Below are 52,634 nucleotides of genomic sequence, written 5' to 3' on the forward strand. Positions count from 1 at the left end.
GGGCTGCCGGGCGCGGGGGTCTCGGGCCGGGGCTCGCGGGGTGCGGGCACCCTGGACTCGGCGGCGCGGAGGCTTTCGTGGGCGGTGAAGTAGGGGCGTACGAGGGCTACTTCCCCAGCGTCGATCTGTTCGCTGGGCGGCGTGAGTCGCGGCGCGGGAACCCTGGTGCGCGCGGTCGCCTCGCGAGGCCGGGGAGACGCGGGATGTGCGGGAGCCGCGCGACGTGCGGGGACCCGGTTCCGACCGGCCCGCACGGGAGCGGCGGGCAGTGGAGGAACGTAGCGGCGGACGCGGGTGGAGCGTCGTCGGCGGCCGACAACGGTGGAGTGGCGTCCGCACGGGGAGGAGAAGAACGCGATCAGCGGGCCGAGGGCACGGCTGAGAAGCGCAGCGCTAAACTGGCGCATGCTGGCAAATTCCTTGGGTTAAAGGGACGAAGTTGCTGGCCACGACCCCGGGCGGTGGGAAACCGTCGCGGGGTCTTTCCGCGTATGGAGTTGTGTGTTCGGGTAGAAGATTAGGGCACACGAAGCGTGATGGCGAAATTTTCTTCGAACCCGGCCCGAAAAAACCACCCGGTCGGACATAACCCCAGATCAGAGCACACACCGGAAAAGGACAGGTGGATTTTCACCCTCCGCCAAATTTATCCTGTTAGCCCGAATTGGAATTATTTGAGAGTGCGATGGCGGGCATGAAGAAGGGCAGCGCCTCCCGTGGAGGTACTGCCCTTGGTCGGGTGGTCGCTAGCCGTGGTGCTTGAGGGAGTCCACGAGCGCGGTCCACTCGCTGGCGGCGAACTCCAGTCGCCCCGGCTCACGGTTCTGGGTGCCGCGCACGTCCACGCCCGCCGCGTGCTCCCGCGCCTCGGCACAGTTCGATCCGTTGGGACTGTAGCTACTCTTGTGCCAGCCGTTCATGCGAGGTCCTTCAACGCTTCGAGTGAGTGTCTGGCAGGAAGCGCCACCGCCAGGGCCCCCGTGATGAGTGCGTGCAACCGCTCATGCGTGTGGGCCGGGTGGATGACGTTACCGTCTGGGCTGTCGCTCGTGATGACCAGTTCGCCGGAGTGCGGCCGAGCGTAGGAGCCGTCCAGCCGGAACGGGCCCGCGCCGTGTCCGGCTCCTACGCGACGGGCCGCATATCCACCACCACCCAGTCACCGGAGTTGTTGACGGCGAAGCACGTGTACTCGGCTCGCTCCACCCCGCCTGAGTCGTTCTCCGTGTCGGCGCTGGCGACGACCTCGTACTCCCACGGGTTTTCGGAGCTGGTCACGGTGATGTCGGAGGAGGTGTCGAACTCCGCGCCGACCAGGGACTCCCACGAACGCTCGACGTGCTCCTGGCACGTGGCCGCGGCCGTCGGCTTCTCGCTCTCGGCAGTGGGCTCGGGGCCGCACGCGGTGGCGGCCAGGGCGACGAGGAGAGCCGCGGGGGCGAGACGGGTGGGGTGCATGGTGCTCCGATCCAGGATGTGCGATCCGAGCGTAGAGGACCGGTTCGGAAGGGGCTGATCGGCCCTGCTGTCCCGGACGGCCGGGGCGCGGCGGACGCCGGAGCGGGCCCCTGACAGCTCCGACGGAGCCGCCCGCCCGGCGCCGGTCGGTGCCTACCGGTACCCGGCTCAGAACCCCCGGGACGCCCAGGCGTCGAGGTGCTCGGCTGCCTCGGCCACGGTGGTGGACTCCCCGTGGCCGGGGTGGACGACCGTGTCCGGCGGCAGGACCGCGAGGTGCTCGCGGATCGAGGCGATGATCGTGGGGAAGTCCGAGAACGGCTGCCCGGTGGCGCCGGGGCCGCCCGGGAAGAGGGTGTCGCCGGTGAAGACCGCCCCGAGCGCGGGCGCGTACAGGCACACCCCGCCCGGCGTGTGGCCCGGGGTGTGCAGCACCTCCAGCTCCACTCCCCCGACCACCAGCGCCTCGCCGTGCAGGAGCAGGGCGTCCGGCTCCCGGTGCGGGTGCACGCGGTACCACAGTTCGGCGTCGCCGGGGTGCAGCAGGATCGGGCAGTAGGCCAGGTCGGCCAGCGCGGCGGCCGCGTTGACGTGGTCGTTGTGCCCGTGGGTGGCCACGATGGCCATGAGTTCGCGGTCGCCCAGACCCCGGGCGATCGCCTCGTGGTCGTGGGCGGCGTCGATGACGATGGCGCTTTCGTCGTCTCCGACGATCCAGACGTTGTTCTCGACGTCGAAACCGCTGCCCTCGAGGCTGAAGACACCCGAGGTGCGCAGACGCTGGACGGGGGAAGGGGCGGTCACCGGCTCACCACCTGACCTCTCACGGACTGGTGCGACGCCTTCGAGCCTATCCCGTCGGGTCGCGGCGCACACGGTGATCGTGCGTAGGGGAACGCGGGGTTCTCAGCCCGCGGGCTCGAAGTTGCGGCGCAGGGCGTAGGGCTGGATGAGGCCGAGCCCGTGCGCGTGCCGGGCGCGCACCCGCACCACCTGGAGTCCCTCCTCGTCGGCGAGGCTCTCGGCGAGGCTCTCGTCGATGAGGACGGTGCCGGGTCTGGCGAAGGAGGTCAGGCGGCTGGAGCGGTTGACGGTCGTGCCGAACACGTCGCCGTGCAGGGTCAGCACCGGCCCGGCGGCCAGGCCGACCCGGACGTCGGGCACCTCCACGTGGGTCTTGACGCCCGAGGCCAGGCGCAGCGCGATGTCGGCGGCCTCGGCCGGGGAGTCCGCGACGTAGAGGATCTCGTCGCCCAGGGTCTTGACCACGCGGCCGCCGCCGGAGGCGACGATGTCGGCGGCGGTGGCCTCGAAGCCCTCGACCACCCCGGCCAGCTCGACCTCGTCGAGTTCGCGGCTCAGCGTGGTGAAGGAGACCAGGTCCGCGAACCCGACGACCAGCGGGTAGTAGTTGGGCACGGCGTCGTTGTCCGACATCACCGCGAGGGTGCGGGCCGAGGAGGCGGCGAGCTGTCTGCGCCAGATGTGCAACAGGAGCCGCTCCACGTCCGGCAGCAGCTCCTTGACCCGGTTCATCAGCGGGCTGACGGAGTCCTCGCCCTCCTGGTAGATGAGGGTGCTCAGTATGCTGGTCTGCCAGTCGGCCAGGCGGGCCATGGTCTGGCCCATCGCGCGGGCGAAGCGGACCACGCCCTCCTCGTCCAGGACGCCCTCCTGGACCAGGGAGTTGGCGATGCGCAGCGACTCGACGTCGCTCTCGGCGAAGGTGACGGTGTCGTCGCCCTGGTTGGGAAAGCCCAGGGCGCGCCAGATGCGCCCGGCCAGCTCGTTGTCGGCGCCGGCGAGCTCGATCGCCTGCTCCCTGGTGTAGACCGCTTCACCGCCGAGCAGGGCGGACTCGATCGCTTTCGGGTCGGGACGCGACGGCATACGTTCTCTTTCACGGGCCATCCCCGCCGGGGCGGGGAACAGTCACTTCGGCACCGGCCGGCAGGCGGCACGGGGTTCCACTCCAGCTTACGCCCGCGGTTCGTCCCCTGACAGGGTGCCTGCCGACGGGCCCGCTCGGCCCGCGGTCGGCGCGACGGCCGCGCACGGTGATGATCGCACACGCGGGGGTGGCAGCGGGAGTGCCCGGAGTCCCCTGCGGGCGGCGGCGCGGCGGCGGCGGAGGAGAACCGGTCGGCGGTCGGGACCCGGTCGGCGGCGGAGGGCCGCACGGCCGGGATCACGAGCCGGGGCGCACGTGGACGACGTCGCCCGCGCTCAGGGCCCGTTCCCCGCCGGGTCCGCGAACCAGCAGCCGGGCGTCGGCGTCCACGCCGGTGGCGGCGCCCTCCAGCACCCGGTCCCCGGGCAGGTGGACCCGCACGCGGCGCCCGACGGTGACGCACGCGTCCCGGTAGGCGGCGGCCAGCCCGCTGGCCTCGGCGTCGCCTCCGGCGGCGGTCCACGCCGTGTACAGCTCCTCGAACTCACCCAGGACGGCGGCGAGCAGGACGCCCCGGTCCAGGGCGTCCGACCCCTCCCCGCGCAGGGAGACGGCGGTGTCCACGGGGAGTTCGGCGCGTTCCTGGGAGACGTTGAGGCCCATCCCCACGACCACGCCGGCCCGGCCGGAGGAGAAGTCGGCCTCGGAGAGGATGCCCGCGAGCTTGCCGTCGGCCGTCGCGGGCTCCGAGCGCAGGTGCGCGGGGACGATGACGTCGTTGGGCCACTTGAGCGCGGCCTTGACCCCCGTCACCCGGTGCACGGCGCCGACCGCGGCCGCGCCCATGAGCGCGGGGAGCCAGCCCAGGCCGGTGACGGGCACCTCGGGCCGGACCAGGAGGGAGAAGGTGAGTGCGGCGCGGGGCGGGGTGGAGAAGCCGCGGCCCAGGCGCCCGCGCCCGGCGGTCTGGTGCTCGGTGACCAGCACGCTGCCGTGCGGGGCGCCCGCCACGGCGCGCGCGGTCAGCTCGGTGTTGGTGGACGCGGCCTCGGGGAGCACCTCGATCCGGTGCCACACACCGCCCGGACGGACGAGGGCGGCGTCGAGGGCCGCCGCGTCGAGCGGGGGTCGCGGGAAGGGATCGTGTGCGCTGGCCATGCCCCCATTACAGCAGCGCCGCACCCCTGTCCGGAAACCCCTGTGCGGCGAAGGGCAGCCCGTTGAGCTGAAACCAGCGCTTGGACGGTCGTGCGTTGCTGCGTTCAGCTACTGGGGGTGACGCGACAGATGAGTACCGCGGAAACTGAGACGGCTCCCGGAACACCGTCTCACTGGGAGCTCATGTTGCGCACCTGGAAGGAGTTGGACCTGCCCGACGGGTGGCGGGCCGAGGGCGGGCTCTTTCTCGTGGCACCCCCAACACGCGAACACGCCCCCGTCGTCTCCCTGATCCGAAGGGAGATGTAGCGCGGGTTCCTGCGGGATGGAAGCGACCTCGCGGACGCGAGCCTCCAGCAGACCCTTGATGTGCGCGTCCCCATGAGGACCGGCGTCTACATCCCCGGCCTCGTGGTCCTGCCCTGCTCGTCCATGGAGTACGACCCCGACAGCATGATGTCCGACGCCCTGCTGGTGGTCGAGGTGACGTCGAAGAGCACTGCGGGCAAGGACCGCAAGCCCAAGCTCTGGGGCTACGCCCACGCCGGAATCCCCCTGTACCTGCTGGTGGACCGCGGGGACCCGCAGACCGGCGGGGGCGAGGTCACCCTCTGCTCCGATCCGGGGAACGGCAGGTACACCAACTCCACGAAGGTCCCCTTCGGCAAGGAGATCCCCCCGAGCCGTTCGACCCCACCATCGACACCAGCGCCTTCCCCGAGTAACGGGCTCGGGCGCGCGAGGGCGCCCCGCGACCCCCTCCCGGGTGCGGGGCGCCCTCGCGCGTGCGGGCCGACCGGTGGTCAGCCGGTGTTCTGGAGCCCGGCGGCCACGCCGTTGACCGAGAGCAGCAGCAGCCGCTCCAGGTGCTGCTGGTCCTCCTCCGACAGGGAGTCGGCCTCCTCGCCCCGCAGCGCCTCCAACGCGCGAAGCTGGAGGTGGGAGAGCGCGTCCACGTACGGGTTGCGCAGGTCCACCGCGCGGGAGAGCACCGCCCGGTTCTCCAGCAGGCGGCTGTGCCCGGTCACCTTGAGCACCAAGTCGCGGGTGCGGTCGTACTCGGCCAGCACCAGCTCGGTCAGCTCCGGCCGCCCGCCCAGCGCCAGGTAGCGCTCGGCGATGGTGCGGTCGGTCTTGGCCAGGCTCATCTCCGCGTTGTCCAGCAGGGACGAGAACATGGGCCACTCGCGGTAGGCGGCCTGGAGCACGCTCAGGTCCTCCACGGCGGCCAGGCCCGTACCCAGGCCGAACCAGCCCGGGAGGTTGACCCGGGTCTGGGTCCAGGAGAACACCCACGGGATGGCGCGCAGGTCGCCGAGCCCTCGCGCCGCGCCGCGCCGCGAGGGGCGCGAGCCCAGCCGCAGCTCGCCAAGCTGCTCCAGGGGGGTGACCTGGGAGAACCACACCGCGAAGTCCTCGGTGTTGATCAGCTCCAGGTAGGCCTCCTGGGCGGCGCGGGCGATGGTGTCTGCGTGGGCGCGGTACTCGCGCTCGGCGGAGCGCTCGCGCTCCTGGACGGCGTCGGTGGAGGCCATCAGCACCGCGTGGCCGACCTGCTCGATGTGGCGGCGGGCGATCGCGGACTGCCCGTAGCGGGCGAAGATGACCTCGCCCTGCTCGGTGACCTTGAACCGTCCGCCGACCGAGCCGGGCGCCTGGGCGAGCAGGGCGCGGCTGGCCGGACCCCCGCCGCGGCCGAGCGAGCCGCCGCGGCCGTGGAACAGGGTCAGGCGCACGTCGTGCTCGGCCGCCCACGCGGCCAGACGGGCCTGGGCGTCGTAGAGGCGCAGGGTGGCGCTGACCGGCCCGACGTCCTTGGCGGAGTCGCTGTAGCCGAGCATGACCTCAATCCTGCGGCCGGTCTCGTCCAGGCGCCTGTTGACCTGGGGCAGTTCGAGCATGCCGGCTAGCACGTGCGGCGAGGCGTCCAGGTCGGCGCCGGTCTCGAACAGCGGGACGACGTCCAGGACCGGCACGCGTCCTGCGGGCAGCGCGTGGGCGGCCAGCTCGTACACGGCCGCGATGTCCTCGGCGGAGCGGGTGAAGCTGACGACGTAGCGGCGGCAGGCCTCCACCCCGAAGCGCTCCTGGATCCAGGCGATCACCCGGATCGTGGCGAGGACCTCCTCGGTGCGCTCGGACAGCTCCTTGCCCTCGCGCAGTTCGGCGAGCGCCGCGGCGTGCACCTCGCTGTGCTGGCGGATCTCCAGTTCGGCGAGGTGGAAGCCGAAGGTCTGGGCCTGCCAGACCAGGTGCTGGAGCTCGCCGTAGGCCTGGCGGACCGCGCCCGCCTCGGCCAGGGACTCCTGCACGGTGCGCAGGTCGGCCAGGAAGGCGTCGGCGTCGGGGTAGGCCAGGTCGGCGTCGCGCTCGCGAGTGGCGCGCAGCCGGGCGGCGGCCAGCAGCAGGAGCTGGCGGTGGGGTTCGTTGGGCGAGCGCGCCCCGATCTCCGCCGTCAGCTCGGGCTGTCCCGCCTTGGCCGAGGCGAGCGCGTCCAGCAGCGCCGGGCTGGCGGGGGTGAGGTTGGAGTAGGCGGTGAGGGTGCGGGCCACCTTGGTGCAGGAGGCCTCCAGGCCGCGCAGAACGTGCTCGGACTGGATGAGCACGGCCTCGCGGGTGATGTCGGAGGTGACGTAGGGGTTGCCGTCGCGGTCACCGCCGATCCAGCTTCCGTAGCGCACGAAGGGCGTGGCGCGGGGCGGGCGCACGCCGGTGCCCTCGGGGTCGATGGCGGCGTCCAGGCTCCGGTAGACCTGCGGGATGACGGAGAAGATGGTCTCGTCGAACGCGGCGAGGGCGGTGCGCACCTCGTCGAGCGGGTTGAGCCTGGTATAGCGCAGCTGGGAGGTGCGCCAGAGCAGGTCGATCTCCTCCAGCAGGCGCCGGTGCGCCTCGGCGGCGGCGCTGCTGCCCTCGTGGGAGGCGTGCCAGGCCTCCAGTTGGGCGCTGACGCGCAGGATGGAGGTGGACACGGCGCGGCGGCGCGCCTCGGTCGGGTGGGCGGTGACCACGGGGTGGAACTCCATGCCCGCGATCAGCTCGTTGAGGCGTTCCTCACCGCCGTCGCCCTCGCGAATGGCGCGGACGGCCGCCGCGAGGGACTCGCGGGGCGGGTTGGCTGCGTCGTCGCGCTCGCGCAGGGCCCGCATCCGCTGGTGTTCCTCGGCCAGGTTGGCCAGGTGGAAGTAGACGGTGAAGGCGCGCGCCACCTGCTTGGCGCGCTCCAGCGGCCAGGCGGCGACGATCGCGGTGATCTCCTCCCCTGTGACCGACCCGTCGCGGGCGCCGATCACCGCTCTCCTGAGCTTCTCGACATCGGCGAGCAGATCCTCGCCGCCGCTTTCGGCGAGGACCGTTCCGAGCATCTCGCCGAGCAGTTTGACGTCATTCCTGAGCTGCTCGGGAACTTCCTGTCGTGCACTGTCGCGTTCCGCGCTTACCGCTGTCATGGTCAACGACCCTACAGAGATCGCACCCGCCACCAGGTGCGCGGGGGCGCATTTTCGATGTTTTACCCGGACGTTAAGCATTGTTGCTGACAAGAAAGGAGAGCACATTTCCTCACGCGTTTTCGGCGATACCGCGCTCCGCGCCGCGGACCCGGCGTGCACGTTCCGTCCGCCTCGCGTGCGCTCCGTGCACGCTCCGGACGCGGACCCCGACGACTGGGCTGGTCGAGGACGGTGCCCCCGCTTAGCTACTCACCGGTAACCAGGGCTGGGTTCCCGTGTGACGACCCCTCGCGGTTAACCTGCGTAGTTATGGCCACCGAAGCCCCTGAACCGCTGTCCGCGAACGAGATCGACATCCACACGACCGCGGGAAAGCTCGCCGACCTGCAACGACGCCGGTACGAGGCCGTACACGCAGGGTCTGCCCGAGCCGTTGAGAAACAGCACGCCAAAGGCAAGATGACCGCCCGCGAGCGGATCGACGCACTGCTCGATCCCGGCTCGTTCGTGGAGTTCGACGCCTTGGCCCGACACCGCTCCACCAGCTTCGGCCTGGAGAGCAACCGCCCCTACGGTGACGGCGTCGTCACCGGCCACGGAACGGTCGACGGACGTCCCGTGGCGGTGTTCAGCCAGGACGTCACCGTCTTCGGCGGATCGCTGGGCGAGGTCTACGGCGAGAAGATCGTCAAGGTCCTCGACCACGCCCTCACCAACGGGTGCCCCGTCGTGGGCATCAACGAGGGCGGCGGCGCGCGCATCCAGGAGGGCGTGGTCGCGCTCGGCCTGTACGCCGAGATCTTCCGGCGCAACACCCACGCCTCGGGCGTCATCCCGCAGATCTCCCTGATCATGGGCGCCGCCGCGGGCGGCCACGTCTACTCCCCCGCCCTCACCGACTTCGTCGTGATGGTCGACGAGACGTCGCAGATGTTCATCACGGGCCCCGACGTCATCAAGACGGTGACCGGCGAGGACGTCTCCATGGAGGAGCTGGGCGGCGCCCGCACCCACAACACCAGGTCGGGTGTGGCGCACTACATGGGCGCCGACGAGCAGGACGCGATCGAGTACGTCAGGACGCTGCTCTCGCACCTGCCCGACAACAACCTGGAGGAGGCGCCGCCGCTGCCTCCCGAGGAGGCCCCGGGCGACGAGACCACCGAGACCGACCTGGCCCTGGACTCGTTCATCCCGGACTCGGCCAACCAGCCCTACGACATGCGCACGGTGGTCGAGGCCGTCCTGGACGACGGCGACTTCCTGGAGGTCCACGCCCAGTTCGCCACGAACATGGCGGTGGGCTTCGGCCGCGTGGACGGCCAGTCCGTCGGCATCGTCGCCAACCAGCCCATGAGCCTGGCGGGCTGCCTGGACATCGACGCCTCCGAGAAGGCCGCGCGCTTCGTGCGCACCTGCGACGCCTTCAACGTGCCGGTGCTGACCTTCGTGGACGTGCCCGGGTTCCTGCCCGGCACCGACCAGGAGTGGGACGGCATCATCCGCCGCGGCGCCAAGCTGCTGTACGCCTACGCCGAGGCCACGGTGCCCCTGATCACCGTCATCACGCGCAAGGCCTTCGGCGGCGCCTACGACGTCATGGGCTCCAAGCACCTGGGCGCCGACGTCAACCTGGCCTGGCCCACGGCGCAGATCGCGGTCATGGGCGCCCAGGGCGCGGTGAACATCCTGCACCGGCGCGCCCTGGCCGCCGCCGACGACGTCGAGGCCGAGCGCACCCGGCTGGTCGGCGAGTACGAGGACACCCTCCTCAACCCCTACTCCGCCGCGGAGCGGGGGTACGTGGACGGGGTCATCATGCCCTCAGAGACCCGCGTCCGGATCGCCAAGTCCCTCAAGGCCCTGCGCAACAAGCGCAAGCAGCTGCCGCCCAAGAAGCACGGGAACATCCCGCTGTGAGCGCGCCGAAGAACCCGCCGCACCTGGCCGTGGTCCGGGGCGAGCCCACCGCCGAGGAACTCGCGGCCCTGACCGCCGTGCTCAGCGCCCGAGCCCGGGCCGCCCGGGCCGCCGAGGAGCCCGCCGCCGAACGCCCGTCCGGCTGGCGGGACCGCTCGCGCCTCATACGCGGCGCACCGCCCCGCCAGGGCCCCGGCGCCTGGCGGCTGAGCACGCGATGACCCCGCCACCCCCACCCGCAGACTCACCATGGAGCGGTCGGCGCGCTGTCCGCCCCGCGTCGAGCAGAAGGACTTCCCACCGTGCGTAAAGTACTGATCGCCAACCGCGGCGAGATCGCCGTGCGCATCGCCCGCGCCTGCCGCGACGCCGGACTGGCCAGCGTCGCCGTCTACGCCGAGCCCGACCTGGACGCCCTGCACGTCAAGGTCGCCGACGAGGCCCACTCCCTGGGCGGGGCCACCCCGGCCGACTCCTACCTGGACATCGCCAAGCTCCTGGCGGTGGCCCAGGCATCCGGGGCGGACGCCGTCCACCCCGGCTACGGGTTCCTGGCCGAGAACGCCGACTTCGCCCGGGCCGTCATCGACGCGGACCTGACCTGGATCGGCCCGCCACCCGAGGCGATCACCGCCCTGGGCGACAAGGTCCAGGCCCGCCACATCGCCCAGAAGGTCGGCGCCCCGCTGGTGGCGGGCACCGCCGACCCCGTGGAGTCGGCCGAGGAGGTCGTCGCCTTCGCCGAGGAGCACGGCCTGCCCATCGCGATCAAAGCCGCCTTCGGCGGCGGCGGGCGCGGCCTCAAGGTCGCCCACACCCTGGACGAGGTCGCCGACGCCTACGAGTCCGCGGTGCGCGAGGCGGTCACCGCCTTCGGCCGGGGCGAGTGCTTCGTGGAGCGCTACCTGGACCGGCCACGGCACGTGGAGACCCAGTGCCTGGCCGACACCCACGGCAACGTCGTGGTCGTCTCCACCCGCGACTGCTCGCTCCAGCGCCGCCACCAGAAGCTGGTGGAGGAGGCGCCCGCGCCGTTCCTGTCCGCGGAGCAGATGGAGCGGCTGCACGCCTCCTCCAAGGCCATCCTCGCCGAGGCCGGGTACACCGGCGCGGGCACCTGCGAGTTCCTGGTGGGCGTGGACGGCACCATCTCCTTCCTGGAGGTCAACACCCGCCTGCAGGTCGAGCACCCCGTGACCGAGGAGGTCACCGGCATCGACCTGGTCCGGGAGATGTTCCGCATCGCCGACGGCGAGGAGCTGGGCTACGGCGATCCCGAGGTGCGCGGGCACTCCTTCGAGTTCCGCATCAACGCCGAGGACCCCGGGCGGGGCTTCATGCCCGCGCCGGGCACCATCACCGAGCTGAACCTGCCCGGCGGCCCGGGCGTGCGCGTGGACACCGGCTGCGAGACCGGGTTCACGGTGCCCCAGGCCTTCGACTCGATGGTCGCCAAGCTCGTGGTGACCGGCCGCACCCGCGCCGAGGCCCTCCAGCGCTCGCGGCGGGCCCTGGCCGAGTTCACGGTCGGCGGGATGCCCACGGTGATCACCTTCCACCAGGCCGTGGTGGACGACCCGGCCTTCGCCCCGGCCGACCCCGAGCAGCCGTTCGGGGTCCACACCCGGTGGATCGAGACCGAGTTCGACAATCGTCTGGAGCCGTGGTCGGGCACCCCGGGCGAGCCGGTCGGGGCCGAGCGCGAGAGGGTCACCGTCGAGGTGGGCGGCAAGCGCGTGGAGGTCGTCCTGCCCGCGGGCCTGGGCGCCTCGCCCGCCGCCGCCCCGGCGGCGGGCGGTCAGCACCGTAGGAAGCGGACCGCGCGCGGGGGCGGCGGGAACACCGCGGCGGCGGGCGGCGACTCGCTGGTCTCGCCGATGCAGGGCACCGTGGTCAAGCTGGTGGCCGAGGAGGGCCAGCGGGTCGCCGAGGGCGACACCGTGGTCGTCATCGAGGCCATGAAGATGGAGCAGCCGCTCAACGCGCACAAGGCCGGGACGGTGACGGGCCTGAGGATCGCCGCGGGCGAGGCCGTGGGCAACGGCGCGGTGGTCTGCGAGATCAAGGACGCCTAGCGTCCGCCCCACGCGCGGGTGAGCCGCGCGCAGGCGCGGGGGGAGGCACCGGCGGCCGGTGCCTCCCCCCGCACGCGGTCAGCGGTTCAGGATGTCGGTCAGGTCGAGCTCGATGTCGAACGGTTGGGAGAGCGCGAGCTCGCCACGGTGCACGGTCGGCTGGCGGTAGCCACCACTCGGACTGCCCAGATCCCTCTCGTACGAGTAGAGCACCGCGTCGTCTCCCTCCCGCTCGATCCGCCAGTGGTTCGGGATACCCGCCCTGGCGTGGAGCTGGGGTCTGCGTTCGCGGTCCAGGATCTCCGACCCGGGAGGGACCACCTCGACCGCGAGCTCCACTGCGATCGTTCTCGTCGCCCACGGTAGCCGTCACTGTCACCCCGTAACGGTGTTTCCACAGATGGTCCCACCCGGCCCCGCCCCGGAGTGATCCTCGACGCATCCGAGCCGGGCGGAACGCGCCGCAGTGCCCGTGGAGTGGACGATGTGGCGCCAGGGACAGGAAGTTGTCGACGCCCCCGTATGGAATAGATAAGGAACGAACGTTATTGTCCTTGTCTGTGACGAACATCTGGGGACTGACGCGACGGTGGCACATCGACCTGTGCCGCCGCGGTTGTCAGGCGTGTCGCTAGGTCCACGCGCGCCCTTCCGGGCAGCGCGCCGCGCACCCTTCTTCCCCGTGTCACCATCCCCTCGGTGATGCCCGCCGTTCCCCGTGCCGGAAACCCCGGCGGCGCCGACCGCTCCGCCGTGCGTACCCCTCCGGCTGCCTTCACCACCACTGGAGTCCCATCCCGTGTCCGCACAGAGCACAGACGCGCCCAAGAAGCGCAGAACCCTCCGTTTCCCGTTCGCGGCACAGGTCCTGGCGGGCCTGGTCCTCGGCGTCGTCCTGGGGGCCGTCGCCTTCCAGCTCAGTCCGCCCGACGCCGAGACCGGTGACGCCACCAACTGGCTCGCCGTCACCCTCGACACCGTCGGCTCGACCTTCGTCACCCTGCTGCGGACCATCGTCCCGCCGCTGATCGTCCTCGCCGTCATCTCCTCCATCGCCAACCTGCGCAACGTCACCAACGCGGCGCGGCTGGCCTGGAAGACCCTGCTGTGGTTCGGCGCGACCGCCCTGGTCGCGGTGGGCATCGGCATCGCCCTGGGCCTGATCGTGCGGCCCGGCGTCAACAGCGGCGTGGACGCGACCACCGCCGCCGAGCCCTCGGGCACCGGCTCCTGGATGGCGTTCATCGAGAGCATCGTCCCCGCCAACTTCCTCGGCCTGGGCGCGAGCGTCTCCGGCTCCGAGGACGGCGGTTTCAGCGCCTCGCTGGACTTCAACGTCCTCCAGCTGATCGTCATCGCCATCGTCCTGGGCATCGCCGCGATCAAGGTCGGCAAGGCCGCCGAGCCCTTCATCGCCTTCACCGACTCCGCGCTCCAGATCGTGCTCAAGGCCCTGTGGTGGATCATCCGCCTGGCCCCGATCGGCACGGTGGGCCTGCTCGGCAACGCCGTGTACAGCTACGGCTGGACCACCATCGGCGCCCTTGGCAAGTTCGCGCTGACCATCTACATCGGCCTGGCGCTGGTGCTGTTCGTCGTCTACCCGGTGCTCGCCCGCGTCAACGGCCTCTCCCCGGTGAAGTACTTCAGCGGCGTGTGGCCCGCGGTCCAACTGGCCTTCGTGTCCCGCTCCTCGATGGGCACCATGCCCGTCACCCAGCGCGTGACCGAGCAGAACCTGGGCGTGCCGCGCTACTACTCCGCGTTCGCCGTGCCCTTCGGCGCCACCACCAAGATGGACGGCTGCGCCGCGATCTACCCGGCGATCTCGGCGATCTTCATCGCCCAGTTCTTCCCCGGCGTCAGCCTCGGCCTGACCGACTACCTGCTGATCGTGTTCGTGTCGGTGATCGGCTCGGCCGCGACCGCCGGAACCACCGGCGCGACCGTCATGCTGACCCTGACCCTGTCCACCCTGGGCCTGCCCCTGGAGGGCGTGGGCCTGCTGCTGGCCGTCGACCCGATCCTGGACATGGGCCGCACCGCGGTCAACGTGGCCGGTCAGGCGCTGGTCCCGGCCATCGTCGCCAAGCGCGAGGGCATCCTGGACGTGGCCCGCTACCACGCGCCGCGCGACGCCTCCGGCTTCGTGCCGCTGGACGAGGCGCACGACGACGTCGAGGGCGAGGTCGGCGAGCCCGGCGTGGAGAAGGTCCCCGCCGGAGCCTCCGGCCAGGGCTGACCCACGGCCTCACCCCGTCCGCAGCGGCCCGCCGGAGCACCTCCGGCGGGCCGCGCCGCGTGTACGGCGGGGAGAGCGCACACGGACGGGCGTGCGCCGCCGCGCGTGTGCGACAGTGCGTGTGCGACCGGTGAGGCCGCGCGCGACGGGTGAACCCGTGTACCGCCGGTGAGTTCCGGCACAGGGGGAACCCCGCGGGGGCACCCGTTCGTCTAGGTTGGAGAGGGAGGCGAGAGGAACGATCATGTTGCGCCGCTTGGTAACACCCACAGTGCTGACCGCCGGACTCGCGGCGGCGATGGTGAGCGCCGCGGTGGTGCCCGCCTCGGCTGACGCCCAGCCCCAACCGCCCGAGTCCCAGGCGATCGCCGAGGAGCTCGGGAAAGACAACGTCTTCATCGACCCGAGCATCGACGCGATCCCCGAGACCGAGCAGGGAATCCTGGAGTCGACCGCCGCCGAGGCGGACGTCCCCGTCTACTACGTGATCCTGCCCACCGACAGCGTCTCCTCCCAGTCCGGGCTGGACGCCCTGATGGACCCCGTCATGGACGAGGTCGGGGACGGGGTCTACGGCGTGTTCGCGGGCAGCCAGACCTTCCAGGTGCTGTCCCCCAACGTCGAGGACACCGAGGCGATCCGGGAGGTCGCCGTGCGGGAGGGCGGAGGCAACCAGGTCGACACCCTCGTCGCCGTCCCCGACGCCGCCACCCAGGTCGAGGAGGCCGAGCAGGCCGGGGCCGCCTCCGGGTTCGTGCTCCTCGGAGTCCTGCTGGCGGTCGTCGCCGCGGGCGCGTGGTTCGTCCACCGCAGCCGCAAGAGGCGCGAGGCCGAGAAGGCCAAGCAGTTGGAGGAGATCCGGCAGATGGCCACCGAGGACGTCGTACGCCTCGGTGAGGACGTCGCCCGGCTGGAGATCGACGTCTCCAAGGTCGACGACGCCACCCGCAACGACTACTCCCAGGCCATGGACGCCTACGACCAGGCCAAGGCGCAGCTGGACAACATTCGCGAGCCCGAGCAGGTCCGGCTGGTCACCAGCTCGCTGGAGGACGGCCGCTACTACATGACCGCCACCCGGGCCCGCCTCAACGGCGACCCGGTGCCCGAGCGGCGCGGACCCTGCTTCTTCAACCCGCAGCACGGCCCGTCCGTGGAGGACGTGACCTGGGCCCCGCCCGGCGGCGCGCCCCGCGAGGTCACCGCCTGCGCCGACTGCGCGCGTGCGGTGCGCACCGGCGGCCAGCCCGACGTCCGCCTGGTAGAGGTGGACGGCGAGCGCCGCCCGTACTACGACGCCGGTCCGGCCTACTCGCCCTACGCGAGCGGCTACTTCGGGATGAACATGATGATGGGCATGTTCACCGGCATGATGATGGGCTCCATGATGGGGTCGATGATGGGTATGGGCATGGGCGCCGGTGATGTCGGCGCGGGAGAGGACTTCGGGGGAGGCGACTTCGGAGGCGGGGACTTCGGAGGCGGCGACTTCGGAGGCGGGGACTTCGGAGGCTTCGACTTCTGACCCGCGCACAGCCGACAGGACGATGACGGGCCGAGGGCCCCGGGCGGACCGCTCGGGGTCCTCTTCGTGTCTCCACGTTTTCCACAGGCGGGAGTCGGGGCTGGTCGTGGGTGGTGCGGTGATGGTTTCCTGGAAATAGGGGGGACCCCACCCACGCAGGCTTCGGCATTCCCTCGAACATTCGGCGCTCGATCAGGAGAACGGTTCGAGGTGTGGGGAGGGCCCGCCCGCAGGGCCCCTCCCGCACTGTTCCCGGCGGGGGTTGCCGACGGGGGCGGGGGCGGTCACCGGAAGGCGACCGACGCCCTCACTCGCCCACAGCCGCTACCGGTCCGGTCTCCCCCGACGGGACCGCGAGCCCACGGCGTCAGGTCAGGAGGCCGTGGCCCGCACGTGCCGTTCCGCGATCCACCGGCAGACTGCGTCGGCGGTCTCCCGGGGCTCGGCGCCGGTGGTGTCCAGCAGGTCGACCGGGGGCTCCAGGCGCGCGGCCTCGGACTCCACCCAGGCCGCGTACTCCAGGGCCTCGGCGATCCGCTCCTCGTCCCACTCGCGCCAGGCGGGGCGGGCCCGCAGGCGCCCGGCCAGGACATCGGGCTCGCAGGTCAGCGCGAGGTAGTGGACGCCGGTGAACAGGGCGCGCTCGGGCAGGTGCTCCAGCTCCGGCGGCACCACCGTGCCGCACAGCACGACGGGCCGTCCGCTCTGCTGGACCATGGCGGCGGTGCGCAGCCAGGTGGAGCGGAACAGGCGGTGGTGGTCGGCGGGGTCGCGGAGTCCGCCGACCCACAGGAGGTCCTGTTCCAGGACGACGAAGCGGTCGCGGAGCCGCTCCAGCAGCGCCCCGGCGATGGTGGACTTGCCGGTGCCGCTCGGCCCCGACACGCAGTACAGGGGCAGGCGCAGGAACGGGCGTGTGCGCTGGCAGAAGGCGCAGCGCAGCACGGAGACCCCCGCGGCGGTGTCGGGGGTCTCGTCCCATTCCCCGCAGTGGGTACAGATCAGCGGGTGCACGGGTTACTCGTTCAGGTTGTCGGGACTGCTCGGCTCAGTCGAAGAGGCCTTCGAGGAAGCTCTTCTTACGGCGTCCGCCGTAGCCGCGCGGGGAGTCGGGGTAGCCGCCGTGACCGCCCCGGTAGCCCTTCGGCGAGTCCGGGTAGCCGCCGCGGTAGCCCTTCGGGGAGTCGGGGTAACCGCCCCGGTAGCCCTTCGGCGAGTCCGGGTAGCCGCCCCGGTGCTGCTGCGGGTAGCCGTGGGGCGGAGCCTGGTGGGGGTCGGGCGGCGGCGCGACACCGTAGTGGCGCTGCTCGGCGTTGACGACCCGCTCCAGCTCACCCCGGTCGAGGAAGATGCCCTGGCATCCGTCACACCGGTCGATGTGGACGCCCTGGCGGTCGAACGTGCGCATGGTGCTTTGACACTTGGGACAGATCACGAAGCGATATTACTCGATTCTTGTCAGGAGCGGGTAAAAAGGGGCGGCCTACTCCGGGGACGCCAGCATGAGCGAGCGGGCGGCCTCGGTCACGCTGCCCGACAGCGACGGGTACACCGAGAAGGTGTGCGCGATGTCGTCCACGGTCAGGCGCTGCTGCACTGCGATGGACACGCCCAGGATCAGCTCGCTGGCGCGCGGGCCGACGATGACCCCGCCCAGCACGATGCCGGTGTGCTGGCGGCAGATCAGCTTGACGAAGCCGTCCTTGACCTCGTTCATCTTGGCGCGCGGGTTGGTGTTGAGCGGCAGGGTGACCGACCGGCCGTCGATCCGGCCGCTGCGCACGTCGTCCTCGCTGGCGCCCACGGCGGCCAGTTCGGGGTGGGTGAACACGGTGGAGGCCACGGTGGAGAGCTTGAGAGGGGACACGGCCTCGCCGAGCGCGTGCCACATGGCGATGCGTCCCTGCATGGCGGCCACGGAGGCCAGCATGTTCACGCCCGTGCAGTCGCCCGCGGCGTACACGCCGGGGACGGTGGTGCGCGAGACCCGGTCGACCTCGACGAAGCCGCCGTCGCCCAGGCGGACACCGGCCTCCTCCAGGCCCAGGTCCTGGGTGTTGGGGATCATGCCGACCGTCATCAGGCAGTGGCTGCCCTCCACCGTGCGGCCGTCGGAGAGGGTGACGAGCACGCCGTCCTCGGTGCGTACCACCGACTCCGCGCGGGTCTTGTTGAGCACGGTCATGCCTCGGCGCATGAAGACCTGCTCCAGCACCTCGGCGGCGTCGGCGTCCTGGGTGGGCATGACGCGGTCGCGCGAGGAGACCAGGGTGACCTCGGAGCCGAGCGACTGGTAGGCGCTGGCGAACTCGGCGCCGGTGACGCCGGAGCCGACCACGATCAGCCGCTCCGGCAGCTCCTCCATGTCGTAGAGGTGGCGCCAGGTGAGGATGCGCTCGCCGTCGGGCTTGGCGGAGGGCAGTTCGCGGGGGTGGGCGCCCGTGGCGATGAGGACGACGTCGGCGCGCAGGCGCTCGTCGCCCACGGCCACGATGTGCGGGTCGACCAGGCGGGCCTCGCCGCTGACCACCTCCACGCCCTCCTTGACCAGGCGGGCGCGGGTGTCGTCGGACTGCGCCCGGGCCAGGAGTTTGATGCGGGAGTTGATCCGGTCGGTGTCCACCCGGACCGCGTCCTCGTCCTGGGCGTCGCGGATGCGGATGCCGAGGCTGTCGGACTCGCGTACGTACGTGGTGCGGGTGGAGGTGGCGATCAGGCTCTTGGACGGCACGCAGTCGGTGAGGACGCAGGCGCCGCCGATGCCGTCGCGTTCCACCACCGTCACGTCCGCGCCGAGCTGCGCGGCGACCAGTGCCGCCTCGTAGCCCCCGGGTCCGCCACCGATGATCACGACCTTCGTCACGCTAGCCTCACTCCCTCTGCGGCCTGGCCGCCACGCGCGTCCCCGGTCCGGGCGATATGCGGGCATGGCGCGGCACCACCTGTTTTCGTCGCTTGCTCCCATTGTCGGCCATGCCGACCGGGGGAAATAGCAGGCACCCCGGGCCGAGCGGTCTACGATGGCCCCGTGTCCATCTACGCGGCGTACGGAACCGGTCTCCACCCCGGTCAGATGGCCCGGCGGGCCCCGCACTCGCCCCTGATCACCACGGGCTGGTTGGAGGGCTGGCGGCTGACCTTCGGCGAGTGCCTGCCCGAACCCGGGGGCGCGCTGGCGACCCTGGTCGAGGACGCCGGTCGTCGGGTCTTCGTGGCGCTGTACGACCTCATGGAATGGGACGAACCCCACTTGGACTTCTGGCAGGGCGCCCTGGATGTGCCGCGCGGGGGCCACAGCCGTCTGCGGGGCGTGTCCGAGGACGAGTACGAGAGACTGCGGCGCAGTCGGGCGCTGTGGTCGGTCGCGGGCGACGGGCGGGCCTACCGCAAGGTCACGGTGCGCGCCCGGACGGCCGACCACGGTGTGGTGACGGCCTGGGCCTACGTGCTCGACGGCTACGAGGGCGGAATGCCCTCGGCTATCCAACTGGGCGAGCTGGCGGTGGCCGCCGAGAAGGCCGGGGCGCCCGACTGGTACGTCTCCGAGCTGCTCGCACGGGAGTGCCTGCCCACCGAGCTGTGACCGCCGCGTCCCCCTTCGGGCCGGGCGCGGGAACACACGTGCGCACGCTCCCGGACGGCGCGGTCACCCGGGGGTAGCATCCGTCGTGTGACGGAACCAGAGCAGCAGCCGAGGACGACCGGCGAGGCCGGGGAGCTGGCGGCCGACGCGGCGCGCGAACTCCTGTCCCGTACCGGTGCCGACAGCTTCGACGCGCTGTTGGTACTCGGCTCGGGCTGGGCGGGCGCGGTGGACACGCTGGGCTCGTACGACATCGAACTGGACGCCGCCGACCTTCCCGGCTTCCACGAACCCGCCGCCGAGGGGCACTCCGGCAAGATCCGCAGCATGTGGGTGGGCGACAAGCGCGTCATCGTGTTCATGGGACGCGTGCACCTCTACGAGGGCCGCAGCCCGTTGGAGGTGGCCCACGCGGTCCGCACTGGCGTGGCGGCGGGTGCGGCGACCGCCGTGCTGACGGGCGCCGCCGGGTCGCTGCGCGCCGACTTCGCCACGGGGCAGCCCGTGGTGGTGCGCGACCACATCAACCTGACCGCCCGGTCGCCGCTGGTGGGGCCCTCGTTCGTGGACCTGTCGTCGGCCTACAGCCCCCGGCTGCGACGGGCCGTCCAGGAGGCGGACGCCTCGGTCCCCGAGGGCGTGTACGCGTGCACGACGGGGCCGCAGACGCAGACCCCGGCGGAGCTGAAGGTGCTGCGCCAGGCGGGCGCGGACCTGGTGGGCCACTCGATCGCCCTGGAGGCGGTCGCGGCGGTGGAGGCGGGCGCCGAGGTGCTGGGGCTGGCGGTGGTCAGCAACGACGCCGTGGGGGCGGTGTTCGAGCCCTTCGAGGCCGAGCGCGCCCTGGAAGTGGTCAAGCAGCGGGCCCGCAGGCTGGGCGAGCTGCTCAACAGGGTGATCGGCCAGTCCTAGGGGGCGGCCTCGACGGCTGCGGGGGTGGGGCGCCTCCGACCGGGCCCGTCCGGTACCGGCGTGGCGAGCGTACACCCCGAGGCCTGGGATGGACGGTACCGACCGGGTTCCGGTCGGAGGCAGTGCTTGCCCCGGTGCCCGCGCCGCGCGGAATCCCCGCAGATCCCGTTGGACTCGCGACCTGGGCACCCTGTACTTCCGTTATTCAGTTGAACCGCGCGCGTCGCCCTCGGGCAAGGTCCGGGCGGACGGCCATCCGCGCGAAGTCGCCCGCCCGAAACACTCTCCCTTAGGCATGCCTTACCTAACCAGAACTCCGGGGGCGCGTCAACCCCGGACGTGGCGGACCCGGCCGCCACACGGGGGCGGGGCCGGGCCGGACCCGGCAGCGGCGGCGCTCAGGCCAGCAGGAACACCGCCGCGAGCAGGACCGCGGTCGCGCCGATGACCGCGATCACCTCCAGGGGGACCATGGTCTGCGGCTCGTCCTGCGCGCCCAGCGCGGCGGGGCCCGCCTCGTCCACGTCCCTGACCGGTCCGCTGAGCGGGCGCGCCTTGTGGCGCTCGGCGTCCTGGCGGAGCTGCCGGGCGGACAGGTCCACCGGACGTGTGGAAGCGGGGTCCCCTTCGTCGTCCGGATCGAGGAATCCCCCCTCCCGTCGCATGTTGTCGCGGACCCGCTGGCGCTTGGTCTCGCGCAGCGGCCACGAGCGCACCACGCCCCCGGGAGTGTGCACCCGCAGGACGTCGGTGACGTCCACCCAGAGCACCGCCGCCCACGGCACGAAGGTCTCGCGCAGCGGGTTGACCACCCTCAGGCCGCGCTCGGTGGAGACCACGCGCGGGCGCAGCCAGACCAGGTAGACCGCGGAGACGGTCGCGATCAGCAGCGCCCCCGCGATCCAGGCCTGGCGGCCCTCGCCGCGCAGGAGCACGTCCACCAGCAGCAGGGCCGCGATCACGATCCACACGATCGCCGCCACCCGTGTGAAGGTGGAGTAGTGGGTGGTGGGGTTGGGGCCTTCCATCAGGAGGTCGTCCACTTCAGCTGCGCGAAGCCGGGCTTGATGACCCCGTTGATCAGCGCCAGGCGCTCGTCGAAGGGCAGGAAGGCCGACTTCATCGCGTTGACCGTGAACCACTGGATGTCGTCCCAGCCGTACCCGAAGGCCTCGCAGAGCCGGGCGAACTCCTCCGACAGGCTGGTGCCGCTCTGGAGGCGGTTGTCGGTGTTGACGGTGACGCGGAAGCGCAGGTCGCGCAGGAGCCGGATGGGGTGGTCGGCGATGGACTCCGCGGCTCCGGTCTGCACGTTGGAACTGGGGCACATCTCCAACGGCACCCGCTTGTCGCGCACGTACTGGGCCAGGCGGCCCAGCCGCGGGGCGCCGCCCTCGGTGTCGATGTCGTCGATGATGCGCACGCCGTGGCCCAGGCGGTCGCACCCGCACCACTGCAGGGCCTCCCAGATGGAGGGCAGGCCGAACGCCTCGCCCGCGTGGATGGTGAAGTGGAAGTTCTCCCGGCGCAGGTACTCGAACGCGTCCAGGTGCCGGGTGGGCGGGTTGCCCGCCTCGGCGCCCGCGATGTCGAACCCGGACACGCCCGCGTCGCGGTAGCGGACCGCCAGCTCGGCGATCTCCGAGGAGCGGGCGGCGTGGCGCATGGCGGTGACGAGCTGGCCGGTGCGGATGCTGCGCCCCTGGTCGGCGGCGCGCTTCTGGCCGAGTTCGAGGCCCTCCTGGACGGCCTCGACGACCTCCTCCAGGGTGAGCCCGGCCTCCAGGTGCTGCTCGGGTGCGTAGCGCTGCTCGGCGTAGACCACGCCGTCGGCGGCCAGGTCCTCCGCGGCCTCGGCGGCGACCCGCACCAGGGCGTCACGGGTCTGCATGACCGCCGTGGTGTGCGCGAACGTCTCCAGGTAGAGCTCCAGCGAGCCGGAGTCGGAGGCCTCGCGGAACCACCGCCCCAGCTCCTGCGCGTCGTAGGTGGGCAGACCGGTGTAGCCGGTCTCCCGGGCCAGTTCCACGACGGTGGCCGGGCGCAGCCCGCCGTCGAGGTGGTCGTGCAGCAGTACCTTCGGCGCCCGCCGGATCTGGTCGGCTGTGAGTGGCTGGTTCATGGATTCAGGATGCCACCAGCCGGGGAGCCGTCCCGACAGGCGGACGCGGGTCGCCGCGCCGAACGGCCGGGCTGCGGCCGGGAGCCGGGACGGCGGGCGGGGAGCCGGGCGGTGCTATGCGCTCGGGCGCGCTGGGGTCCGCCGCGGTGCGCGCGGCGGCTCGGGGCTCCCCGCCCGCGGGCCGTCTCAGGCCATGGCCTCCTCGGTGCCCACGCGGGTGTCGCGGCGCGAGCTCTCCCACAGCGCGGTCAGCGCGGTGGTCACCATGAAGCGGGTGCCCGTGCCGATGGCGCGCTCGTCCACGTCGAAGGTGCCCCGGTGCAGGTCCAGCATGGGTCCGTCCCAGTCCGGGGAGTGGGTGCCCAGGCGGGCCAGCGCGCCGGGGACGTGCTCCAGGTACCAGGCGAAGTCCTCGCCGCCCAGGCTCTGCGGGGTGGAGGCCGCCGCATCGGGACCCAGGGCGGCGGCGACGGCCTCGCGCATGAGGGCCACGCTGGTCGCCTCGTTGATGGTGGGCGGCACGCCCCGCCGGTAGGTCACCTCGGCCTCGGCGCCGTAGGCCGAGGCCACCGACTCCACCAGCCCCTTGATGATGTCGGGGGCCGCGTGCCAGGCCTCGTCGTCCAGGCAGCGCACGGTGCCCTCGGCGACGGCGTCGTCGGGGATGACGTTGGGCGCGGAACCGGCGCTGATCCTGCCCCACACCAGGCTGAACCCGGCACGGGGGTCGATCCGCCGCGACAGCGCGGCGGGCAGCTCGGTGACGACCTTGCCCAGGGCGTAGACGAGGTCGGAGGTCAGGTGCGGGCGCGCGGTGTGCCCGCCCGGGCCCGACAGCCGCACCATGAGCTGGTCGCAGGCGGCGGTGATGCCGCCGGTGCGCAGCCCGACCCGGCCCGCCATCAGGCGTGGGTCGCAGTGCAGGGCGAAGATGCGGTCCACACCCTCCATGGCACCGGCGTTGACAACCTCCACCGCGCCGCCGGGGAGCTCCTCTGCGGGCTGGAAGACGAGGCGGACCCGGCCGGGCAGCGCGCCCGCCCGCTCCAGCTGCGCCAGGAACACCCCGGCCGCCAGCACGACCGTGGTGTGCACGTCGTGCCCGCAGGCGTGGGCGACCCCCGGCACGGTGGAGCGGTAGGGGACGTCCTTCTCGTCCGTCAGGGGCAGGGCGTCGATGTCGGCGCGCAGGGCCACCAGGGGACCGGCGCCGGATCCGACGTCGCAGACCAGACCGGTGCCCTGGGGCAGTTCCCGCGGTTCGAGGCCCACCTCGCGCAGGCGTTCGGCGATCCGCCCCGTGGTGCGGTGTTCGGCGAAGGCGAGTTCGGGGTGCATGTGCAGGTCCCGTCGGAAGCCGCTCAGCTCCCGCCCGTGCCGCGCCAGGAAAGCGGTCAACTGTTCCGGCAGGTCATGTCCCTGCATGCGAGGGTCCCCTCTTCTCCACGTCTCAGCGTGTACCGGCTCCGTCGCCGGCACCGACCCTTGCGCGGGTGGGAGGACCGCCCTGGAGCTCGGCGGCGAGCATGTCCACGACGTCGTCGAGGGACCCGCCCTCGGCGATGACCGCGCGCTGACGTTCGTAGGAGGCGCCCTTGTCCAGGATCTCGGAGATCAGGTCCAGGTCCTCGGCGCAACCCAGGCGGGTCGCGACCGGTCTCAGCTCGCGGACCAGCTCGTACAGGTCGTCGCGGAGCGGAACCGTGGTCCCGCGCGCGTCCGTGATGACACGAGCGTCGAGTCCGTAGCGGGTGGCACGCCACTTGTTGTCCTTCACCACCCAGGACGGCGGGCTGGGCAGACCGTACCCGCGGTCGAGCTGGTGATCGAACAGCTCCACCAGGCTCTGAGAGAGCGCGGCGGCCATTCCCACCTCGCGCAGGGTGGGAATACCGTCGAACATCCGGATCTCGATGGTGCCGAAATCAGGGTGCGGACGGATGTCCCACCACACTTCCTTGATAGAGGCGATGGTACCTGCCCGGAGAAGCGTTTCGAGGTATTCCTCGAAAGCGGCCCAGTGCGGGAGGTTCGGCGGCGGCCCCGCGGTGGGCAGCGTGCCGAAGATGACGGACCGGGAGGAGGCCAGGCCGGTGTCCTGTCCGCCCCAGAACGGGCTGGACGCGCTCAGGGCGAGGAAGTGCGGCAGGTAGTGCGACAGGGCGTTGACCATGGGGATGGCCTTGTCCCTGTCGCGCACGCCGACGTGGACGTGGACGCCGCACGTCAGGATGCGCCGGACCAGCCACTGCATCTGCTCGACCAGCTCGCCGTAGCGCTTTCCGGGGCTGAGCTCCTGGTCGCGCCAGTCGTCGATGGGATGGGTTCCCGAGCAGGTCAGCGTGGTCCCCCAGGGCGCGAGGACCTCCCTCATGCGGTCGAGGTTGCGGCCCAGGTCGCTCCTGGCCTCCTCTACGGTCTCGCAGATCCCGGTCACGACCTCCACCTGGGACTGCATGAGCTCGTGGCGGAGCGGCGGGGCGGAGTCGGAACTGAGCTCGGGGAGTTCGGCGAGGAGCTTGGGCGCCTCCTGCCTCAGGTGCCGACTGCGCCGGTCGACGAGCTGGAGTTCCCACTCCACTCCGATCGTCGCGCGTTCGGACGAGTTGAATGCGATTCCCATCTGCCCTCCGAAGGGGGTGTTTGCGGCCGTCCTCGGCCGTCGCACCGTCGCGCCCCGGAGAACCGGTCAACCGGGACAGGGGAGGACTACCCCTCACGCACCGCACACATACGGGACAACCGCCCCGCTTCATACGAATTCCGTGGAAAGAATTTCTGTTTCGGACGAGTCGCCGGAGCGCCTACGCGCGGTCGCCGCGGCGTCGGCGCAGCGCCCACGCCGCGGTGCCCGCGGCGCCGGCCGCCCCCAGCAGGGACAGCACCCCGGCCAGCGCGCGCCGGGCCCGGCGGCGCTCGGCCGCCTCACTCGCCGACACCCGGGCCGAAACCCCCGCGACCCAGTCCGGGCGGGTCCAGTCCATGCCGTGCTCCTCCGGCAGGGGCAGGGAGCCGGTGTAGGGCGGCGGCACCGGCAGCCACGTGGCCGTCCACGCCGCGCTGAACATCACCAGGCGCATCACGAGGTTGATCCACACCAGCAGCCCCACCAGGACGGCGAAGGACGCGTAGACGGGGTTGCTGAGCGTCCCGGCGAGCAGCACCGCCGCCGCGGCCTTGAGGACCTCGAACCCGACCGCGCCCAGCAGGGCTCCCCTCCACATCATCCGCGTGGGCCGACCGCTGCCCGACAGCAGCGCGAAGGCCAGCACGAAGATCGCCATGTTGGCGCCGACCGCGATGGCCAGGGCGAGCGCGCGCAGGGACAGGTTGGCCAGGAGGGAGCTGTCCAGGCCCACCAGCCCGAGGAGCCACTGCGTGGCGGCCTGGGCGACGCTGGTGAAGGCCACCGCGAGCAGCAGCGCCGCGCCCAGGCCCAGCATGACCAGCAGGTCGGCCAGCTTGCGCAGGAGGAGGTTGGGGCCCTCCTTGAGGTTCTTGAGCCAGATGGAGTGCAGGGCCTCGCGCAGCGCGGACACCGCGTTCAGGCCCGCGTAGAGCAGACCGAGCACACCGATCACACCGGCGCCCACACGGGCCTGGGCGATCTCGTCGATGGGCAGTTGCTCGGACAGGCCCGGCAGGACGCCGTCCAGGGCCTGCTGGAGGTAGTCCCCCACCTCGACCTGCACGGCGGCGAGGTAGCCGACCGCCGCGAAGGCCAGCGCCAGCAGCGGGAAGAAGGACAGGAAGGCGAAGTAGGTGACCGCCCCGGCCAACTGGTTGCCGTTGCGGTCGGCGTAGCGCTCGTAGGCCCGGACCAGGTGGTCGACGGCGGGCCTGCGCCTGCGCATCTCCCAGTACGTGTCCATGCCCAGGTTCCGGTAGTGCCTGCCGGCGTCCCTGGCCCTGTCCAGCGCTGCGGCCACGCGGCCTCCCTCTCCGTCGCACGTGTCACCCGTGTCCCTACCCCGCGCGGCCGCGCGGGGTAGGGACACGGGTGACACGTGCGACGGAGAGGGAGGCCGCGTGGCCGCAGCGCTGGACAGGGCCAGGGACGCCGGCAGGCACTACCGGAACCTGGGCATGGACACGTACTGGGAGATGCGCAGGCGCAGGCCCGCCGTCGACCACCTGGTCCGGGCCTACGAGCGCTACGCCGACCGCAACGGCAACCAGTTGGCCGGGGCGGTCACCTACTTCGCCTTCCTGTCCTTCTTCCCGCTGCTGGCGCTGGCCTTCGCGGCGGTCGGCTACCTCGCCGCCGTGCAGGTCGAGGTGGGGGACTACCTCCAGCAGGCCCTGGACGGCGTCCTGCCGGGCCTGTCCGAGCAACTGCCCATCGACGAGATCGCCCAGGCCCGTGTGGGCGCCGGTGTGATCGGTGTGCTCGGTCTGCTCTACGCGGGCCTGAACGCGGTGTCCGCGCTGCGCGAGGCCCTGCACTCCATCTGGCTCAAGAACCTCAAGGAGGGCCCCAACCTCCTCCTGCGCAAGCTGGCCGACCTGCTGGTCATGCTGGGCCTGGGCGCGGCGCTGCTGCTCGCGGTGGCCTTCACCAGCGTCGCCCAGGCCGCCACGCAGTGGCTCCTCGGGCTGGTGGGCCTGGACAGCTCCCTCCTGGCCAACCTGTCCCTGCGCGCGCTCGCCCTGGCCATCGCGGTCGGCGCCAACATGGCGATCTTCGTGCTGGCCTTCGCGCTGCTGTCGGGCAGCGGTCGGCCCACGCGGATGATGTGGAGGGGAGCCCTGCTGGGCGCGGTCGGGTTCGAGGTCCTCAAGGCCGCGGCGGCGGTGCTGCTCGCCGGGACGCTCAGCAACCCCGTCTACGCGTCCTTCGCCGTCCTGGTGGGGCTGCTGGTGTGGATCAACCTCGTGATGCGCCTGGTGATGTTCAGCGCGGCGTGGACGGCCACGTGGCTGCCGGTGCCGCCGCCCTACACCGGCTCCCTGCCCCTGCCGGAGGAGCACGGCATGGACTGGACCCGCCCGGACTGGGTCGCGGGGGTTTCGGCCCGGGTGTCGGCGAGTGAGGCGGCCGAGCGCCGCCGGGCCCGGCGCGCGCTGGCCGGGGTGCTGTCCCTGCTGGGGGCGGCCGGCGCCGCGGGCACCGCGGCGTGGGCGCTGCGCCGACGCCGCGGCGACCGCGCGTAGGCGCTCCGGCGACTCGTCCGAAACAGAAATTCTTTCCACGGAATTCGTATGAAGCGGGGCGGTTGTCCCGTATGTGTGCGGTGCGTGAGGGGTAGTCCTCCCCTGTCCCGGTTGACCGGTTCTCCGGGGCGCGACGGTGCGACGGCCGAGGACGGCCGCAAACACCCCCTTCGGAGGGCAGATGGGAATCGCATTCAACTCGTCCGAACGCGCGACGATCGGAGTGGAGTGGGAACTCCAGCTCGTCGACCGGCGCAGTCGGCACCTGAGGCAGGAGGCGCCCAAGCTCCTCGCCGAACTCCCCGAGCTCAGTTCCGACTCCGCCCCGCCGCTCCGCCACGAGCTCATGCAGTCCCAGGTGGAGGTCGTGACCGGGATCTGCGAGACCGTAGAGGAGGCCAGGAGCGACCTGGGCCGCAACCTCGACCGCATGAGGGAGGTCCTCGCGCCCTGGGGGACCACGCTGACCTGCTCGGGAACCCATCCCATCGACGACTGGCGCGACCAGGAGCTCAGCCCCGGAAAGCGCTACGGCGAGCTGGTCGAGCAGATGCAGTGGCTGGTCCGGCGCATCCTGACGTGCGGCGTCCACGTCCACGTCGGCGTGCGCGACAGGGACAAGGCCATCCCCATGGTCAACGCCCTGTCGCACTACCTGCCGCACTTCCTCGCCCTGAGCGCGTCCAGCCCGTTCTGGGGCGGACAGGACACCGGCCTGGCCTCCTCCCGGTCCGTCATCTTCGGCACGCTGCCCACCGCGGGGCCGCCGCCGAACCTCCCGCACTGGGCCGCTTTCGAGGAATACCTCGAAACGCTTCTCCGGGCAGGTACCATCGCCTCTATCAAGGAAGTGTGGTGGGACATCCGTCCGCACCCTGATTTCGGCACCATCGAGATCCGGATGTTCGACGGTATTCCCACCCTGCGCGAGGTGGGAATGGCCGCCGCGCTCTCTCAGAGCCTGGTGGAGCTGTTCGATCACCAGCTCGACCGCGGGTACGGTCTGCCCAGCCCGCCGTCCTGGGTGGTGAAGGACAACAAGTGGCGTGCCACCCGCTACGGACTCGACGCTCGTGTCATCACGGACGCGCGCGGGACCACGGTTCCGCTCCGCGACGACCTGTACGAGCTGGTCCGCGAGCTGAGACCGGTCGCGACCCGCCTGGGTTGCGCCGAGGACCTGGACCTGATCTCCGAGATCCTGGACAAGGGCGCCTCCTACGAACGTCAGCGCGCGGTCATCGCCGAGGGCGGGTCCCTCGACGACGTCGTGGACATGCTCGCCGCCGAGCTCCAGGGCGGTCCTCCCACCCGCGCAAGGGTCGGTGCCGGCGACGGAGCCGGTACACGCTGAGACGTGGAGAAGAGGGGACCCTCGCATGCAGGGACATGACCTGCCGGAACAGTTGACCGCTTTCCTGGCGCGGCACGGGCGGGAGCTGAGCGGCTTCCGACGGGACCTGCACATGCACCCCGAACTCGCCTTCGCCGAACACCGCACCACGGGGCGGATCGCCGAACGCCTGCGCGAGGTGGGCCTCGAACCGCGGGAACTGCCCCAGGGCACCGGTCTGGTCTGCGACGTCGGATCCGGCGCCGGTCCCCTGGTGGCCCTGCGCGCCGACATCGACGCCCTGCCCCTGACGGACGAGAAGGACGTCCCCTACCGCTCCACCGTGCCGGGGGTCGCCCACGCCTGCGGGCACGACGTGCACACCACGGTCGTGCTGGCGGCCGGGGTGTTCCTGGCGCAGCTGGAGCGGGCGGGCGCGCTGCCCGGCCGGGTCCGCCTCGTCTTCCAGCCCGCAGAGGAGCTCCCCGGCGGCGCGGTGGAGGTTGTCAACGCCGGTGCCATGGAGGGTGTGGACCGCATCTTCGCCCTGCACTGCGACCCACGCCTGATGGCGGGCCGGGTCGGGCTGCGCACCGGCGGCATCACCGCCGCCTGCGACCAGCTCATGGTGCGGCTGTCGGGCCCGGGCGGGCACACCGCGCGCCCGCACCTGACCTCCGACCTCGTCTACGCCCTGGGCAAGGTCGTCACCGAGCTGCCCGCCGCGCTGTCGCGGCGGATCGACCCCCGTGCCGGGTTCAGCCTGGTGTGGGGCAGGATCAGCGCCGGTTCCGCGCCCAACGTCATCCCCGACGACGCCGTCGCCGAGGGCACCGTGCGCTGCCTGGACGACGAGGCCTGGCACGCGGCCCCCGACATCATCAAGGGGCTGGTGGAGTCGGTGGCCTCGGCCTACGGCGCCGAGGCCGAGGTGACCTACCGGCGGGGCGTGCCGCCCACCATCAACGAGGCGACCAGCGTGGCCCTCATGCGCGAGGCCGTCGCCGCCGCCCTGGGTCCCGATGCGGCGGCCTCCACCCCGCAGAGCCTGGGCGGCGAGGACTTCGCCTGGTACCTGGAGCACGTCCCCGGCGCGCTGGCCCGCCTGGGCACCCACTCCCCGGACTGGGACGGACCCATGCTGGACCTGCACCGGGGCACCTTCGACGTGGACGAGCGCGCCATCGGCACGGGCACCCGCTTCATGGTGACCACCGCGCTGACCGCGCTGTGGGAGAGCTCGCGCCGCGACACCCGCGTGGGCACCGAGGAGGCCATGGCCTGAGACGGCCCGCGGGCGGGGAGCCCCGAGCCGCCGCGCGCACCGCGGCGGACCCCAGCGCGCCCGAGCGCATAGCACCGCCCGGCTCCCCGCCCGCCGTCCCGGCTCCCGGCCGCAGCCCGGCCGTTCGGCGCGGCGACCCGCGTCCGCCTGTCGGGACGGCTCCCCGGCTGGTGGCATCCTGAATCCATGAACCAGCCACTCACAGCCGACCAGATCCGGCGGGCGCCGAAGGTACTGCTGCACGACCACCTCGACGGCGGGCTGCGCCCGGCCACCGTCGTGGAACTGGCCCGGGAGACCGGCTACACCGGTCTGCCCACCTACGACGCGCAGGAGCTGGGGCGGTGGTTCCGCGAGGCCTCCGACTCCGGCTCGCTGGAGCTCTACCTGGAGACGTTCGCGCACACCACGGCGGTCATGCAGACCCGTGACGCCCTGGTGCGGGTCGCCGCCGAGGCCGCGGAGGACCTGGCCGCCGACGGCGTGGTCTACGCCGAGCAGCGCTACGCACCCGAGCAGCACCTGGAGGCCGGGCTCACCCTGGAGGAGGTCGTCGAGGCCGTCCAGGAGGGCCTCGAACTCGGCCAGAAGCGCGCCGCCGACCAGGGGCGCAGCATCCGCACCGGCCAGCTCGTCACCGCCATGCGCCACGCCGCCCGCTCCTCGGAGATCGCCGAGCTGGCGGTCCGCTACCGCGACGCGGGCGTGTCCGGGTTCGACATCGCGGGCGCCGAGGCGGGCAACCCGCCCACCCGGCACCTGGACGCGTTCGAGTACCTGCGCCGGGAGAACTTCCACTTCACCATCCACGCGGGCGAGGCGTTCGGCCTGCCCTCCATCTGGGAGGCCCTGCAGTGGTGCGGGTGCGACCGCCTGGGCCACGGCGTGCGCATCATCGACGACATCGACACCGAGGGCGGCGCCCCGCGGCTGGGCCGCCTGGCCCAGTACGTGCGCGACAAGCGGGTGCCGTTGGAGATGTGCCCCAGTTCCAACGTGCAGACCGGAGCCGCGGAGTCCATCGCCGACCACCCCATCCGGCTCCTGCGCGACCTGCGCTTCCGCGTCACCGTCAACACCGACAACCGCCTCCAGAGCGGCACCAGCCTGTCGGAGGAGTTCGCCCGGCTCTGCGAGGCCTTCGGGTACGGCTGGGACGACATCCAGTGGTTCACGGTCAACGCGATGAAGTCGGCCTTCCTGCCCTTCGACGAGCGCCTGGCGCTGATCAACGGGGTCATCAAGCCCGGCTTCGCGCAGCTGAAGTGGACGACCTCCTGATGGAAGGCCCCAACCCCACCACCCACTACTCCACCTTCACACGGGTGGCGGCGATCGTGTGGATCGTGATCGCGGCCCTGCTGCTGGTGGACGTGCTCCTGCGCGGCGAGGGCCGCCAGGCCTGGATCGCGGGGGCGCTGCTGATCGCGACCGTCTCCGCGGTCTACCTGGTCTGGCTGCGCCCGCGCGTGGTCTCCACCGAGCGCGGCCTGAGGGTGGTCAACCCGCTGCGCGAGACCTTCGTGCCGTGGGCGGCGGTGCTCTGGGTGGACGTCACCGACGTCCTGCGGGTGCACACTCCCGGGGGCGTGGTGCGCTCGTGGCCGCTGCGCGAGACCAAGCGCCAGCGGGTCCGCGACAACATGCGACGGGAGGGGGGATTCCTCGATCCGGACGACGAAGGGGACCCCGCTTCCACACGTCCGGTGGACCTGTCCGCCCGGCAGCTCCGCCAGGACGCCGAGCGCCACAAGGCGCGCCCGCTCAGCGGACCGGTCAGGGACGTGGACGAGGCGGGCCCCGCCGCGCTGGGCGCGCAGGACGAGCCGCAGACCATGGTCCCCCTGGAGGTGATCGCGGTCATCGGCGCGACCGCGGTCCTGCTCGCGGCGGTGTTCCTGCTGGCCTGAGCGCCGCCGCTGCCGGGTCCGGCCCGGCCCCGCCCCCGTGTGGCGGCCGGGTCCGCCACGTCCGGGGTTGACGCGCCCCCGGAGTTCTGGTTAGGTAAGGCATGCCTAAGGGAGAGTGTTTCGGGCGGGCGACTTCGCGCGGATGGCCGTCCGCCCGGACCTTGCCCGAGGGCGACGCGCGCGGTTCAACTGAATAACGGAAGTACAGGGTGCCCAGGTCGCGAGTCCAACGGGATCTGCGGGGATTCCGCGCGGCGCGGGCACCGGGGCAAGCACTGCCTCCGACCGGAACCCGGTCGGTACCGTCCATCCCAGGCCTCGGGGTGTACGCTCGCCACGCCGGTACCGGACGGGCCCGGTCGGAGGCGCCCCACCCCCGCAGCCGTCGAGGCCGCCCCCTAGGACTGGCCGATCACCCTGTTGAGCAGCTCGCCCAGCCTGCGGGCCCGCTGCTTGACCACTTCCAGGGCGCGCTCGGCCTCGAAGGGCTCGAACACCGCCCCCACGGCGTCGTTGCTGACCACCGCCAGCCCCAGCACCTCGGCGCCCGCCTCCACCGCCGCGACCGCCTCCAGGGCGATCGAGTGGCCCACCAGGTCCGCGCCCGCCTGGCGCAGCACCTTCAGCTCCGCCGGGGTCTGCGTCTGCGGCCCCGTCGTGCACGCGTACACGCCCTCGGGGACCGAGGCGTCCGCCTCCTGGACGGCCCGTCGCAGCCGGGGGCTGTAGGCCGACGACAGGTCCACGAACGAGGGCCCCACCAGCGGCGACCGGGCGGTCAGGTTGATGTGGTCGCGCACCACCACGGGCTGCCCCGTGGCGAAGTCGGCGCGCAGCGACCCGGCGGCGCCCGTCAGCACGGCGGTCGCCGCACCCGCCGCCACGCCAGTGCGGACCGCGTGGGCCACCTCCAACGGGCTGCGGCCCTCGTAGAGGTGCACGCGTCCCATGAACACGATGACGCGCTTGTCGCCCACCCACATGCTGCGGATCTTGCCGGAGTGCCCCTCGGCGGCGGGTTCGTGGAAGCCGGGAAGGTCGGCGGCGTCCAGTTCGATGTCGTACGAGCCCAGCGTGTCCACCGCGCCCGCCCAGCCCGAGCCGAGTACCAACAGCGCGTCGAAGCTGTCGGCACCGGTACGGGACAGGAGTTCGCGCGCCGCGTCGGCCGCCAGCTCCCCGGCCTCGCCGGTCGTCCTCGGCTGCTGCTCTGGTTCCGTCACACGACGGATGCTACCCCCGGGTGACCGCGCCGTCCGGGAGCGTGCGCACGTGTGTTCCCGCGCCCGGCCCGAAGGGGGACGCGGCGGTCACAGCTCGGTGGGCAGGCACTCCCGTGCGAGCAGCTCGGAGACGTACCAGTCGGGCGCCCCGGCCTTCTCGGCGGCCACCGCCAGCTCGCCCAGTTGGATAGCCGAGGGCATTCCGCCCTCGTAGCCGTCGAGCACGTAGGCCCAGGCCGTCACCACACCGTGGTCGGCCGTCCGGGCGCGCACCGTGACCTTGCGGTAGGCCCGCCCGTCGCCCGCGACCGACCACAGCGCCCGACTGCGCCGCAGTCTCTCGTACTCGTCCTCGGACACGCCCCGCAGACGGCTGTGGCCCCCGCGCGGCACATCCAGGGCGCCCTGCCAGAAGTCCAAGTGGGGTTCGTCCCATTCCATGAGGTCGTACAGCGCCACGAAGACCCGACGACCGGCGTCCTCGACCAGGGTCGCCAGCGCGCCCCCGGGTTCGGGCAGGCACTCGCCGAAGGTCAGCCGCCAGCCCTCCAACCAGCCCGTGGTGATCAGGGGCGAGTGCGGGGCCCGCCGGGCCATCTGACCGGGGTGGAGACCGGTTCCGTACGCCGCGTAGATGGACACGGGGCCATCGTAGACCGCTCGGCCCGGGGTGCCTGCTATTTCCCCCGGTCGGCATGGCCGACAATGGGAGCAAGCGACGAAAACAGGTGGTGCCGCGCCATGCCCGCATATCGCCCGGACCGGGGACGCGCGTGGCGGCCAGGCCGCAGAGGGAGTGAGGCTAGCGTGACGAAGGTCGTGATCATCGGTGGCGGACCCGGGGGCTACGAGGCGGCACTGGTCGCCGCGCAGCTCGGCGCGGACGTGACGGTGGTGGAACGCGACGGCATCGGCGGCGCCTGCGTCCTCACCGACTGCGTGCCGTCCAAGAGCCTGATCGCCACCTCCACCCGCACCACGTACGTACGCGAGTCCGACAGCCTCGGCATCCGCATCCGCGACGCCCAGGACGAGGACGCGGTCCGGGTGGACACCGACCGGATCAACTCCCGCATCAAACTCCTGGCCCGGGCGCAGTCCGACGACACCCGCGCCCGCCTGGTCAAGGAGGGCGTGGAGGTGGTCAGCGGCGAGGCCCGCCTGGTCGACCCGCACATCGTGGCCGTGGGCGACGAGCGCCTGCGCGCCGACGTCGTCCTCATCGCCACGGGCGCCCACCCCCGCGAACTGCCCTCCGCCAAGCCCGACGGCGAGCGCATCCTCACCTGGCGCCACCTCTACGACATGGAGGAGCTGCCGGAGCGGCTGATCGTGGTCGGCTCCGGCGTCACCGGCGCCGAGTTCGCCAGCGCCTACCAGTCGCTCGGCTCCGAGGTCACCCTGGTCTCCTCGCGCGACCGCGTCATGCCCACCCAGGACGCCGACGCCGCCGAGGTGCTGGAGCAGGTCTTCATGCGCCGAGGCATGACCGTGCTCAACAAGACCCGCGCGGAGTCGGTGGTACGCACCGAGGACGGCGTGCTCGTCACCCTCTCCGACGGCCGCACGGTGGAGGGCAGCCACTGCCTGATGACGGTCGGCATGATCCCCAACACCCAGGACCTGGGCCTGGAGGAGGCCGGTGTCCGCCTGGGCGACGGCGGCTTCGTCGAGGTCGACCGGGTCTCGCGCACCACCGTCCCCGGCGTGTACGCCGCGGGCGACTGCACGGGCGTGAACATGCTGGCCTCCGTGGCCGCCATGCAGGGACGCATCGCCATGTGGCACGCGCTCGGCGAGGCCGTGTCCCCTCTCAAGCTCTCCACCGTGGCCTCCACCGTGTTCACCCACCCCGAACTGGCCGCCGTGGGCGCCAGCGAGGACGACGTGCGCAGCGGCCGGATCGACGGCCGGTCGGTCACCCTGCCGCTCAACACCAACCCGCGCGCCAAGATGAACGAGGTCAAGGACGGCTTCGTCAAGCTGATCTGCCGCCAGCACACCGGCATCGTGCTGGGCGGGGTCATCGTCGGCCCGCGCGCCAGCGAGCTGATCCTGGGCGTGTCCATCGCAGTGCAGCAGCGCCTGACCGTGGACGACATCGCGCACACCTTCTCGGTGTACCCGTCGCTGTCGGGCAGCGTGACCGAGGCCGCCCGCTCGCTCATGCTGGCGTCCCCGGAGTAGGCCGCCCCTTTTTACCCGCTCCTGACAAGAATCGAGTAATATCGCTTCGTGATCTGTCCCAAGTGTCAAAGCACCATGCGCACGTTCGACCGCCAGGGCGTCCACATCGACCGGTGTGACGGATGCCAGGGCATCTTCCTCGACCGGGGTGAGCTGGAGCGGGTCGTCAACGCCGAGCAGCGCCACTACGGTGTCGCGCCGCCGCCCGACCCCCACCAGGCTCCGCCCCACGGCTACCCGCAGCAGCACCGGGGCGGCTACCCGGACTCGCCGAAGGGCTACCGGGGCGGTTACCCCGACTCCCCGAAGGGCTACCGCGGCGGCTACCCGGACTCGCCGAAGGGCTACCGGGGCGGTCACGGCGGCTACCCCGACTCCCCGCGCGGCTACGGCGGACGCCGTAAGAAGAGCTTCCTCGAAGGCCTCTTCGACTGAGCCGAGCAGTCCCGACAACCTGAACGAGTAACCCGTGCACCCGCTGATCTGTACCCACTGCGGGGAATGGGACGAGACCCCCGACACCGCCGCGGGGGTCTCCGTGCTGCGCTGCGCCTTCTGCCAGCGCACACGCCCGTTCCTGCGCCTGCCCCTGTACTGCGTGTCGGGGCCGAGCGGCACCGGCAAGTCCACCATCGCCGGGGCGCTGCTGGAGCGGCTCCGCGACCGCTTCGTCGTCCTGGAACAGGACCTCCTGTGGGTCGGCGGACTCCGCGACCCCGCCGACCACCACCGCCTGTTCCGCTCCACCTGGCTGCGCACCGCCGCCATGGTCCAGCAGAGCGGACGGCCCGTCGTGCTGTGCGGCACGGTGGTGCCGCCGGAGCTGGAGCACCTGCCCGAGCGCGCCCTGTTCACCGGCGTCCACTACCTCGCGCTGACCTGCGAGCCCGATGTCCTGGCCGGGCGCCTGCGGGCCCGCCCCGCCTGGCGCGAGTGGGACGAGGAGCGGATCGCCGAGGCCCTGGAGTACGCGGCCTGGGTGGAGTCCGAGGCCGCGCGCCTGGAGCCCCCGGTCGACCTGCTGGACACCACCGGCGCCGAGCCCCGGGAGACCGCCGACGCAGTCTGCCGGTGGATCGCGGAACGGCACGTGCGGGCCACGGCCTCCTGACCTGACGCCGTGGGCTCGCGGTCCCGTCGGGGGAGACCGGACCGGTAGCGGCTGTGGGCGAGTGAGGGCGTCGGTCGCCTTCCGGTGACCGCCCCCGCCCCCGTCGGCAACCCCCGCCGGGAACAGTGCGGGAGGGGCCCTGCGGGCGGGCCCTCCCCACACCTCGAACCGTTCTCCTGATCGAGCGCCGAATGTTCGAGGGAATGCCGAAGCCTGCGTGGGTGGGGTCCCCCCTATTTCCAGGAAACCATCACCGCACCACCCACGACCAGCCCCGACTCCCGCCTGTGGAAAACGTGGAGACACGAAGAGGACCCCGAGCGGTCCGCCCGGGGCCCTCGGCCCGTCATCGTCCTGTCGGCTGTGCGCGGGTCAGAAGTCGAAGCCTCCGAAGTCCCCGCCTCCGAAGTCGCCGCCTCCGAAGTCCCCGCCTCCGAAGTCGCCTCCCCCGAAGTCCTCTCCCGCGCCGACATCACCGGCGCCCATGCCCATACCCATCATCGACCCCATCATGGAGCCCATCATCATGCCGGTGAACATGCCCATCATCATGTTCATCCCGAAGTAGCCGCTCGCGTAGGGCGAGTAGGCCGGACCGGCGTCGTAGTACGGGCGGCGCTCGCCGTCCACCTCTACCAGGCGGACGTCGGGCTGGCCGCCGGTGCGCACCGCACGCGCGCAGTCGGCGCAGGCGGTGACCTCGCGGGGCGCGCCGCCGGGCGGGGCCCAGGTCACGTCCTCCACGGACGGGCCGTGCTGCGGGTTGAAGAAGCAGGGTCCGCGCCGCTCGGGCACCGGGTCGCCGTTGAGGCGGGCCCGGGTGGCGGTCATGTAGTAGCGGCCGTCCTCCAGCGAGCTGGTGACCAGCCGGACCTGCTCGGGCTCGCGAATGTTGTCCAGCTGCGCCTTGGCCTGGTCGTAGGCGTCCATGGCCTGGGAGTAGTCGTTGCGGGTGGCGTCGTCGACCTTGGAGACGTCGATCTCCAGCCGGGCGACGTCCTCACCGAGGCGTACGACGTCCTCGGTGGCCATCTGCCGGATCTCCTCCAACTGCTTGGCCTTCTCGGCCTCGCGCCTCTTGCGGCTGCGGTGGACGAACCACGCGCCCGCGGCGACGACCGCCAGCAGGACTCCGAGGAGCACGAACCCGGAGGCGGCCCCGGCCTGCTCGGCCTCCTCGACCTGGGTGGCGGCGTCGGGGACGGCGACGAGGGTGTCGACCTGGTTGCCTCCGCCCTCCCGCACGGCGACCTCCCGGATCGCCTCGGTGTCCTCGACGTTGGGGGACAGCACCTGGAAGGTCTGGCTGCCCGCGAACACGCCGTAGACCCCGTCCCCGACCTCGTCCATGACGGGGTCCATCAGGGCGTCCAGCCCGGACTGGGAGGAGACGCTGTCGGTGGGCAGGATCACGTAGTAGACGGGGACGTCCGCCTCGGCGGCGGTCGACTCCAGGATTCCCTGCTCGGTCTCGGGGATCGCGTCGATGCTCGGGTCGATGAAGACGTTGTCTTTCCCGAGCTCCTCGGCGATCGCCTGGGACTCGGGCGGTTGGGGCTGGGCGTCAGCCGAGGCGGGCACCACCGCGGCGCTCACCATCGCCGCCGCGAGTCCGGCGGTCAGCACTGTGGGTGTTACCAAGCGGCGCAACATGATCGTTCCTCTCGCCTCCCTCTCCAACCTAGACGAACGGGTGCCCCCGCGGGGTTCCCCCTGTGCCGGAACTCACCGGCGGTACACGGGTTCACCCGTCGCGCGCGGCCTCACCGGTCGCACACGCACTGTCGCACACGCGCGGCGGCGCACGCCCGTCCGTGTGCGCTCTCCCCGCCGTACACGCGGCGCGGCCCGCCGGAGGTGCTCCGGCGGGCCGCTGCGGACGGGGTGAGGCCGTGGGTCAGCCCTGGCCGGAGGCTCCGGCGGGGACCTTCTCCACGCCGGGCTCGCCGACCTCGCCCTCGACGTCGTCGTGCGCCTCGTCCAGCGGCACGAAGCCGGAGGCGTCGCGCGGCGCGTGGTAGCGGGCCACGTCCAGGATGCCCTCGCGCTTGGCGACGATGGCCGGGACCAGCGCCTGACCGGCCACGTTGACCGCGGTGCGGCCCATGTCCAGGATCGGGTCGACGGCCAGCAGCAGGCCCACGCCCTCCAGGGGCAGGCCCAGGGTGGACAGGGTCAGGGTCAGCATGACGGTCGCGCCGGTGGTTCCGGCGGTCGCGGCCGAGCCGATCACCGACACGAACACGATCAGCAGGTAGTCGGTCAGGCCGAGGCTGACGCCGGGGAAGAACTGGGCGATGAAGATCGCCGAGATCGCCGGGTAGATCGCGGCGCAGCCGTCCATCTTGGTGGTGGCGCCGAAGGGCACGGCGAACGCGGAGTAGTAGCGCGGCACGCCCAGGTTCTGCTCGGTCACGCGCTGGGTGACGGGCATGGTGCCCATCGAGGAGCGGGACACGAAGGCCAGTTGGACCGCGGGCCACACGCCGCTGAAGTACTTCACCGGGGAGAGGCCGTTGACGCGGGCGAGCACCGGGTAGACGACGAACAGCACCAGCGCCAGGCCGATGTAGATGGTCAGCGCGAACTTGCCAAGGGCGCCGATGGTGGTCCAGCCGTAGCTGTACACGGCGTTGCCGAGCAGGCCCACCGTGCCGATCGGGGCCAGGCGGATGATCCACCACAGGGCCTTGAGCACGATCTGGAGCGCGGAGTCGGTGAAGGCGATGAAGGGCTCGGCGGCCTTGCCGACCTTGATCGCGGCGATGCCCAGGACGATGGCGATGACGATCAGCTGGAGGACGTTGAAGTCCAGCGAGGCGCTGAAACCGCCGTCCTCGGAGCCGGAGACGCTCGCGCCCAGGCCGAGGAAGTTGGCGGGGACGATGCTCTCGATGAACGCCATCCAGGAGCCGGTGCCCGAGGGCTCGGCGGCGGTGGTCGCGTCCACGCCGCTGTTGACGCCGGGCCGCACGATCAGGCCCAGGGCGATGCCGATGCCCACCGCGACCAGGGCGGTCGCGCCGAACCACAGCAGGGTCTTCCAGGCCAGCCGCGCCGCGTTGGTGACGTTGCGCAGGTTGGCGATGGAGGAGATGACGGCGAGGACGATCAGCGGCGGGACGATGGTCCGCAGCAGGGTGACGAAGGTCGAGCCGACGGTGTCGAGGGTGACGGCGAGCCAGTTGGTGGCGTCACCGGTCTCGGCGTCGGGCGGACTGAGCTGGAAGGCGACGGCCCCCAGGACGACGCCGAGGACCAGGCCCGCCAGGACCTGTGCCGCGAACGGGAAACGGAGGGTTCTGCGCTTCTTGGGCGCGTCTGTGCTCTGTGCGGACACGGGATGGGACTCCAGTGGTGGTGAAGGCAGCCGGAGGGGTACGCACGGCGGAGCGGTCGGCGCCGCCGGGGTTTCCGGCACGGGGAACGGCGGGCATCACCGAGGGGATGGTGACACGGGGAAGAAGGGTGCGCGGCGCGCTGCCCGGAAGGGCGCGCGTGGACCTAGCGACACGCCTGACAACCGCGGCGGCACAGGTCGATGTGCCACCGTCGCGTCAGTCCCCAGATGTTCGTCACAGACAAGGACAATAACGTTCGTTCCTTATCTATTCCATACGGGGGCGTCGACAACTTCCTGTCCCTGGCGCCACATCGTCCACTCCACGGGCACTGCGGCGCGTTCCGCCCGGCTCGGATGCGTCGAGGATCACTCCGGGGCGGGGCCGGGTGGGACCATCTGTGGAAACACCGTTACGGGGTGACAGTGACGGCTACCGTGGGCGACGAGAACGATCGCAGTGGAGCTCGCGGTCGAGGTGGTCCCTCCCGGGTCGGAGATCCTGGACCGCGAACGCAGACCCCAGCTCCACGCCAGGGCGGGTATCCCGAACCACTGGCGGATCGAGCGGGAGGGAGACGACGCGGTGCTCTACTCGTACGAGAGGGATCTGGGCAGTCCGAGTGGTGGCTACCGCCAGCCGACCGTGCACCGTGGCGAGCTCGCGCTCTCCCAACCGTTCGACATCGAGCTCGACCTGACCGACATCCTGAACCGCTGACCGCGTGCGGGGGGAGGCACCGGCCGCCGGTGCCTCCCCCCGCGCCTGCGCGCGGCTCACCCGCGCGTGGGGCGGACGCTAGGCGTCCTTGATCTCGCAGACCACCGCGCCGTTGCCCACGGCCTCGCCCGCGGCGATCCTCAGGCCCGTCACCGTCCCGGCCTTGTGCGCGTTGAGCGGCTGCTCCATCTTCATGGCCTCGATGACGACCACGGTGTCGCCCTCGGCGACCCGCTGGCCCTCCTCGGCCACCAGCTTGACCACGGTGCCCTGCATCGGCGAGACCAGCGAGTCGCCGCCCGCCGCCGCGGTGTTCCCGCCGCCCCCGCGCGCGGTCCGCTTCCTACGGTGCTGACCGCCCGCCGCCGGGGCGGCGGCGGGCGAGGCGCCCAGGCCCGCGGGCAGGACGACCTCCACGCGCTTGCCGCCCACCTCGACGGTGACCCTCTCGCGCTCGGCCCCGACCGGCTCGCCCGGGGTGCCCGACCACGGCTCCAGACGATTGTCGAACTCGGTCTCGATCCACCGGGTGTGGACCCCGAACGGCTGCTCGGGGTCGGCCGGGGCGAAGGCCGGGTCGTCCACCACGGCCTGGTGGAAGGTGATCACCGTGGGCATCCCGCCGACCGTGAACTCGGCCAGGGCCCGCCGCGAGCGCTGGAGGGCCTCGGCGCGGGTGCGGCCGGTCACCACGAGCTTGGCGACCATCGAGTCGAAGGCCTGGGGCACCGTGAACCCGGTCTCGCAGCCGGTGTCCACGCGCACGCCCGGGCCGCCGGGCAGGTTCAGCTCGGTGATGGTGCCCGGCGCGGGCATGAAGCCCCGCCCGGGGTCCTCGGCGTTGATGCGGAACTCGAAGGAGTGCCCGCGCACCTCGGGATCGCCGTAGCCCAGCTCCTCGCCGTCGGCGATGCGGAACATCTCCCGGACCAGGTCGATGCCGGTGACCTCCTCGGTCACGGGGTGCTCGACCTGCAGGCGGGTGTTGACCTCCAGGAAGGAGATGGTGCCGTCCACGCCCACCAGGAACTCGCAGGTGCCCGCGCCGGTGTACCCGGCCTCGGCGAGGATGGCCTTGGAGGAGGCGTGCAGCCGCTCCATCTGCTCCGCGGACAGGAACGGCGCGGGCGCCTCCTCCACCAGCTTCTGGTGGCGGCGCTGGAGCGAGCAGTCGCGGGTGGAGACGACCACGACGTTGCCGTGGGTGTCGGCCAGGCACTGGGTCTCCACGTGCCGTGGCCGGTCCAGGTAGCGCTCCACGAAGCACTCGCCCCGGCCGAAGGCGGTGACCGCCTCGCGCACCGCGGACTCGTAGGCGTCGGCGACCTCGTCCAGGGTGTGGGCGACCTTGAGGCCGCGCCCGCCGCCGCCGAAGGCGGCTTTGATCGCGATGGGCAGGCCGTGCTCCTCGGCGAAGGCGACGACCTCCTCGGCCGACTCCACGGGGTCGGCGGTGCCCGCCACCAGCGGGGCGCCGACCTTCTGGGCGATGTGGCGGGCCTGGACCTTGTCGCCCAGGGCGGTGATCGCCTCGGGTGGCGGGCCGATCCAGGTCAGGTCCGCGTCGATGACGGCCCGGGCGAAGTCGGCGTTCTCGGCCAGGAACCCGTAGCCGGGGTGGACGGCGTCCGCCCCGGATGCCTGGGCCACCGCCAGGAGCTTGGCGATGTCCAGGTAGGAGTCGGCCGGGGTGGCCCCGCCCAGGGAGTGGGCCTCGTCGGCGACCTTGACGTGCAGGGCGTCCAGGTCGGGCTCGGCGTAGACGGCGACGCTGGCCAGTCCGGCGTCGCGGCAGGCGCGGGCGATGCGCACGGCGATCTCGCCGCGGTTGGCGATCAGTACTTTACGCACGGTGGGAAGTCCTTCTGCTCGACGCGGGGCGGACAGCGCGCCGACCGCTCCATGGTGAGTCTGCGGGTGGGGGTGGCGGGGTCATCGCGTGCTCAGCCGCCAGGCGCCGGGGCCCTGGCGGGGCGGTGCGCCGCGTATGAGGCGCGAGCGGTCCCGCCAGCCGGACGGGCGTTCGGCGGCGGGCTCCTCGGCGGCCCGGGCGGCCCGGGCTCGGGCGCTGAGCACGGCGGTCAGGGCCGCGAGTTCCTCGGCGGTGGGCTCGCCCCGGACCACGGCCAGGTGCGGCGGGTTCTTCGGCGCGCTCACAGCGGGATGTTCCCGTGCTTCTTGGGCGGCAGCTGCTTGCGCTTGTTGCGCAGGGCCTTGAGGGACTTGGCGATCCGGACGCGGGTCTCTGAGGGCATGATGACCCCGTCCACGTACCCCCGCTCCGCGGCGGAGTAGGGGTTGAGGAGGGTGTCCTCGTACTCGCCGACCAGCCGGGTGCGCTCGGCCTCGACGTCGTCGGCGGCGGCCAGGGCGCGCCGGTGCAGGATGTTCACCGCGCCCTGGGCGCCCATGACCGCGATCTGCGCCGTGGGCCAGGCCAGGTTGACGTCGGCGCCCAGGTGCTTGGAGCCCATGACGTCGTAGGCGCCGCCGAAGGCCTTGCGCGTGATGACGGTGATCAGGGGCACCGTGGCCTCGGCGTAGGCGTACAGCAGCTTGGCGCCGCGGCGGATGATGCCGTCCCACTCCTGGTCGGTGCCGGGCAGGAACCCGGGCACGTCCACGAAGGTCAGCACCGGCACGTTGAAGGCGTCGCAGGTGCGCACGAAGCGCGCGGCCTTCTCGGAGGCGTCGATGTCCAGGCAGCCCGCCAGGCTCATGGGCTGGTTGGCGACGATGCCGACGGACTGGCCGTCCACGCGGCCGAAGCCCACCGCCATGTTCGTGGCGAACTGGGCGTGGACCTCCAGGAAGTCGCCGTCGTCCAGGACGGCCTCGACCACCGTGCGCATGTCGTAGGGCTGGTTGGCCGAGTCCGGGATGAACGAGTCCAGGGCCAGGTCGGTCTCGGTGGTCTCGTCGCCCGGGGCCTCCTCGGGAGGCAGCGGCGGCGCCTCCTCCAGGTTGTTGTCGGGCAGGTGCGAGAGCAGCGTCCTGACGTACTCGATCGCGTCCTGCTCGTCGGCGCCCATGTAGTGCGCCACACCCGACCTGGTGTTGTGGGTGCGGGCGCCGCCCAGCTCCTCCATGGAGACGTCCTCGCCGGTCACCGTCTTGATGACGTCGGGGCCCGTGATGAACATCTGCGACGTCTCGTCGACCATCACGACGAAGTCGGTGAGGGCGGGGGAGTAGACGTGGCCGCCCGCGGCGGCGCCCATGATCAGGGAGATCTGCGGGATGACGCCCGAGGCGTGGGTGTTGCGCCGGAAGATCTCGGCGTACAGGCCGAGCGCGACCACGCCCTCCTGGATGCGCGCGCCGCCGCCCTCGTTGATGCCCACGACGGGGCACCCGTTGGTGAGGGCGTGGTCGAGGACCTTGACGATCTTCTCGCCGTAGACCTCGCCCAGCGATCCGCCGAAGACGGTGACGTCCTGGCTGAACACCGCCACGGGACGTCCGTCGACCGTTCCGTGGCCGGTGACGACGCCGTCACCGTAGGGGCGGTTGCTCTCCAGGCCGAAGCTGGTGGAGCGGTGTCGGGCCAAGGCGTCGAACTCCACGAACGAGCCGGGATCGAGCAGTGCGTCGATCCGCTCGCGGGCGGTCATCTTGCCTTTGGCGTGCTGTTTCTCAACGGCTCGGGCAGACCCTGCGTGTACGGCCTCGTACCGGCGTCGTTGCAGGTCGGCGAGCTTTCCCGCGGTCGTGTGGATGTCGATCTCGTTCGCGGACAGCGGTTCAGGGGCTTCGGTGGCCATAACTACGCAGGTTAACCGCGAGGGGTCGTCACACGGGAACCCAGCCCTGGTTACCGGTGAGTAGCTAAGCGGGGGCACCGTCCTCGACCAGCCCAGTCGTCGGGGTCCGCGTCCGGAGCGTGCACGGAGCGCACGCGAGGCGGACGGAACGTGCACGCCGGGTCCGCGGCGCGGAGCGCGGTATCGCCGAAAACGCGTGAGGAAATGTGCTCTCCTTTCTTGTCAGCAACAATGCTTAACGTCCGGGTAAAACATCGAAAATGCGCCCCCGCGCACCTGGTGGCGGGTGCGATCTCTGTAGGGTCGTTGACCATGACAGCGGTAAGCGCGGAACGCGACAGTGCACGACAGGAAGTTCCCGAGCAGCTCAGGAATGACGTCAAACTGCTCGGCGAGATGCTCGGAACGGTCCTCGCCGAAAGCGGCGGCGAGGATCTGCTCGCCGATGTCGAGAAGCTCAGGAGAGCGGTGATCGGCGCCCGCGACGGGTCGGTCACAGGGGAGGAGATCACCGCGATCGTCGCCGCCTGGCCGCTGGAGCGCGCCAAGCAGGTGGCGCGCGCCTTCACCGTCTACTTCCACCTGGCCAACCTGGCCGAGGAACACCAGCGGATGCGGGCCCTGCGCGAGCGCGACGACGCAGCCAACCCGCCCCGCGAGTCCCTCGCGGCGGCCGTCCGCGCCATTCGCGAGGGCGACGGCGGTGAGGAACGCCTCAACGAGCTGATCGCGGGCATGGAGTTCCACCCCGTGGTCACCGCCCACCCGACCGAGGCGCGCCGCCGCGCCGTGTCCACCTCCATCCTGCGCGTCAGCGCCCAACTGGAGGCCTGGCACGCCTCCCACGAGGGCAGCAGCGCCGCCGCCGAGGCGCACCGGCGCCTGCTGGAGGAGATCGACCTGCTCTGGCGCACCTCCCAGCTGCGCTATACCAGGCTCAACCCGCTCGACGAGGTGCGCACCGCCCTCGCCGCGTTCGACGAGACCATCTTCTCCGTCATCCCGCAGGTCTACCGGAGCCTGGACGCCGCCATCGACCCCGAGGGCACCGGCGTGCGCCCGCCCCGCGCCACGCCCTTCGTGCGCTACGGAAGCTGGATCGGCGGTGACCGCGACGGCAACCCCTACGTCACCTCCGACATCACCCGCGAGGCCGTGCTCATCCAGTCCGAGCACGTTCTGCGCGGCCTGGAGGCCTCCTGCACCAAGGTGGCCCGCACCCTCACCGCCTACTCCAACCTCACCCCCGCCAGCCCGGCGCTGCTGGACGCGCTCGCCTCGGCCAAGGCGGGACAGCCCGAGCTGACGGCGGAGATCGGGGCGCGCTCGCCCAACGAACCCCACCGCCAGCTCCTGCTGCTGGCCGCCGCCCGGCTGCGCGCCACTCGCGAGCGCGACGCCGACCTGGCCTACCCCGACGCCGACGCCTTCCTGGCCGACCTGCGCACCGTGCAGGAGTCCCTGGCCGAGGCGGGCGCGGTCCGCCAGGCCTACGGCGAGCTCCAGCACCTGGTCTGGCAGGCCCAGACCTTCGGCTTCCACCTCGCCGAACTGGAGATCCGCCAGCACAGCGAGGTGCACGCCGCGGCGCTCGCCGAACTGCGCGAGGGCAAGGAGCTGTCCGAGCGCACCGAGGAGGTCCTCGCCACGATCCGGGTGATCGCCTGGATCCAGGAGCGCTTCGGGGTGGAGGCCTGCCGCCGCTACGTCGTCAGCTTCACCCGCTCCGCCGAGGACATCGCGGCCGTGTACGAGCTGGCCGCCCACGCGCTGCCCGCAGGACGCGTGCCGGTCCTGGACGTCGTCCCGCTGTTCGAGACCGGCGCCGACCTGGACGCCTCGCCGCACGTGCTAGCCGGCATGCTCGAACTGCCCCAGGTCAACAGGCGCCTGGACGAGACCGGCCGCAGGATTGAGGTCATGCTCGGCTACAGCGACTCCGCCAAGGACGTCGGGCCGGTCAGCGCCACCCTGCGCCTCTACGACGCCCAGGCCCGTCTGGCCGCGTGGGCGGCCGAGCACGACGTGCGCCTGACCCTGTTCCACGGCCGCGGCGGCTCGCTCGGCCGCGGCGGGGGTCCGGCCAGCCGCGCCCTGCTCGCCCAGGCGCCCGGCTCGGTCGGCGGACGGTTCAAGGTCACCGAGCAGGGCGAGGTCATCTTCGCCCGCTACGGGCAGTCCGCGATCGCCCGCCGCCACATCGAGCAGGTCGGCCACGCGGTGCTGATGGCCTCCACCGACGCCGTCCAGGAGCGTGAGCGCTCCGCCGAGCGCGAGTACCGCGCCCACGCAGACACCATCGCCCGCGCCGCCCAGGAGGCCTACCTGGAGCTGATCAACACCGAGGACTTCGCGGTGTGGTTCTCCCAGGTCACCCCCCTGGAGCAGCTTGGCGAGCTGCGGCTGGGCTCGCGCCCCTCGCGGCGCGGCGCGGCGCGAGGGCTCGGCGACCTGCGCGCCATCCCGTGGGTGTTCTCCTGGACCCAGACCCGGGTCAACCTCCCGGGCTGGTTCGGCCTGGGTACGGGCCTGGCCGCCGTGGAGGACCTGAGCGTGCTCCAGGCCGCCTACCGCGAGTGGCCCATGTTCTCGTCCCTGCTGGACAACGCGGAGATGAGCCTGGCCAAGACCGACCGCACCATCGCCGAGCGCTACCTGGCGCTGGGCGGGCGGCCGGAGCTGACCGAGCTGGTGCTGGCCGAGTACGACCGCACCCGCGACTTGGTGCTCAAGGTGACCGGGCACAGCCGCCTGCTGGAGAACCGGGCGGTGCTCTCCCGCGCGGTGGACCTGCGCAACCCGTACGTGGACGCGCTCTCCCACCTCCAGCTTCGCGCGTTGGAGGCGCTGCGGGGCGAGGAGGCCGACTCCCTGTCGGAGGAGGACCAGCAGCACCTGGAGCGGCTGCTGCTGCTCTCGGTCAACGGCGTGGCCGCCGGGCTCCAGAACACCGGCTGACCACCGGTCGGCCCGCACGCGCGAGGGCGCCCCGCACCCGGGAGGGGGTCGCGGGGCGCCCTCGCGCGCCCGAGCCCGTTACTCGGGGAAGGCGCTGGTGTCGATGGTGGGGTCGAACGGCTCGGGGGGATCTCCTTGCCGAAGGGGACCTTCGTGGAGTTGGTGTACCTGCCGTTCCCCGGATCGGAGCAGAGGGTGACCTCGCCCCCGCCGGTCTGCGGGTCCCCGCGGTCCACCAGCAGGTACAGGGGGATTCCGGCGTGGGCGTAGCCCCAGAGCTTGGGCTTGCGGTCCTTGCCCGCAGTGCTCTTCGACGTCACCTCGACCACCAGCAGGGCGTCGGACATCATGCTGTCGGGGTCGTACTCCATGGACGAGCAGGGCAGGACCACGAGGCCGGGGATGTAGACGCCGGTCCTCATGGGGACGCGCACATCAAGGGTCTGCTGGAGGCTCGCGTCCGCGAGGTCGCTTCCATCCCGCAGGAACCCGCGCTACATCTCCCTTCGGATCAGGGAGACGACGGGGGCGTGTTCGCGTGTTGGGGGTGCCACGAGAAAGAGCCCGCCCTCGGCCCGCCACCCGTCGGGCAGGTCCAACTCCTTCCAGGTGCGCAACATGAGCTCCCAGTGAGACGGTGTTCCGGGAGCCGTCTCAGTTTCCGCGGTACTCATCTGTCGCGTCACCCCCAGTAGCTGAACGCAGCAACGCACGACCGTCCAAGCGCTGGTTTCAGCTCAACGGGCTGCCCTTCGCCGCACAGGGGTTTCCGGACAGGGGTGCGGCGCTGCTGTAATGGGGGCATGGCCAGCGCACACGATCCCTTCCCGCGACCCCCGCTCGACGCGGCGGCCCTCGACGCCGCCCTCGTCCGTCCGGGCGGTGTGTGGCACCGGATCGAGGTGCTCCCCGAGGCCGCGTCCACCAACACCGAGCTGACCGCGCGCGCCGTGGCGGGCGCCCCGCACGGCAGCGTGCTGGTCACCGAGCACCAGACCGCCGGGCGCGGGCGCCTGGGCCGCGGCTTCTCCACCCCGCCCCGCGCCGCACTCACCTTCTCCCTCCTGGTCCGGCCCGAGGTGCCCGTCACCGGCCTGGGCTGGCTCCCCGCGCTCATGGGCGCGGCCGCGGTCGGCGCCGTGCACCGGGTGACGGGGGTCAAGGCCGCGCTCAAGTGGCCCAACGACGTCATCGTCCCCGCGCACCTGCGCTCGGAGCCCGCGACGGCCGACGGCAAGCTCGCGGGCATCCTCTCCGAGGCCGACTTCTCCTCCGGCCGGGCCGGCGTGGTCGTGGGGATGGGCCTCAACGTCTCCCAGGAACGCGCCGAACTCCCCGTGGACACCGCCGTCTCCCTGCGCGGGGAGGGGTCGGACGCCCTGGACCGGGGCGTCCTGCTCGCCGCCGTCCTGGGTGAGTTCGAGGAGCTGTACACGGCGTGGACCGCCGCCGGAGGCGACGCCGAGGCCAGCGGGCTGGCCGCCGCCTACCGGGACGCGTGCGTCACCGTCGGGCGCCGCGTGCGGGTCCACCTGCCCGGGGACCGGGTGCTGGAGGGCGCCGCCACCGGCGTGGACGCCGACGCCCGGCTGCTGGTTCGCGGACCCGGCGGGGAACGGGCCCTGAGCGCGGGCGACGTCGTCCACGTGCGCCCCGGCTCGTGATCCCGGCCGTGCGGCCCTCCGCCGCCGACCGGGTCCCGACCGCCGACCGGTTCTCCTCCGCCGCCGCCGCGCCGCCGCCCGCAGGGGACTCCGGGCACTCCCGCTGCCACCCCCGCGTGTGCGATCATCACCGTGCGCGGCCGTCGCGCCGACCGCGGGCCGAGCGGGCCCGTCGGCAGGCACCCTGTCAGGGGACGAACCGCGGGCGTAAGCTGGAGTGGAACCCCGTGCCGCCTGCCGGCCGGTGCCGAAGTGACTGTTCCCCGCCCCGGCGGGGATGGCCCGTGAAAGAGAACGTATGCCGTCGCGTCCCGACCCGAAAGCGATCGAGTCCGCCCTGCTCGGCGGTGAAGCGGTCTACACCAGGGAGCAGGCGATCGAGCTCGCCGGCGCCGACAACGAGCTGGCCGGGCGCATCTGGCGCGCCCTGGGCTTTCCCAACCAGGGCGACGACACCGTCACCTTCGCCGAGAGCGACGTCGAGTCGCTGCGCATCGCCAACTCCCTGGTCCAGGAGGGCGTCCTGGACGAGGAGGGCGTGGTCCGCTTCGCCCGCGCGATGGGCCAGACCATGGCCCGCCTGGCCGACTGGCAGACCAGCATACTGAGCACCCTCATCTACCAGGAGGGCGAGGACTCCGTCAGCCCGCTGATGAACCGGGTCAAGGAGCTGCTGCCGGACGTGGAGCGGCTCCTGTTGCACATCTGGCGCAGACAGCTCGCCGCCTCCTCGGCCCGCACCCTCGCGGTGATGTCGGACAACGACGCCGTGCCCAACTACTACCCGCTGGTCGTCGGGTTCGCGGACCTGGTCTCCTTCACCACGCTGAGCCGCGAACTCGACGAGGTCGAGCTGGCCGGGGTGGTCGAGGGCTTCGAGGCCACCGCCGCCGACATCGTCGCCTCCGGCGGCGGCCGCGTGGTCAAGACCCTGGGCGACGAGATCCTCTACGTCGCGGACTCCCCGGCCGAGGCCGCCGACATCGCGCTGCGCCTGGCCTCGGGCGTCAAGACCCACGTGGAGGTGCCCGACGTCCGGGTCGGCCTGGCCGCCGGGCCGGTGCTGACCCTGCACGGCGACGTGTTCGGCACGACCGTCAACCGCTCCAGCCGCCTGACCTCCTTCGCCAGACCCGGCACCGTCCTCATCGACGAGAGCCTCGCCGAGAGCCTCGCCGACGAGGAGGGACTCCAGGTGGTGCGGGTGCGCGCCCGGCACGCGCACGGGCTCGGCCTCATCCAGCCCTACGCCCTGCGCCGCAACTTCGAGCCCGCGGGCTGAGAACCCCGCGTTCCCCTACGCACGATCACCGTGTGCGCCGCGACCCGACGGGATAGGCTCGAAGGCGTCGCACCAGTCCGTGAGAGGTCAGGTGGTGAGCCGGTGACCGCCCCTTCCCCCGTCCAGCGTCTGCGCACCTCGGGTGTCTTCAGCCTCGAGGGCAGCGGTTTCGACGTCGAGAACAACGTCTGGATCGTCGGAGACGACGAAAGCGCCATCGTCATCGACGCCGCCCACGACCACGAGGCGATCGCCCGGGGTCTGGGCGACCGCGAACTCATGGCCATCGTGGCCACCCACGGGCACAACGACCACGTCAACGCGGCCGCCGCGCTGGCCGACCTGGCCTACTGCCCGATCCTGCTGCACCCCGGCGACGCCGAACTGTGGTACCGCGTGCACCCGCACCGGGAGCCGGACGCCCTGCTCCTGCACGGCGAGGCGCTGGTGGTCGGGGGAGTGGAGCTGGAGGTGCTGCACACCCCGGGCCACACGCCGGGCGGGGTGTGCCTGTACGCGCCCGCGCTCGGGGCGGTCTTCACCGGCGACACCCTCTTCCCGGGCGGCCCCGGCGCCACCGGGCAGCCGTTCTCGGACTTCCCCACGATCATCGCCTCGATCCGCGAGCACCTCGCGGTCCTGCCGCCGGACACGGTCGTCCACCCCGGCCACGGGGAGTCCACCACCGTGGCCGAGGCAGCCGAGCACCTCGACGCCTGGGCGTCCCGGGGGTTCTGAGCCGGGTACCGGTAGGCACCGACCGGCGCCGGGCGGGCGGCTCCGTCGGAGCTGTCAGGGGCCCGCTCCGGCGTCCGCCGCGCCCCGGCCGTCCGGGACAGCAGGGCCGATCAGCCCCTTCCGAACCGGTCCTCTACGCTCGGATCGCACATCCTGGATCGGAGCACCATGCACCCCACCCGTCTCGCCCCCGCGGCTCTCCTCGTCGCCCTGGCCGCCACCGCGTGCGGCCCCGAGCCCACTGCCGAGAGCGAGAAGCCGACGGCCGCGGCCACGTGCCAGGAGCACGTCGAGCGTTCGTGGGAGTCCCTGGTCGGCGCGGAGTTCGACACCTCCTCCGACATCACCGTGACCAGCTCCGAAAACCCGTGGGAGTACGAGGTCGTCGCCAGCGCCGACACGGAGAACGACTCAGGCGGGGTGGAGCGAGCCGAGTACACGTGCTTCGCCGTCAACAACTCCGGTGACTGGGTGGTGGTGGATATGCGGCCCGTCGCGTAGGAGCCGGACACGGCGCGGGCCCGTTCCGGCTGGACGGCTCCGACCTTCGGCCGCACTCCGGCGAACTGGTCATCACGAGCGACAGCCCAGACGGTAACGTCATCCACCCGGCCCACACGCATGAGCGGTTGCACGCACTCATCACGGGGGCCCTGGCGGTGGCGCTTCCTGCCAGACACTCACTCGAAGCGTTGAAGGACCTCGCATGAACGGCTGGCACAAGAGTAGCTACAGTCCCAACGGATCGAACTGTGCCGAGGCGCGGGAGCACGCGGCGGGCGTGGACGTGCGCGGCACCCAGAACCGTGAGCCGGGGCGACTGGAGTTCGCCGCCAGCGAGTGGACCGCGCTCGTGGACTCCCTCAAGCACCACGGCTAGCGACCACCCGACCAAGGGCAGTACCTCCACGGGAGGCGCTGCCCTTCTTCATGCCCGCCATCGCACTCTCAAATAATTCCAATTCGGGCTAACAGGATAAATTTGGCGGAGGGTGAAAATCCACCTGTCCTTTTCCGGTGTGTGCTCTGATCTGGGGTTATGTCCGACCGGGTGGTTTTTTCGGGCCGGGTTCGAAGAAAATTTCGCCATCACGCTTCGTGTGCCCTAATCTTCTACCCGAACACACAACTCCATACGCGGAAAGACCCCGCGACGGTTTCCCACCGCCCGGGGTCGTGGCCAGCAACTTCGTCCCTTTAACCCAAGGAATTTGCCAGCATGCGCCAGTTTAGCGCTGCGCTTCTCAGCCGTGCCCTCGGCCCGCTGATCGCGTTCTTCTCCTCCCCGTGCGGACGCCACTCCACCGTTGTCGGCCGCCGACGACGCTCCACCCGCGTCCGCCGCTACGTTCCTCCACTGCCCGCCGCTCCCGTGCGGGCCGGTCGGAACCGGGTCCCCGCACGTCGCGCGGCTCCCGCACATCCCGCGTCTCCCCGGCCTCGCGAGGCGACCGCGCGCACCAGGGTTCCCGCGCCGCGACTCACGCCGCCCAGCGAACAGATCGACGCTGGGGAAGTAGCCCTCGTACGCCCCTACTTCACCGCCCACGAAAGCCTCCGCGCCGCCGAGTCCAGGGTGCCCGCACCCCGCGAGCCCCGGCCCGAGACCCCCGCGCCCGGCAGCCC

44 protein-coding genes and 6 pseudogenes are annotated in these 52,634 nt (G+C 71.9%); 25 read left to right on the forward strand and 25 right to left on the reverse strand.

Going from position 1 to position 52,634, the window contains the following annotated elements; all coding sequences use genetic code 11:
• From ABD54_RS28875 to ABD54_RS06555, 6 genes and pseudogenes are all read right to left on the reverse strand, one after another.
• Positions 1–407 (reverse strand): annotated as a pseudogene (locus ABD54_RS28875) (hypothetical protein); the annotation flags it as partial.
• 339 nt (positions 408–746) lie between these two features.
• Positions 747–920 carry a DUF397 domain-containing protein gene (locus ABD54_RS27050; RefSeq protein ID WP_082166712.1) on the reverse strand — a complete coding sequence of 58 codons (174 nt, stop codon included), beginning with the start codon at positions 918–920 and terminating at the stop codon, positions 747–749.
• A 205-nt stretch (positions 921–1,125) separates the two neighbouring features.
• The gene (locus tag ABD54_RS06540) at positions 1,126–1,458 is read right to left on the reverse strand and encodes a hypothetical protein (RefSeq protein WP_047868530.1); all 333 of its coding nucleotides are present in this window, start codon (positions 1,456–1,458) and stop codon (positions 1,126–1,128) included.
• A 168-nt stretch (positions 1,459–1,626) separates the two neighbouring features.
• Positions 1,627–2,262 carry an MBL fold metallo-hydrolase gene (locus tag ABD54_RS06545; RefSeq protein WP_047868531.1) on the reverse strand — a complete coding sequence of 212 codons (636 nt, stop codon included), beginning with the start codon at positions 2,260–2,262 and terminating at the stop codon, positions 1,627–1,629.
• Positions 2,263–2,364: 102 nt separating this feature from the next.
• Positions 2,365–3,348, reverse strand: coding sequence for an adenylate/guanylate cyclase domain-containing protein (locus ABD54_RS06550; RefSeq protein WP_047868532.1), 984 nt, complete (start codon positions 3,346–3,348; stop codon positions 2,365–2,367).
• A gap of 298 nt (positions 3,349–3,646) precedes the next feature.
• Positions 3,647–4,507, reverse strand: a complete 861-nt coding sequence (locus ABD54_RS06555; RefSeq protein WP_047868533.1) for a biotin--[acetyl-CoA-carboxylase] ligase — start codon at positions 4,505–4,507, stop codon at positions 3,647–3,649.
• A gap of 183 nt (positions 4,508–4,690) precedes the next feature.
• Between ABD54_RS06555 and ABD54_RS29340 the strand changes: the two genes are divergently transcribed.
• The gene (locus ABD54_RS29340; RefSeq protein WP_268778174.1) at positions 4,691–4,816 is read left to right on the forward strand and encodes a hypothetical protein; all 126 of its coding nucleotides are present in this window, start codon (positions 4,691–4,693) and stop codon (positions 4,814–4,816) included.
• Positions 4,817–4,888: 72 nt separating this feature from the next.
• Positions 4,889–5,143, forward strand: a pseudogene (locus ABD54_RS28880) (Uma2 family endonuclease); the annotation flags it as partial.
• Positions 5,144–5,310: 167 nt separating this feature from the next.
• Here ABD54_RS28880 and ABD54_RS06565 read toward each other — a convergent pair.
• A complete protein-coding gene (locus tag ABD54_RS06565; RefSeq protein ID WP_268778175.1) occupies positions 5,311–7,956 on the reverse strand; it encodes a phosphoenolpyruvate carboxylase in 2,646 nt (881 codons plus the stop codon).
• A gap of 312 nt (positions 7,957–8,268) precedes the next feature.
• Here ABD54_RS06565 and ABD54_RS06570 point away from each other — a divergent pair, with 312 nt between their 5' ends.
• The 3 genes from ABD54_RS06570 (at position 8,269) to ABD54_RS06580 (ending at position 11,954) form a co-directional block, all read left to right on the forward strand.
• Positions 8,269–9,879 carry an acyl-CoA carboxylase subunit beta gene (locus ABD54_RS06570; RefSeq protein WP_047868535.1) on the forward strand — a complete coding sequence of 537 codons (1,611 nt, stop codon included), beginning with the start codon at positions 8,269–8,271 and terminating at the stop codon, positions 9,877–9,879.
• Complete coding sequence (locus ABD54_RS06575) at positions 9,876–10,100, forward strand: acyl-CoA carboxylase subunit epsilon (protein WP_047868536.1); 225 nt, start codon at positions 9,876–9,878, stop codon at positions 10,098–10,100. Before ABD54_RS06570 ends, ABD54_RS06575 begins: the two co-directional genes overlap by 4 nt.
• Before the next feature lie 81 nt (positions 10,101–10,181).
• A complete protein-coding gene (locus tag ABD54_RS06580) occupies positions 10,182–11,954 on the forward strand; it encodes a biotin carboxylase N-terminal domain-containing protein (RefSeq protein ID WP_047868537.1) in 1,773 nt (590 codons plus the stop codon).
• Positions 11,955–12,032: 78 nt separating this feature from the next.
• On the opposite strand, the pseudogene ABD54_RS06585 reads toward ABD54_RS06580, so the two are convergent.
• Positions 12,033–12,302 (reverse strand): annotated as a pseudogene (locus tag ABD54_RS06585) (Uma2 family endonuclease); the annotation flags it as partial.
• A 451-nt stretch (positions 12,303–12,753) separates the two neighbouring features.
• On the opposite strand from ABD54_RS06585, the gene ABD54_RS06590 reads away from it, so the two are divergent.
• Together ABD54_RS06590 and ABD54_RS06595 are read left to right on the forward strand one after the other, a co-directional pair.
• Positions 12,754–14,196: a dicarboxylate/amino acid:cation symporter gene (locus ABD54_RS06590; RefSeq protein WP_047868548.1), complete on the forward strand. Its 1,443-nt coding sequence runs from the start codon at positions 12,754–12,756 to the stop codon at positions 14,194–14,196.
• 271 nt (positions 14,197–14,467) lie between these two features.
• Positions 14,468–15,721 carry a hypothetical protein gene (locus ABD54_RS06595; protein WP_047868538.1) on the forward strand — a complete coding sequence of 418 codons (1,254 nt, stop codon included), beginning with the start codon at positions 14,468–14,470 and terminating at the stop codon, positions 15,719–15,721.
• A gap of 372 nt (positions 15,722–16,093) precedes the next feature.
• On the opposite strand, the gene ABD54_RS06600 is transcribed toward ABD54_RS06595, so the two are convergent.
• From ABD54_RS06600 to ABD54_RS06610, 3 genes are read right to left on the reverse strand one after another with little or no spacing between them, the layout of a single operon-like run.
• Positions 16,094–16,735: an AAA family ATPase gene (locus tag ABD54_RS06600; protein ID WP_047868539.1), complete on the reverse strand. Its 642-nt coding sequence runs from the start codon at positions 16,733–16,735 to the stop codon at positions 16,094–16,096.
• A gap of 34 nt (positions 16,736–16,769) precedes the next feature.
• A complete protein-coding gene (locus tag ABD54_RS06605) occupies positions 16,770–17,156 on the reverse strand; it encodes a zf-TFIIB domain-containing protein (RefSeq protein ID WP_082166714.1) in 387 nt (128 codons plus the stop codon).
• A gap of 48 nt (positions 17,157–17,204) precedes the next feature.
• On the reverse strand, positions 17,205–18,584 hold the full coding sequence (locus tag ABD54_RS06610; protein ID WP_047868541.1) for an NAD(P)H-quinone dehydrogenase: 1,380 nt from the start codon (positions 18,582–18,584) through the stop codon (positions 17,205–17,207).
• Positions 18,585–18,749: 165 nt separating this feature from the next.
• Between ABD54_RS06610 and ABD54_RS06615 the strand changes: the two genes are divergently transcribed.
• Both ABD54_RS06615 and ABD54_RS06620 read left to right on the forward strand, forming a co-directional pair.
• Positions 18,750–19,304: a gamma-glutamylcyclotransferase family protein gene (locus tag ABD54_RS06615; RefSeq protein WP_200904056.1), complete on the forward strand. Its 555-nt coding sequence runs from the start codon at positions 18,750–18,752 to the stop codon at positions 19,302–19,304.
• 87 nt (positions 19,305–19,391) lie between these two features.
• The gene (locus ABD54_RS06620) at positions 19,392–20,216 is read left to right on the forward strand and encodes a purine-nucleoside phosphorylase (RefSeq protein WP_047868542.1); all 825 of its coding nucleotides are present in this window, start codon (positions 19,392–19,394) and stop codon (positions 20,214–20,216) included.
• A gap of 398 nt (positions 20,217–20,614) precedes the next feature.
• Here the strand turns inward: ABD54_RS06620 and ABD54_RS06625 are convergent, their stop codons facing one another.
• The 5 genes from ABD54_RS06625 to ABD54_RS06645 form a co-directional block, all read right to left on the reverse strand.
• Positions 20,615–21,244: a PH domain-containing protein gene (locus ABD54_RS06625; protein WP_200904057.1), complete on the reverse strand. Its 630-nt coding sequence runs from the start codon at positions 21,242–21,244 to the stop codon at positions 20,615–20,617.
• Positions 21,244–22,338, reverse strand: coding sequence for an adenosine deaminase (locus ABD54_RS06630; RefSeq protein ID WP_047868544.1), 1,095 nt, complete (start codon positions 22,336–22,338; stop codon positions 21,244–21,246). Before ABD54_RS06630 ends, ABD54_RS06625 begins: the two co-directional genes overlap by 1 nt.
• 186 nt (positions 22,339–22,524) lie before the next feature.
• Positions 22,525–23,763, reverse strand: a complete 1,239-nt coding sequence (locus ABD54_RS06635; protein WP_047868545.1) for a M20 family metallopeptidase — start codon at positions 23,761–23,763, stop codon at positions 22,525–22,527.
• A 25-nt stretch (positions 23,764–23,788) separates the two neighbouring features.
• A complete protein-coding gene (locus ABD54_RS06640) occupies positions 23,789–24,961 on the reverse strand; it encodes a glutamate--cysteine ligase (RefSeq protein ID WP_047868546.1) in 1,173 nt (390 codons plus the stop codon).
• Positions 24,962–25,142: 181 nt separating this feature from the next.
• Complete coding sequence (locus ABD54_RS06645; protein ID WP_047868547.1) at positions 25,143–26,267, reverse strand: YihY/virulence factor BrkB family protein; 1,125 nt, start codon at positions 26,265–26,267, stop codon at positions 25,143–25,145.
• A 100-nt stretch (positions 26,268–26,367) separates the two neighbouring features.
• Here ABD54_RS06645 and ABD54_RS06650 point away from each other — a divergent pair, with 100 nt between their 5' ends.
• The 5 genes from ABD54_RS06650 to ABD54_RS06670 all read left to right on the forward strand — a co-directional run bounded on the left by ABD54_RS06650 (position 26,368) and on the right by ABD54_RS06670 (position 32,020).
• Positions 26,368–27,492: a YihY/virulence factor BrkB family protein gene (locus ABD54_RS06650; RefSeq protein WP_047868547.1), complete on the forward strand. Its 1,125-nt coding sequence runs from the start codon at positions 26,368–26,370 to the stop codon at positions 27,490–27,492.
• Between the two features lie 181 nt (positions 27,493–27,673).
• Positions 27,674–28,846 carry a glutamate--cysteine ligase gene (locus ABD54_RS06655; RefSeq protein ID WP_047868546.1) on the forward strand — a complete coding sequence of 391 codons (1,173 nt, stop codon included), beginning with the start codon at positions 27,674–27,676 and terminating at the stop codon, positions 28,844–28,846.
• A gap of 25 nt (positions 28,847–28,871) precedes the next feature.
• Positions 28,872–30,110 (forward strand): M20 family metallopeptidase, encoded by a 1,239-nt coding sequence (locus ABD54_RS06660; RefSeq protein WP_047868545.1) that lies wholly within the window; start codon positions 28,872–28,874, stop codon positions 30,108–30,110.
• Positions 30,111–30,296: 186 nt separating this feature from the next.
• Positions 30,297–31,391, forward strand: coding sequence for an adenosine deaminase (locus ABD54_RS06665; protein ID WP_047868544.1), 1,095 nt, complete (start codon positions 30,297–30,299; stop codon positions 31,389–31,391).
• Positions 31,391–32,020, forward strand: a complete 630-nt coding sequence (locus ABD54_RS06670; protein WP_200904057.1) for a PH domain-containing protein — start codon at positions 31,391–31,393, stop codon at positions 32,018–32,020. Before ABD54_RS06665 ends, ABD54_RS06670 begins: the two co-directional genes overlap by 1 nt.
• Positions 32,021–32,418: 398 nt before the next feature.
• Here the strand turns inward: ABD54_RS06670 and ABD54_RS06675 are convergent, their stop codons facing one another.
• Both ABD54_RS06675 and ABD54_RS06680 read right to left on the reverse strand, forming a co-directional pair.
• Positions 32,419–33,243: a purine-nucleoside phosphorylase gene (locus tag ABD54_RS06675; protein ID WP_047868542.1), complete on the reverse strand. Its 825-nt coding sequence runs from the start codon at positions 33,241–33,243 to the stop codon at positions 32,419–32,421.
• An 87-nt stretch (positions 33,244–33,330) separates the two neighbouring features.
• The gene (locus ABD54_RS06680; protein ID WP_200904056.1) at positions 33,331–33,885 is read right to left on the reverse strand and encodes a gamma-glutamylcyclotransferase family protein; all 555 of its coding nucleotides are present in this window, start codon (positions 33,883–33,885) and stop codon (positions 33,331–33,333) included.
• 165 nt (positions 33,886–34,050) lie between these two features.
• Between ABD54_RS06680 and ABD54_RS06685 the strand changes: the two genes are divergently transcribed.
• From ABD54_RS06685 to ABD54_RS06695, 3 genes are read left to right on the forward strand one after another with little or no spacing between them, the layout of a single operon-like run.
• A complete protein-coding gene (locus ABD54_RS06685) occupies positions 34,051–35,430 on the forward strand; it encodes an NAD(P)H-quinone dehydrogenase (protein ID WP_047868541.1) in 1,380 nt (459 codons plus the stop codon).
• 48 nt (positions 35,431–35,478) lie between these two features.
• Positions 35,479–35,865, forward strand: a complete 387-nt coding sequence (locus tag ABD54_RS06690) for a zf-TFIIB domain-containing protein (RefSeq protein WP_082166714.1) — start codon at positions 35,479–35,481, stop codon at positions 35,863–35,865.
• Between the two features lie 34 nt (positions 35,866–35,899).
• Positions 35,900–36,541: an AAA family ATPase gene (locus tag ABD54_RS06695; RefSeq protein WP_047868539.1), complete on the forward strand. Its 642-nt coding sequence runs from the start codon at positions 35,900–35,902 to the stop codon at positions 36,539–36,541.
• A 372-nt stretch (positions 36,542–36,913) separates the two neighbouring features.
• On the opposite strand, the gene ABD54_RS06700 is transcribed toward ABD54_RS06695, so the two are convergent.
• Both ABD54_RS06700 and ABD54_RS06705 read right to left on the reverse strand, forming a co-directional pair.
• A complete protein-coding gene (locus tag ABD54_RS06700) occupies positions 36,914–38,167 on the reverse strand; it encodes a hypothetical protein (RefSeq protein ID WP_047868538.1) in 1,254 nt (417 codons plus the stop codon).
• A gap of 271 nt (positions 38,168–38,438) precedes the next feature.
• A complete protein-coding gene (locus tag ABD54_RS06705; RefSeq protein WP_047868548.1) occupies positions 38,439–39,881 on the reverse strand; it encodes a dicarboxylate/amino acid:cation symporter in 1,443 nt (480 codons plus the stop codon).
• A gap of 451 nt (positions 39,882–40,332) precedes the next feature.
• Here ABD54_RS06705 and ABD54_RS06710 point away from each other — a divergent pair.
• Positions 40,333–40,602 (forward strand): annotated as a pseudogene (locus ABD54_RS06710) (Uma2 family endonuclease); the annotation flags it as partial.
• Between the two features lie 78 nt (positions 40,603–40,680).
• On the opposite strand, the gene ABD54_RS06715 reads toward ABD54_RS06710, so the two are convergent.
• The 3 genes from ABD54_RS06715 to ABD54_RS06725 form a co-directional block, all read right to left on the reverse strand.
• Positions 40,681–42,453 (reverse strand): biotin carboxylase N-terminal domain-containing protein, encoded by a 1,773-nt coding sequence (locus tag ABD54_RS06715; protein WP_047868537.1) that lies wholly within the window; start codon positions 42,451–42,453, stop codon positions 40,681–40,683.
• An 81-nt stretch (positions 42,454–42,534) separates the two neighbouring features.
• Positions 42,535–42,759: an acyl-CoA carboxylase subunit epsilon gene (locus ABD54_RS06720; protein WP_047868536.1), complete on the reverse strand. Its 225-nt coding sequence runs from the start codon at positions 42,757–42,759 to the stop codon at positions 42,535–42,537.
• The gene (locus tag ABD54_RS06725; protein ID WP_047868535.1) at positions 42,756–44,366 is read right to left on the reverse strand and encodes an acyl-CoA carboxylase subunit beta; all 1,611 of its coding nucleotides are present in this window, start codon (positions 44,364–44,366) and stop codon (positions 42,756–42,758) included. Before ABD54_RS06725 ends, ABD54_RS06720 begins: the two co-directional genes overlap by 4 nt.
• A gap of 312 nt (positions 44,367–44,678) precedes the next feature.
• Between ABD54_RS06725 and ABD54_RS06730 the strand changes: the two genes are divergently transcribed.
• Complete coding sequence (locus ABD54_RS06730; RefSeq protein ID WP_268778175.1) at positions 44,679–47,324, forward strand: phosphoenolpyruvate carboxylase; 2,646 nt, start codon at positions 44,679–44,681, stop codon at positions 47,322–47,324.
• A 167-nt stretch (positions 47,325–47,491) separates the two neighbouring features.
• Here ABD54_RS06730 and ABD54_RS28885 read toward each other — a convergent pair.
• Both ABD54_RS28885 and ABD54_RS29345 read right to left on the reverse strand, forming a co-directional pair.
• Positions 47,492–47,746 (reverse strand): annotated as a pseudogene (locus ABD54_RS28885) (Uma2 family endonuclease); the annotation flags it as partial.
• A gap of 72 nt (positions 47,747–47,818) precedes the next feature.
• Complete coding sequence (locus ABD54_RS29345) at positions 47,819–47,944, reverse strand: hypothetical protein (RefSeq protein WP_268778174.1); 126 nt, start codon at positions 47,942–47,944, stop codon at positions 47,819–47,821.
• A gap of 183 nt (positions 47,945–48,127) precedes the next feature.
• Between ABD54_RS29345 and ABD54_RS06740 the strand changes: the two genes are divergently transcribed.
• The 6 genes and pseudogenes from ABD54_RS06740 to ABD54_RS28890 all read left to right on the forward strand — a co-directional run.
• Positions 48,128–48,988, forward strand: coding sequence for a biotin--[acetyl-CoA-carboxylase] ligase (locus ABD54_RS06740; protein WP_047868533.1), 861 nt, complete (start codon positions 48,128–48,130; stop codon positions 48,986–48,988).
• A gap of 298 nt (positions 48,989–49,286) precedes the next feature.
• The gene (locus ABD54_RS06745) at positions 49,287–50,270 is read left to right on the forward strand and encodes an adenylate/guanylate cyclase domain-containing protein (protein WP_047868532.1); all 984 of its coding nucleotides are present in this window, start codon (positions 49,287–49,289) and stop codon (positions 50,268–50,270) included.
• A gap of 102 nt (positions 50,271–50,372) precedes the next feature.
• Entirely contained in the window at positions 50,373–51,008 is a 636-nt protein-coding gene (locus tag ABD54_RS06750) for an MBL fold metallo-hydrolase (protein ID WP_047868531.1), read from the forward strand.
• 168 nt (positions 51,009–51,176) lie between these two features.
• The gene (locus ABD54_RS06755; protein ID WP_047868530.1) at positions 51,177–51,509 is read left to right on the forward strand and encodes a hypothetical protein; all 333 of its coding nucleotides are present in this window, start codon (positions 51,177–51,179) and stop codon (positions 51,507–51,509) included.
• Between the two features lie 205 nt (positions 51,510–51,714).
• Complete coding sequence (locus tag ABD54_RS27065) at positions 51,715–51,888, forward strand: DUF397 domain-containing protein (protein ID WP_082166712.1); 174 nt, start codon at positions 51,715–51,717, stop codon at positions 51,886–51,888.
• Positions 51,889–52,227: 339 nt separating this feature from the next.
• Positions 52,228–52,634: pseudogene (locus ABD54_RS28890) on the forward strand (hypothetical protein); the annotation flags it as partial.

The sequence above is a fragment of the Nocardiopsis sp. RV163 genome, from assembly GCF_001029525.1.
Lineage (GTDB): Bacteria > Actinomycetota > Actinomycetes > Streptosporangiales > Streptosporangiaceae > Nocardiopsis > Nocardiopsis dassonvillei.

Excerpts from the sequence above, each read along its gene's own strand:
- ABD54_RS06550 (WP_047868532.1), bottom strand. The coding sequence starts at position 3,348 with ATGCCGTCGCGTCCCGACCCGAAAGCGATCGAGTCCGCCCTGCTCGGC.
- ABD54_RS06640 (WP_047868546.1), bottom strand. The coding sequence starts at position 24,961 with ATGGGAATCGCATTCAACTCGTCCGAACGCGCGACGATCGGAGTGGAG.
- ABD54_RS06755 (WP_047868530.1), top strand. The coding sequence starts at position 51,177 with ATGCACCCCACCCGTCTCGCCCCCGCGGCTCTCCTCGTCGCCCTGGCC.
- ABD54_RS06730 (WP_268778175.1), top strand. The coding sequence starts at position 44,679 with ATGACAGCGGTAAGCGCGGAACGCGACAGTGCACGACAGGAAGTTCCC.
- ABD54_RS06740 (WP_047868533.1), top strand. The coding sequence starts at position 48,128 with ATGGCCAGCGCACACGATCCCTTCCCGCGACCCCCGCTCGACGCGGCG.
- ABD54_RS06555 (WP_047868533.1), bottom strand. The coding sequence starts at position 4,507 with ATGGCCAGCGCACACGATCCCTTCCCGCGACCCCCGCTCGACGCGGCG.
- ABD54_RS06630 (WP_047868544.1), bottom strand. The coding sequence starts at position 22,338 with ATGAACCAGCCACTCACAGCCGACCAGATCCGGCGGGCGCCGAAGGTA.
- ABD54_RS29345 (WP_268778174.1), bottom strand. The coding sequence starts at position 47,944 with ATGTTGCGCACCTGGAAGGAGTTGGACCTGCCCGACGGGTGGCGGGCC.
- ABD54_RS06660 (WP_047868545.1), top strand. The coding sequence starts at position 28,872 with ATGCAGGGACATGACCTGCCGGAACAGTTGACCGCTTTCCTGGCGCGG.
- ABD54_RS06670 (WP_200904057.1), top strand. The coding sequence starts at position 31,391 with ATGGAAGGCCCCAACCCCACCACCCACTACTCCACCTTCACACGGGTG.
- ABD54_RS27065 (WP_082166712.1), top strand. The coding sequence starts at position 51,715 with ATGAACGGCTGGCACAAGAGTAGCTACAGTCCCAACGGATCGAACTGT.
- ABD54_RS06665 (WP_047868544.1), top strand. The coding sequence starts at position 30,297 with ATGAACCAGCCACTCACAGCCGACCAGATCCGGCGGGCGCCGAAGGTA.
- ABD54_RS06655 (WP_047868546.1), top strand. The coding sequence starts at position 27,674 with ATGGGAATCGCATTCAACTCGTCCGAACGCGCGACGATCGGAGTGGAG.
- ABD54_RS27050 (WP_082166712.1), bottom strand. The coding sequence starts at position 920 with ATGAACGGCTGGCACAAGAGTAGCTACAGTCCCAACGGATCGAACTGT.
- ABD54_RS06565 (WP_268778175.1), bottom strand. The coding sequence starts at position 7,956 with ATGACAGCGGTAAGCGCGGAACGCGACAGTGCACGACAGGAAGTTCCC.
- ABD54_RS06725 (WP_047868535.1), bottom strand. The coding sequence starts at position 44,366 with ATGGCCACCGAAGCCCCTGAACCGCTGTCCGCGAACGAGATCGACATC.
- ABD54_RS06745 (WP_047868532.1), top strand. The coding sequence starts at position 49,287 with ATGCCGTCGCGTCCCGACCCGAAAGCGATCGAGTCCGCCCTGCTCGGC.
- ABD54_RS06625 (WP_200904057.1), bottom strand. The coding sequence starts at position 21,244 with ATGGAAGGCCCCAACCCCACCACCCACTACTCCACCTTCACACGGGTG.
- ABD54_RS06570 (WP_047868535.1), top strand. The coding sequence starts at position 8,269 with ATGGCCACCGAAGCCCCTGAACCGCTGTCCGCGAACGAGATCGACATC.
- ABD54_RS06635 (WP_047868545.1), bottom strand. The coding sequence starts at position 23,763 with ATGCAGGGACATGACCTGCCGGAACAGTTGACCGCTTTCCTGGCGCGG.
- ABD54_RS29340 (WP_268778174.1), top strand. The coding sequence starts at position 4,691 with ATGTTGCGCACCTGGAAGGAGTTGGACCTGCCCGACGGGTGGCGGGCC.
- ABD54_RS06540 (WP_047868530.1), bottom strand. The coding sequence starts at position 1,458 with ATGCACCCCACCCGTCTCGCCCCCGCGGCTCTCCTCGTCGCCCTGGCC.